This window comes from Ruegeria sp. YKSD179, assembly GCF_059612885.1.
In genome coordinates, this window is record NZ_JBXWRL010000046.1 from 1 (window position 1) to 46,694 (window position 46,694).

The following is a 46,694-nucleotide window of genomic DNA, read 5'->3' on the forward strand; positions in this document are numbered from 1 at the left end:
ATATTGACCGCGAACCGCTTCAAAGTAGTCGCTGATTTCGCGGATGGCTTTGATGTCCAACCCAGTGTCACGATCAGTATGACGCAAGGCTTCTACCACTGTGCCTAAAGTCGCCTGAGACGTATTGCCCGAGAAGCTGTCCATCGCACAGTCCACTGCGTCTACGCCGGCTTCGGATGCCGCTAATATGGTCGCGCTTGCGATTCCGGCGGTATCGTGAGTATGAAAATGGATTGGTAGGCCAACTTCTTCTTTTAACGCGCGTATCAATACTCGTGCCGCAGCAGGTTTCAGAAGGCCAGCCATGTCTTTTAAGCCTAAAACATGCGCACCGGCGTCGCGAAGCGCTTGCGCCATTCCAACATAATACTTCAGGTCGTATTTGGCCCTGCCCGGGTCTAGTATGTCCCCAGTGTAACAAACTGTGCCTTCGCAAATTTTTCCATTTTCAACGACGGCATCCATCGCCACACGCATGTTTTCAACCCAGTTCAGCGAGTCAAACACACGAAATACATCGATGTTTTGCGACGCCTGACGCACAAACTCCTGCACTACATTGTCCGGGTAGTTCGTGTAGCCAACACCGTTAGCGCCGCGCAGTAGCATCTGGGTCATCAGGTTTGGCATTGCCTCACGCAGGTCACGAAGCCGCTGCCAAGGGCATTCCTGTAGGAACCTGTAGGCCACATCGAAAGTCGCGCCACCCCAACATTCGACCGAGAACAGCTGTGGCAAATTCGCTGCGTAGCTAGGTGCGACCTTGATCATGTCGATCGAGCGCATCCGGGTCGCGAGCAACGACTGGTGTCCGTCGCGCATAGTTGTATCAGTGATCAGAAGCTGCCGTTGGGCTTTCATCCAATCCGCGACGGCCTGAGGGCCTTTCTGTTCCAACAGGTTGCGGGTGCCCATCTGAGGCTCGGCCTTAGCAGCAGGAGGTTTCGCTTCTTTCAGATCGGCTCGTGGACGCGGACGATCCTTCGTTTCTGGGTGACCGTTTACCGTAATGTCCGCGATATAGTTCAGAACTTTGGTGCCCCGATCACGACGTTTTTTGAATTGGAACAGGTCCGGCGTTTCGTCAATAAATTTCGTTGTGTATTTGTTCGACAAAAAGGTTGGATGCTTCAGTAGGTTTTCGACAAAAGCAATATTTGTACTTACACCGCGCACACGAAACTCACGCAGGGCGCGATCCATCCGGGCAATGGCCTTTTCCGGCGTGGGGGCCCAGGCAGTCACCTTTGTCAGCAGCGAATCGTAGTATCGCGTGATCACGCCACCTGCATAAGCCGTGCCGCCGTCCAAACGAATGCCCATGCCTGTAGCTGACCTATAGGCGGTGATGCGACCGTAGTCTGGGATGAAGTTGTTCAGCGGGTCCTCGGTCGTGACGCGCGTTTGCAACGCATGGCCGTTCAGGCGTATCTCTTTTTGACTTTCCTTGCCGGTTGCTTCTGCCAGGGATTTGCCCTCGGCAATCAGTATTTGCGCCTGAACGATGTCAATTCCGGTGACCTCTTCGGTGACGGTGTGTTCAACCTGCACACGGGGGTTCACTTCGATGAAATAGAACTTGCCGGATTCCATATCCATGAGGAATTCGACAGTGCCAGCGCATTCATAGTTCACGTGGGCGCAAATGCGACGGCCCAGTTCGCAGATCTCTGCGCGCTGTGCTTCACTGAGGTACGGGGCAGGGGCGCGTTCAACGACTTTTTGATTGCGGCGCTGGACCGAGCAATCACGTTCGAAAAGGTGATAGATCTGTCCATGCTTGTCTCCGAGAATCTGAACCTCGACGTGACGTGCGCGGGTGATCATTTTTTCCAGATACCCTTCACCATTGCCAAAGGCCGCTTCTGCCTCGCGTCGACCTTCAAGCACCTTCTCCTCAAGCTCATCTTCCGATAGTATCGGGCGCATCCCGCGTCCGCCGCCACCCCAAGAAGCTTTGAGCATTAGCGGGTAACCAATTTCGGCTGCTTCTTTTCGGATTGCATCCATGTCATCGCCCAGCACTTCGGTGGCTGGAATTACAGGCACATCGGCAGAGATCGCGACTTTGCGGGCGCTTGCTTTGTCTCCAAGGGCACGCATCGTTTCAGCCCTTGGCCCGATGAAGGTAATGCCGTTCTGTACGCAGGCGTCTACAAAATCGGGGTTCTCGGATAGCAGACCGTAACCTGGATGGATCGCGTCTGCGCCGCAGGCCTTCGCCACACGAATGATCTCGTCAATCGACAAATACGCCGCGACAGGTCCAAGCCCTTCGCCAATGCGGTAAGCTTCATCCGCTTTGAAGCGGTGCAAGCCCAGCTTGTCTTCTTCGGCAAAGACAGCGACGGTTCGTTTGCCCATCTCATTCGCGGCGCGCATAACGCGAATTGCAATCTCGCCGCGATTGGCGATCAGGATTTTCTTGAAGTCGGTCATTTCAGGTTCCGGTCTGTATTGGTCTGGCCGTGTTCATAGGCGGACAATATGCGCTCGTATATCAGTCGTTCTGGGTAGAACCGGCATGTTAACGCTCGCAAACGCCTATGCTTGCGTTAGCACATTACACGCGCTGCACCGCAGCATCAATCGCCAAGGCAGACAGGTTAGCAGCTTATGGACTTCGGGATCATTCGACCCGACTCATTTGGTGGACTTTCACCCAGGCGTTTGTCGGGCCGAATGCAGTCATTTTTGACCGAAGTTGCTTAACTCAAGCCACTGAAACAGGCTTAACAACTTTGGCAGAGTGCGTGGCAACAGCGTCTTTGCCACTTAGTCTCAAAGCAGGCAGCGGTGTGTGACTGGCGACCTGAACCTGATTGCGGCCCTTGTCCTTGGCGCTGTACAAGGCGTCATCAGCGGCCCTCATCAGATCCTGAGGCATGGTGCCGTGCGCCGGATAGTGCGCGACGCCAACTGAGATAGTGATACGAGGCAACGATTTCTCACCATAGCGTACAGCAACGGCCTCGACTGCCTGTCGCAGCTGTTCAGCGCGCATTACCGCTTCGTCAGGCGTATTGTCCGGCAGGATCAACATGAATTCTTCGCCCCCGATGCGGCAGGCAACTTCGTCGCGGTCACAGCCCTGTTCCAGCGCTGCACCCACCGCACGCAACACCATGTCACCCGCATCATGACCATGCGTGTCATTGAACTTTTTGAAATGATCCACGTCTACGGCAATCAAACTTAGGGCTGATCCAGTCTGCTGGCTTCGACTGATTGATTTGCGCAAAGTTTCAGTCATATGACGACGGTTAAACAATCCGGTCAGGGGGTCGCGAACTGACTGGTCATGCAATTGGTCACGCATCCGTACATTGGCGATGGCCATACTGATTTGTTCCGCGCACAGCTGGGCCAGTTTTTTGCTGGCATGAAACTCCTCGCCAGCGCCTTCGTGCGCGCGCAGATGCAAAAGCCCCACGGTTTCCCCGTGCGCGAGGATGGGAAAACAGAAATAGGGCCGCCCGTCGTGCGGTTCGGCATGTTCACATACAAAGTCAATTTCCGAGGACCCGAACTCATAGGTGCGACCGCGGCGCAAACCCCAACAACCTTCGGGGTGAATGTGCGCCTTGTGGGTGCCGTCGTTCCAACTGGCGCATCCATCCAAAACATCGCGAGAGTTCGAGTAGACCTAAACGCTGCCTTCAGCGTCAGGAAGGATGTGGGTCATGAAGCGCGAAACCATGTCGAATAATTCTTCGAGCGAACGGCTGGATTGCAGCCATTCGTTCAATTCGCCAAGCAGCCTGACCTCGCGGGCCAGCCGCAATTGCTCATCCATCAGTTCGCGTTCCTTCGCGGATTGTTTGCGCAAGGACTGCACTTGAAGTCGGTTGGTCCGGTACGAAACGAGCGTCACGCAAACTAGCGCCATCAAGGCAATTCCACTCAAAATAGTTAGTGAAATTCTCAGTCGAGAAATGAAAGTTGTACGAAGGTCCGATATGTCGGTGAAAAACTGAATTGCACCCAAAAAACGTCCATTTTTTGTGACCGGCATAAAGATTTCAGCCACTTGGTGATGGACGGCGTTTTGAATGTTGTCTGAGTGCAGGTCCAGGCCATCGATTTCTGAAAGGGGAATGGCTTCCTGAAAATAGTAACTCATTCCTCTGGCCACGTCATTGCGAAAGAATGCGCTTTCTTCATAGTTGCCGATTTCATCCGGTCGTGTGGACCAAACAACGCGTCCCGACGTGTTTAAAAGTTTGAACCGATAGACATCCGAAGCCTCCGGCATCGAAGACAAGAACTCTGCATCTCGTGGGCCGACATAACCTGTCCGCAAAGCTCTTTCTGGATCGTCGAGATGCAAGGAAACTCTGCGTTTCCACAATTCAGCTTGTTTTAGAATGTCCGTTTGCAACATACGGTCGACCACCGGCGCAGGGAGTTTGTATACTCCCCAGCCAGCAGAAATGGTCAAAGCTATCAGCAATGCCGAAATACCGATCCATTTCAGCCGATGACTCATGTTCCCCGGCTCAGATTTTTTCATGATCACGTGCTCCCACAACAGTTGAGCAAGCATCCGGGCCAAACTTTTACAGAAAGTTAACGAATCAAATTGGCTACGAAGTCTTTGTTTAGAATTGAACATAGAAAAAGAGTGCATAAACTTGCGAACAAGCCGTGAACAAACTCTTCCCCTGGTCTCTCTTAAAGCGTAGTTTGGACTTATGAGCAGTTTTGACGAAACAGACGCCTTTGAGGGCGCGTCGCTTTCGGCGAGGGCGATGCCCGCGATGTCAGCGGATTATCTTAACGACCTCAATCCGGCGCAGCGCGAAGCGGTTGAGCGGCTGGAAGGTCCTGTGCTGATGCTGGCCGGTGCAGGAACTGGTAAGACCAAGGCGCTTACGGCACGCATTGCCCATCTGCTAAGAACGCACAGGGTGCGAGAGAATGAAATCTTGGCAGTGACTTTCACTAACAAGGCGGCACGAGAGATGAAGGATAGGGTTGGGCGAATGCTTGGCCGGCCAGCCGAGGGAATGCCTTGGCTTGGTACGTTCCATTCCATCTGCGTGAAACTCCTCCGCCGCCACGCAGAACTAGTGGACCTAAAGTCAAATTTCTCGATTTTGGATACGGATGATCAACTGCGCCTGCTAAAGCAGTTGGTTCAGGCAGCTAATATTGATGACAAGCGCTGGCCTGCCAGGATGCTGTCAGGCATCATCGACGATTGGAAAAACCGGGCGCTGACCCCTGACAAAGTGCCCGCTGTGGATGCTGGCGCATTTAATGGCAAAGGTATTGAACTTTACGCGCAATACCAGACCCGCTTGAGAGAGCTGAACGCGGTGGATTTTGGCGACCTGCTGCTTCATATGGTAACGATCTTTCAAGCTCATTCGGATGTACTGGAGCAATATCAGCGCTGGTTTCGCTTCATTCTCGTCGATGAGTACCAGGACACCAATGTCGCCCAGTACCTATGGCTGCGCCTGCTGGCCGGAGGGCACAAGAATATTTGTTGCGTGGGTGACGATGACCAGTCAATTTACGGATGGCGCGGCGCAGAGGTGGGAAACATCCTTCGGTTCGAGAAGGACTTTCCGGGCGCTTACGTGGTGCGTTTGGAACAGAATTACCGGTCGACTCCACATATTTTGGCGGCCGCGTCCAATATAATTCGCGGCAATGAAAACAGGCTCGGTAAAGAACTGTGGACGGACGCAGAAGAGGGCGAGAAAGTTCGGCTTATCGGCCATTGGGATGGCGAAGAAGAGGCGCGTTGGATCGGCGAAGAGATCGATGCGATGCAAGGCGGTACCCGCGGCGTTCGCCCTATGGGGCTTGATGAAATCGCCATACTCGTCCGCGCCAGCCACCAAATGCGTGCGTTCGAAGACCGATTTCTTACAATTGGTCTACCCTACAAGGTGATCGGCGGCCCCCGGTTCTACGAAAGAATGGAGATTCGCGATGCCATGGCGTATTTCCGGCTGGTCGTCAGTCCCGAAGATGATCTGGCCTTTGAACGCATCGTGAATACACCAAAACGCGGTTTGGGCGACAAAGCGCAGCAAACTATACAGCGGTCAGCACGCGAAAACGGCGTGTCACTGGTCGAAGGCGCACGGATAGCGGTTGAGAATGGCCTGATTAAGGGTAAAGGCGCTGTAGCTTTGCGGCAATTGGTCGACGGTCTGGCGCGATGGAATGCCCTGACTCGGGGCCCAAGGATTGAGATCGACGACGAGTCGGTAATCGATGACGGTTTTTCCCCCGTGCGATATGGTGAGCCGGAGCATTCTCATATCGAACTTGCACAAATCATTCTGGATGAATCTGGCTATACCGGCCACTGGCAGAACGACAAGACACCAGAAGCGCCCGGGCGGTTGGAAAACCTGAAAGAACTTGTCAACCAACTGGACAACTTCGAAAATCTGCAAGGGTTTCTGGAACATGTCAGCCTCGTTATGGACAATGAACAGGAATCTGACGGGGCCAAGGTGTCTATAATGACGTTGCACGCGGCCAAAGGGTTGGAATTTCCTGCCGTATTCTTGCCAGGGTGGGAGGATGGTTTGTTCCCATCGCAACGGTCGATGGATGAAACGGGCGTCAAAGGTCTCGAAGAAGAGCGTCGCCTGGCCTATGTCGGAATCACCCGTGCAGAAGAAGTCTGCACGATTTCCTTTGCCGCCAACCGAAGGGTGTTTGGTCAATGGCAAAATTCTATGCCGTCTCGTTTCATTGACGAATTGCCTGCGGATCACGTGGAGGTGCTTACGCCTCCGGGCCTTTATGGTGGTGGGCAGGCGACCGCCAGTATCGAAACCCGCGCGGCAGAGGCAAATGTGTATAACTCACCCGGTTGGAAGCGTATGCAGGCGCGGCAAGGACAGTATGGGACTTCTCAACCCCGTGAGAGTCGCAACACAGTGATAGACGCCACGGCAGTGGCCAGTTTCACTCTGAGCGAACGGGTATTTCATCAAAAATTCGGCTATGGCGCGGTGATCGGCATAGAAGGCGATAAGGTCGAAGTCGATTTCGACAAGGCTGGTATTAAGAAAGTGGTGTCCCGTTTCCTGTCATCCAAGGACGATGTTCCGTTCTGACACGCTAAAGACCTTCGACCAGAACCATGTTTGTTGTCGCTGTCTGGTGTCGGATTCTCGCTAGTTCGAGATAGTCCGGATCGTTTTTCCACGCATTTGCGGCGTCAAGCGTCGGGAATTCCATTAATACAATTCCATTTTCAACCCATGTGCCCTCAATCACTTCGACGGGCCTGGAGGACACCGTAAGCAAACGACCTCCATGCCGGTCAAAGATAGGCATAAAGCCCTCAAGATATTTTTGGTACCCATCTGGATCGTGGATTGAAATCTGCGCAATAAAATAGGCGGCCATTGGAAACTCCTGACGCTCCGGTTCCACCTCAGTTTTACGTTCATTCGCAAAAAAAGAAAAACGGCGGTTCCCAGGGAGGAGAAGGGGAACCGCCGTTCTTTTCTACATCAAGGCAGGGAGGAGAAGCGCCCGATGCATCCAAACCCGGGTTTAACCCCGGAATGAGTAAGACGCGGCGACGTAAGGGAGGAGAAGAACGTCGCCGCGCGCTTTCAACATCGAGACAGGGAGGAGGAAGTCCCGATGCATTCATTTCCGGCGTACGAAACCGGTATAAATTGCGGCAACGTCAGGGAGGAGGAAGACGTTGCCGCTGAAATACAGGTCCAAAGGGAGGAGAAGGACCTGATCTCGGTATTCTTGTGCGCCTATCGCGCTGTGTTTTCTTCGGCGGCCTGCATTGCCACCCGGCGGATCATCGAACGATTCAGGCCTAAGTCGGCCAGTTCGCGGTTCGACAGCGCCGACAATTCATTGACCGTTTGCCGATACACGCGATACCGCCGAAAACGGATTTTTACTGTTTCGTATAATGGGGCAAACCCGATATCCGGGTTCCCTTTGAATTCAGTCTGTGTATTCGCAACTGCCATGGTTTTGATCCGATATTTTAGTCGCTACCGAGGTGTCCCGGCGCTCGCTTGAGATTGAAGATAGGCGATTGCTGCGAATGCACAATAGATGCCGTAGTCAATGCTGCTATGCAGCAAATGCATGGATTGGTTCAGAAATTTCGAAGTTGCGTAAATTTGCCTTTAAAACATAGGTTTTTTCACCGCATGGCCGTCAAGTCCATCTTGGGGTTGCCATGCGTCAATTTTTGGTTGCCTGACATTTAGGCGCATTCGGTTGCAAGTTGAGCACAAAAAAGGTCGAAGCAAGCTTTGTATCGCCAATACCTTCCATCAAATAAACGAGCAACTTCCGTTTCAGCCACATCATTGGGAAATCATGGGTCAAGTTGACGGTCGCCTTCCAAAGACCCGAGCCTTTATCGATTCGGAGAGAATTTATAGTGCTTTCGGAGGCGTAGTTGGTCAAATTTTGGGAAAAAGAGAAAATTTTTGGGAAATCATGGGAGTAATCAAGGTTGGCATATATTGCGTATTAAGTGCATTTAAAGTCTAATTGTGGTGTGAGTAGGTTATGTTGTTGTTGAATTTTGGTATACACCACACGCCATTCACTCGACAGCTTGCAATTTTTGTGTTGATTTCCATGATTTCCCATGTCATCCCTTATGCATCCGATGAGGACGAGGCAGTAAGGGGCGCTAAACGACCCCAAACCAAGAATTCAACGTAGGTTTCATACAGGCATCTCGCTTTCATCACACAAGAGATCCGGCGCGCGGGCGAGCAGACATCCCCCCAGGTGGCGCGCGCAGCTGGACATCCCGCAAAGCGGGTCAATGCGGCGGGTTGATCGGTGGCAGCAGATCAACCCGCCGTTTTACATCAGGGGGGACGTGAAATTCGAGGTGGGGCGCAAGCGAAAGGGACAGTCGTCTTGGCGCGCAGGTTTAGAGGTGAAAGCCACCACAAGGTGGATACGAAGGGGCGGGTATCGATTCCGGCCTCGTTTCGCCGTGTGCTTGAATCGTCCGACCCTAACTGGCAACCGGGAGACAACCCAGAGCTGGTGATTGTATACGGCGATCATCGCCGAAAATATCTCGAATGTTACACGATGGAGGCAATTGACGAAGTCGATGCCAAGATAGACGCTTTGCCGCGTGGATCAGTGCAACGCAAGATGTTGCAGCGCATGTTCCATGGTCAGTCTTTTCCAACCAACGTGGACGAAACCGGACGGTTGGTCTTGCCTGTGAAGCTGCGCAACAAAATTGACCTGGAAGGCGAGGCTTTCTTTATTGCCGCTGGCGACACATTCCAGATCTGGAAGCCTGAGACCTATGAGGCCGAAGAGCTGGCCACCACTGAGGAATGGCTGGACGACTTGCCTGACGACTTCGACCCGATGGAATTCCTCGACGGCACCGGGGACGGATGACGGCATGTCCGGCGCTCCGACCCTTTCCGAGAAACCACACATTCCCGTTTTACTGCGTCCATTACTGGATAGTGTCGCTCCGGTTTCGGGTGTTTGGCTGGACGGAACATTTGGAGCGGGTGGTTACACTCGGGGATTGCTCGAGGCTGGCGCCGAGAAGGTTATTGCAGTCGATCGCGATCCACTTGCGTTCGAAATGGCAAAAGGCTGGGCAAAGGATTATGCAGGCCGATTGGTGATGCAACCGGGTGTCTTTTCCCAAATGGATCAATTTGCCAAGGATCTGGACGGCGTAGTTCTGGATCTGGGCGTTTCGTCCATGCAGTTGGATCGGGCAGATCGTGGATTTTCGTTTATGAAGGACGGTCCTCTGGATATGCGGATGAGCCAAGAGGGAGAAAGCGCCACTGATTTGGTCAACACTGCGACCGAGACGCAACTCGCCGACATTTTGTTCCATTACGGTGAAGAACGTGCCAGCCGGCGTATCGCCAAAGCCATTGTAAGGAAGCGGGCCGAGGCGCCCATTACCACGACATTGCAATTGGCCGAAATTATTGAATCCTGCCTGCCGCGACCAAAACCGGGACAATCGCACCCTGCAACCCGCAGTTTTCAGGGGCTGCGCATAGCAGTGAATGCGGAATACGAAGAGTTGTTTCAAGGTCTTATGGCTGCTGAGCGAGCTTTGAAACCGGGTGGACAGTTGGCCGTTGTCACCTTCCATTCTATTGAAGATCGGATGGTTAAACGCTTCCTTCAAGCACGTGCCGGCAAAACCGGGCGAGCCAATCGTTATGCACCAGAGGTGAAAGAAGATCTGCCGCAATTCGTGATTAAAACACGAAAAGCGATCGGCCCTGACGCGCGGGAGCTGTCGGAAAACCCTCGTGCACGCTCTGCTAAATTGCGTGTCGCTGTTCGGACAAATGCGCCAGCTGGGAAAATTGATTCACGGGATATTGGCATGCCGCAATTGGGGGTGAGGTCGAAATGAAAAGTATTCTGTATGCGTTGACCGCTCTCGCTGTTTTCGGGTTGGCGTTGTGGGCTTATCAGGAAAACTATCGAACCCAGCAAGTTCTCAAAGAGACGCAGACGTTGCAAAAACAGATCGGCGCGGCCCAAGCCCGGTTGACTGTATTAAATGCTGAATGGGCCTATCTAAACCGTCCCGACCGGTTACGCGAACTCGCGGACTTGAATTTCGAGCGTTTGGGTTTGTTACCGCTGCGCGCTCAACAATTTGGACGCGCAGATCATATTGCTTATGGCGAAGACCCCGATCTGCCGATAGTCGATCCAATCGAGTTGCAGGCGATAACCGATGTACAGGCCCTTGGCGAGGTACAGATACCATGACTCGCAAGCCGCTTCGTCCACTAGCCAGAATTCTGGATGCCCGCGCGAGGGGTGAAAACCCGAAAGTGATCGAGCGGGAAAACATTAAGCAGCGTCATGAAGATATGAAAGACCGTGCTCGGGCACGAGCCGAGGGGCGTCTTTTGGTACTGGGGCTGTTCTTTTTTTGCGCATTTTCGGTCGTAGGGTTTCGTATGGGCATGCTGGCCACGTCGGAAGCGCAGGAACCATTGGCCAGCGCGCCCGGCGCTGCTATCGCGATGCAGCGCGCCAATATCGTAGACAGAGAAGGCCGCATTCTCGCAACAAACCTCGACACATATTCGGTATATGCGCAACCACCGCTGATGATTGATCCGATCGCAGCGGCAGATCATCTGGTAACAATCTTTCCTGATTTGGACAAAGAGCGTTTGGTCAAGGATTTCACAGGTGACCGCAAATTCCTTTGGATCAAGAAACGTATTTCCCCCGAGCAAAAACAGGCTGTGCACGACATTGGCGATCCCGGCATTCTGTTCGGTCCGCGCGAAATGCGACTTTATCCTAATGGCAAGCTTGCAGCGCACATTCTTGGCGGATCGGGCTTTGGTCGCGAGGGCGTAAGCGCGGCAGAACTAATTGGTGTTGCAGGCGTCGAAAAGAAATTTGACGACTATCTGCGCGATCCGGCCAACGGTAACAAGCCGCTTCAACTCTCGTTGGACCTGACGATTCAGGCTGCGGTCGAACAAGTTCTTTATGGCGGGATGAAAATCATGAACGCCAAAGGTGCTTCGGCGGTTCTGATGAATGCGCACACTGGTGAGGTGATTTCAGCGGCGTCCTTGCCGTCTTTTGATCCAAATGATCGACCGCGCCCTCCGACATCGGGTTTCGACCCGTCGGACAGTCCTTTGTTCAATCGCTATGTGCAAGGCGTTTACGAACTGGGCTCTGTTTTCAAGATATTTGCTGCGGCACAGGCGGTTCAGCTTGGTCTGGTGAATTCAAATACCATCATCGATACATCCGGCCCGATGAAAATCGGCCGTTTCCCGATCGGCGAATTTGACGGCAAGAACTACGGCAAGATCAGCGTCGCGGATGTGATAGTTCACAGCTCGAACCGCGGAACTGGTCGCTTAGCCTTGCAAATTGGTGCAAAACGGCAGCAGGAATTTCTGGAGTCGCTGGGAATGTTCGCACCGACCCCTTTCGAGATTGTTGAAGCAGCAGGAGGTGTGCCGCTCAAGCCCAAAAAATGGGGCGAACTGAGCACTGTAACAATTTCTTATGGCCACGGTCTTTCAACCAGCCCAATGCACCTGGCAGCCGGATACGCAACCATTGCAAATGGCGGGCATTATGTCAGCCCAACTATTCTGAGGAAAAATGGCCCGCAATACGGTCCACGGATTTTGTCTGAAAATGCCGCGCAGCAAGCGCAAAGAATGCTTCGAAAGGTTGTTACTAATGGTACTGCCAGCTTTGGCGAGGTCGCGGGCTATGAAGTGGCGGGTAAGACTGGTACAGCCGATAAGCCTAAGCCGCGAGGCGGGTATTACGATGACAAAGTCATTGCGACCTTTGCCACGATCTTTCCGGCCTACGATCCGAAATATGTAATGATCGTAACGCTCGACGAGCCAACGATCTTAGCTTACGGCGAAAAGCGTCGCACCGCAGGTTGGACTGCGGTGCCAGTGGCCGCTGAGTTGATTGGCCGGGTTGCTCCACTGTTGGGGCTGCGACCTCGGCTTGAGCCTGAAGCGGGTGCTGCTATAACGCTGACCTCGAATTAGGTTGTCCAACAAGGGTGGGTCATGGGCAAAGGGACAAAAAAACTCAACCAGCTGGCCCTTACTGCGCGCGGCGGCGCGAATCCTGAAATTACTGGCCTGACGGTTGACAGCAGAGAGGTCGCTGACGGCTATTTATTTGCAGCTCTTCCTGGCACACGCGTGCACGGGGGCGAATTTATCCAATTCGCTTTGCGTATGGGAGCCGCCGCTATTCTGACGGATGCGCAGGGCGCAGAAATGGCTGCCCGGGAACTGGTTGAGTCAGACGCTGCATTGATTGTTGTCGAAGATCCGCGTCAGGCTCTGGCCGGTTCTGCGGCGCTTTGGTTCGGCGCGCAGCCACAGACCATTGTTGCGGTCACCGGGACAAATGGAAAAACTTCGGTTGCCACCTTTGTTCGTCAGATCTGGGCCGAAATTGGTCACTCTGCTGTCAACCTCGGCACCACTGGGGTCGAAGGCGCATGGGCAGCCCCTCTGGCGCACACTACGCCTGAACCAATCACATTGCATCGCTGTCTGGCAGAAGCTGCCCAAAATGGTGTGACGCACGCGGCAATGGAAGCGTCATCGCACGGCCTTGAGCAACGGCGATTGGACGGAGTTCGCCTGAAGGCGGCTGGTTTTACGAATTTTTCTCAGGACCATTTGGATTATCACGAGACATTTGAGGCCTATTTTGACGCCAAGGCAGGCTTGTTTGACCGGGTATTACCTGAGGAAGGAATTGCGGTAGTCAATCTAAGCGACCCTAAAGGTGCGGAAGTTTTGAAAATCGCAAAGGCGCGAGGGCAGTCTTTAATAACCGTAGGTCAAGGTGACGCCGATCTTGTTCTTGTTAATCAGCGATTTGACGAAACTGGACAGGATCTGCGGTTTTCGTGGAAAGGTAAGCCTTATCAGGCTCGTCTGAACTTGATCGGAGGGTTTCAGGCAGAAAACATCCTGCTTGCGTGTGGACTTGCTATTGCCGCAGGTGACGAACCTGAACGTGTTTTTGAAACGCTGCCACACTTGAAAACCGTGCGCGGGCGAATGCAATTGGCGGCGACACGCGAAAACGGCGCGGCGGTATTTGTTGATTATGCACATACGCCTGATGCCGTGACAACGGCGTTAAAAGCTTTGCGGCCGCACGTGATGGGTCGGCTTATAGCAATCGTTGGCGCAGGTGGAGACCGCGACGCCAGTAAACGACCCCTTATGGGTCAAGCAGCGGCTAACTATGCCGACGTAGTTTTTGTAACCGACGACAACCCGCGCAGCGAAGATCCGTCGGTAATACGCGCAGCAGTAATGAAAGGTGCGCCCCAGGCGACTGAAGTCGGTGACCGCGCTGAAGCAATCTTGCGTGGGATAGACGCGCTGCAGCCTGGCGACGCTTTACTGATTGCTGGCAAAGGCCATGAAACCGGGCAGATCGTAGGAGATCAAGTGTTGCCATTTGACGACGCAGAGCAAGCAAGTATTGCCGTTGCTGCCTTGGACGGGAGGGTGGCATGATGCTGTGGACCGCGGCGGAAGCTGCCAAAGCAACCAATGGACGGGCTACGACCAACTGGAAGGCGGACGGAGTTTCAATTGATACGCGCACTTTGCAGCCAGGGGACTTGTTTGTGGCGCTTAGGGCCGCGCGGGATGGGCACGATTTCGTAGCGCAGGCACTTGAAAAGGGCGCGGGCGCCGCATTGGTGTCGCGGGTTCCGGACGGTGTTGACGAAACTGCGCCTCTTTTGATCGTCGATGATGTTCAAAGAGCGTTGGAAGATTTGGGAAGGGCAGCGCGAGATCGATGCGCTGCGCGTGTAGTTGGCGTAACGGGCAGCGTTGGCAAGACGTCCACTAAGGAAATGCTGGCTAACATATTGGAAACGCAAGGTGAAACCCATGCAAGTGTGGCCAGTTACAACAACCATTGGGGCGTGCCCCTGACGCTTGCGCGGATGCCAAAGGACACCAAGTTCGCGGTGATCGAAATAGGCATGAACCATCCGGGCGAAATTGCGCCGTTGGCGAAACAGGCGAGGCCTCATGTGGCGCTTGTCACAACCGTCGCTGCAGTCCATCTGGAAGCTTTTGACTCTGTGGCTGCAATTGCGCACGAAAAAGCATCTATTTTCGACGGTCTGACCGATGGCGGTATTGCCATTGTGAATTCGGATATCGATCACGCTGACATTTTGCGTGACCGAGCAATTTCCCAAGCAGCCAAAGTGATAGATTTTGGCCAAAAGGCGTCTGACTATCGACTTGGTCATGTAACTTCTTTGCCTGATACGCTGCGGGCTGAGGCTGTCATTGACGACAAGCAATTCACGTTTGATGTCGCATCTGCTGGTAAGCATTTCGCCATGAACGGCTTGGGAGCGCTTGCGGCATGCGCCGCTTTAGGCGTCAATCTGAAACAGGCTGTTGGGGGGCTTCGACGCTGGTCGCCTGTCAAAGGCCGCGGAGTGCGAGAGTTGATTGCTCTGCCTCATGGTGGCCAAATTGAATTGCTGGATGATAGCTATAACGCTAACCCGACATCCATGGAGGCCGCCCTTGACGTTCTCGCAGCTTCGCAAGGTGCTCGCCGCATTGCCTTTTTGGGTGACATGAAAGAGCTGGGGGCGCAAGAACTGGCCATGCACGCGAACATGGCAAATGTCGAGGCGATGAAGGATGTTGATCAGGTCCATTGCATTGGGCCGCTCATGCGCGAATTGCATCGCGAATTACCTGAGAACAAGCGCGGGCATTGGTCCGAAACCAGCGCGGAAATGGTAGCTCGCCTGCCTGAACTGATCCGGAATGGGGACACGGTTCTGGCCAAAGGATCACTTAGCATGGCGTTGGCGAGCATTGTTGACGGCCTGCGGGAAATGGGGCATGAGCGCGCGCTGGATCCATGATGCGCGCTTGAATTTCGTGTGAGAAAGGTTTTATAATGCTGTACTGGTTGACCGCGCTTTCGGATGGAGGGGATTTTTTCAACCTCTTCCGCTATATCACTTTCCGAGCGGGCGGAGCCTTTCTGACAGCTCTGGTTTTTGGGTTTATTTTTGGAAAGCCGCTGATCAACGTGCTGCGAAAGAAGCAGGGCAAAGGTCAGCCGATCCGGGACGATGGCCCAGAAGCACACTTTTCCAAGGCGGGAACACCAACCATGGGTGGGTTGCTGATCGTCGGGGCACTTGTCACTTCTACGTTGATTTGGGCGCGTTGGGACAACCCATACGTATGGATGGTGTTGTTTGTGACCCTTGCTTATGCGGCCATCGGTTTTGCGGATGACTATGCCAAAGTATCCAAACAGAATACCAAGGGTGTGCCCGGCAAAATGCGATTGGGGCTGGGTGTGTTGATTGCTGTTCTTGCGGCACTCTGGGCAACATTGCATCACCCAGGCGACCTTCAGAACCAACTCGCGTTGCCAGTGTTCAAGGACACACTCATCAACCTTGGTTTTTTCTACATACCCTTTGCGATAATAGTCATTGTCGGGGCAGCAAATGCAGTGAATCTCACCGACGGTTTGGACGGCCTTGCCATTATGCCAGCGATGATAGCTGCTTCGACTTTGGGCGTGATTGCTTATGCCGTTGGGCGTGTCGATTTTACCGAATATCTCGATGTGCACTACGTTCCGGGAACAGGCGAAATATTCATATTTACTTCGGCTTTGTTCGGCGCCGGTCTTGGGTTTTTGTGGTATAATGCGCCGCCTGCTGCGGTTTTCATGGGCGACACAGGATCGCTTGCGCTGGGCGGAGCTTTGGGCGCGATTGCTGTGGCGACGAAACACGAACTGGTCCTCGCTGTCGTTGGTGGACTGTTCGTTGTTGAGGCGCTGAGCGTGATTATTCAGGTTCTGTACTTTAAGCGCACCGGAAAGCGGGTTTTCCTAATGGCACCCATCCATCATCATTATGAGAAAAAAGGCTGGGCTGAGCCAACAATCGTTATCCGGTTTTGGATCATATCGCTGATCCTGGCAATGATCGGTCTGGCAACGTTAAAAGTACGGTAAGGTCTCCGCGGGTCAAGCGGATTTGCGGCCAGCCTCAATTGTTTGGCGGCTGCTTCCGTCTAAAGTATTAGCTTGATGCCGCCCTTGCTTTTCGTGATTTCTTAGGTGCAGGGTGCGGATGAATTACACGACGGCAAGGTGTATTATATGATCCCGGTCAAAGGTTTTTCTGGGCAGAAAGTGGCGGTGCTGGGGCTGGGTCGTTCTGGGTTGGCCACGGCACGCGCATTAAAAGCAGGTAGAGCAACTCCTGTTTGTTGGGACGACAATCCTGCGGCACGAGAGACTGCTGAAACCGAAGGGTTTGACTGTGTCGACCTGCGACACCAATCAGAGTTTGACGATGTCGCCACTCTAGTCGTTTCTCCCGGTATCCCCCACCTTTACCCCGAGCCAAACCCAGTCATCGCGGCTGCGCTGGAAGCCGGCGTGCCCGTGGACAATGACATCGGCTTGTTCTTCCGAAGTTTTGCCGATCAAGACTGGAGCAAATTTGAGACTCCGCCGCGTGTAATTGCTGTCACTGGGTCAAACGGGAAATCCACCACAGCGGCCCTGATACATCACGTTTTGACCGAAGCTGGTCGCCAGTCACAGTTGGCGGGAAACATTGGCCGGGGTGTGCTGGATATCGACCCGGGGGGTGACGGCTCGGTTGTGGTTTTGGAACTCAGCAGCTATCAAACCGAACTGGCTCGTGCGCTAACTCCAGATATTGCTGTTTTTACAAATCTCTCGCCGGATCATCTGGATCGACATGCAGGAATGGGTGGGTATTTCGCAGCCAAGAGGCGTCTGTTTGCCGAGGGCGGACCAGATCGCGCCATTGTCGGCGTAGATGAAATCGAAGGCTCCTTTCTTGCAGGGCAGTTGGCCGAAGGGCGAAGCGACGATCGCGTCATCCGGGTTTCCGTTGAACGTAAGTTAACCGGCCCAGGCTGGCAGGTTTTCGCGCGCAAAGGCTTTCTGTCCGAATATCGGAAAGGACGTCAGACAGCGTCCATTGATCTGCGCGGGATTAAGGGTCTACCGGGCGCTCACAACCATCAAAATGCATGCTCTGCTTACGCCGCCTGTCGTGCGTTAGGTCTTGCACCTAAGGCGATCGAGACGGCCTTGCATAGCTATCCGGGTCTGCCGCATCGTAGTCAGATCATCGCTGAGACCAATGGCGTCACTTACGTCAACGACTCGAAAGCAACCAATATCGACAGCGCAGCAAAGGCTTTGAGGGCCTTCAAAAAGATCCGGTGGATATGTGGAGGTCTTGAAAAAGAGGGTGGGCTGGCTGCACTGAACGAAGCCTCGGATCAGGTGATCAAAGCTTATGTTATCGGTCGCGAGGCTGCCAATTTCGCCATGCAGCTGGATGTCGACACCACGGTGTGCACAACGATGGAGCGGGCCGTCGAGCAAGCGATTGAGGATGCGCAGCCGGACGAAACTGTATTGTTGGCCCCCGCAGCAGCAAGTTTTGACCAATATGATAACTTTGAACAAAGGGGGGACGACTTCGTTTCCGAGGTCAAAAGAAGACTATCATCGGGCAACGGTTGCAAATAACCGCCGGTTCGACGAGGCTTTAAACCTATCCGTTTGACGCGCCATAATTTTTGGGTTTGCTTCTACGACAATTCAAAACGAGGTCATGGAAATGCCACACCGTAAATTCGCTCTGATCCTTCCTGCCATCTTTGTGGTGGGAGCTTGCACGAACACAGGCGCCAATTACCAACCAGTAATCGATGGGCCTGTCAGCCCGAACTACAGCGCCGATCTTGCGCAGTGTCAGCAGTTGGCGGCGTCTCAGGCCAGCGTCGACGGGTCCACCGCCGGTAATGCCGCGATCGGAGCGGCGGGTGCTGCTGCCACAACGGCGATTATTCAAGACAGCAGTGACAATCTGGGTCGCGCGGCCGCTGCTGGTGCCTTGATTGGGGCTGGAGCCGATGTCATCGCAAAGAACCAGAATAAAGAAGTCATTGTGCGAAACTGTATGCGCGGACGTGGCTATAACGTGGTTGGCTAGATCCGGTCTGCGATGGCCTTTCCTGCGGCGTGACCAGAAGACCACGCCCATTGGAAATTGTAGCCTCCCAGCCAACCGGTGACATCTACCGCTTCTCCAATCGCAAAGAGGCCAGGGACATCCTTGGCCTCCATCGTTTTTGAAGACAGGTTTTCGGTGTCGATACCGCCGAGTGTCACTTCGGCAGTACGATAACCTTCGGTGCCGGAGGGTCGGAGTTGCCAGTCGGACAAATTTGCGACCAGGTCAGACAAAGACGCATCAGATTGATCGGCTAAATTACCCGCTATCAGAAGCATCTGGCTTAGATAGTCCACCAATCGCGCGGGCATGTGCCGCGCCAACTCGGTGGTCAAAGCTTTGCGCCCGCCTTCTTTGCGTTGTTCACGCAGTAAATTGAAAAGGGGCAAATCCGGGATCAGATTGACATGAATTGCCTCACCCTCGCGCCAATAGGATGACAGTTGCAAAACGGACGGTCCGCTAAGGCCCCGATGGGTAAATAGCATCGATTCATCGAAGATGGCTTGGTCGTTGGACAGTTGAACTGGCAGAGAAACACCGGAAAGTTCCTTGAACCGTCCGTCAGAAAAGGTGAACGGGACCAACGCTGCGCGGGTTTCAGTAATTTTGAGGCCAAATTGTTGGGCCAGGTCGTATGCCAGTCCCGTTGCCCCCATCTTTGGGATCGATTTTCCACCTGTGGCAAGCACCAGATTGGCGCAATGCAGGGTGACCCTTCGTCCTTCCCTCTCCACCTGCAACGCGAAACCTGCCTCGGTCTTTCGCGCGTTTTTTAGCGTCGTTTGTAACCATAGTTCGGCCCCGGTCCGTTCCATCTTGTCCAGCAACATATTTATTATCTGCTTGGACGACCCATTGCAGAACAGTTGTCCCAGCGTCTTTTCGTGCCATTCAATCCCGTAGCGGTTTACTAGGTCGATAAAATCCCACTGCGTGTAACGCGCCAGCGCCGATTTAGAAAAATGTGGGTTTTGCGAAAGGAAATTGTCCGGTCCAGCGTTTAAGTTCGTAAAATTGCAACGGCCGCCGCCGGAAATCCTGATTTTCTCTCCAGCCGCTTTAGCGTGATCGATCACCAAAACGCGCGCGCCGCAATGGGCCGCGCACATCATGCCAGCGGCGCCGGCACCAAGGATGACGGTGTTGAAAGTCATATCCTGCGCATGGCTGGGATTGGAAGCGATGGCAAGAGGCAACGCAATCGAAGCAGAACTGAACGTCCGGTCAATTGGGCGTCCCGAAATTAAGTTTGCGGACTCAAAGTGCCCTCGGAATTAGGCCGAAAGCCCCAAAAGTTGGCCGAATAGTTTTTGATCCAGCTTTTCATGAAATCGCGAATTCTGGATGTCTAGAGCGGTAAGAGCCCCTTTCAGAGCCGAGTGGAATAAATTTGAATCACAAAACATAGAATTGTCGAATCGCCCTTATTTCACTGGCCCCAATGCAAAAATCCCTGTAGACTCTCACTTAGATCCCGAAAACGGGGCGATTACGAGGCAGATAGTGGCGGTATCTCATGACTGAGATGGTGTATGGCGCGGTCCAGGACCAGCGCGGTGAACCGATCCTTCCAAAATGGTGGCGGACAATCGATCGCTGGACAATGTCTTGTGTTCTGATCCTGTTTGTAATTGGCCTTTTGTTGGGGCTGGCCTCTTCACCGCCGCTGGCAAGCCGCAACGGGTTTGATCCGTTTCACTACGTTGAGCGGCAGGCTTTCTTTGGCGGACTCGCGCTAATCGCCATGTTGCTGACTTCTATGATGTCGCCCACTCTCATCCGGCGACTTTCGGTACTTGGATTTCTGGTTGCGTTCGTAGCGTTGGCTTTCTTGCCGGTTTTTGGAACCGACTTTGGAAAGGGGGCAGTACGCTGGTACTCTCTGGGGTTTGCAGCACTGCAGCCGTCTGAGTTTTTGAAGCCCGGTTTTGTAGTGGTCGCGGCATGGCTGCTGGCTGCTTCGCAAGAGATCAATGGCCCACCGGGGCGTTTGTGGTCATTTGCTTTGTGTATGGCAATTGTTGGCATGCTGGTGATGCAACCAGATTTTGGGCAGGCCTGCCTGATCCTTTTCGGATGGGGTGTGATGTATTTCGTGGCGGGCGCGCCCATGTTCTTGTTGGTTGGAATGGCTGGGGTTGTCGTCCTTGCTGGAATGTTTGCATATTCAAACTCGGAACATTTTGCCCGCCGCATCGACGGTTTTTTGAATCAAGAAGTCGACCCTACGACCCAGCTTGGATACGCGACCAATGCTATTAGAGAGGGCGGTTTGTTTGGTGTAGGTGTTGGTGAGGGGCAGGTAAAATGGTCACTGCCGGACGCGCATACTGATTTCATAATAGCCGTGGCGGCCGAGGAATATGGGCTGATTCTGGTCCTGATCATCATTGCGCTTTATTCCATCATCGTGGTTCGGTCATTGCTGCGCCTGATGCGTGAACGCGATATGTTTATCCGATTGGCAGGCACTGGTCTGGCCTGCATGTTTGGGGTGCAAGCCATGATTAACATGGGCGTTGCCGTACGCCTGTTGCCCGCTAAGGGCATGACTTTGCCGTTTGTCAGTTACGGTGGATCATCGCTTATTGCAGGCGGAATTGCGGTTGGCATGTTGCTGGCTTTTACGCGTAACCGCCCACAGGGCGAACTTGGCGAAATACTGCGCGGACGAAGCTGATGGGTAAACCATACCTTCTCATTGCGGCAGGCGGTACAGGGGGGCATATGTTCCCGGCGCAGGCTTTGGCCGAGGCAATGTTAAGCAAGGGATGGCGGGTTCGCCTGTCCACCGATCCACGCGGTGCGCGATACTCGGGTGGCTTTCCCGACTCTACCGAGATCCTCCAAGTCAGCTCGGCCACGTTCGCGCGCGGAGGGTTTGCTGCCAAAGCGTTGGCCGGTCCAAAAATCATCGGTGGAATTACAAGCATGGCGCTCCAAATGGCGCGCGACAAACCAGATGTTGTTGTCGGATTCGGTGGATACCCCTCTATCCCCGCGCTTGGTGCGGCGACTATGTTAGGCCTACCGCGCATGATACACGAACAAAACGGCGTTCTTGGGCGGGTCAATCGGCTGTTTGCCAAAAGAGTGGGCCATGTGGCCTGCGGCGTATGGCCAACCGATTTACCTGAGGGAGCGCATGGTATCCACACCGGCAATCCGGTTCGCGCATCTGTTCTGGACCGAGCCGCTGCCGGCTACATCCCACCTGGCGATTACCCGATGTCAATCCTTGTGATGGGCGGCTCTCAGGGAGCGCGCATTCTCAGCGATGTAGTGCCAGGTGCCATTGCTGCCTTGTCGGATGAACTTCGCGAAAACATTCGCGTTGCTCATCAGGCTCGCGACGAAGACGGTGAGAGGGTTAAGGCGTTTTACGACGAAAACGGAATCCTCGCGGATGTCCAACCATTCTTTGATGACGTACCCCGCCGCATGTCTGAGGCTCAGCTGGTTATCTCGCGCTCAGGGGCGTCTAGCGTAGCAGATATTTCGGTCATCGGGCGCCCTTCAATTCTAGTCCCCTTTGCTGCCGCTGCCGGAGACCATCAGACCGCCAATGCGCGGGGGCTTGTTCAGGCAGGCGCGGCAATCATGATCCCCGAAAATGCGCTTGACGTTACCTCGCTGACAGAGCAAATCACCGCAGTCCTCACCAACCCGGAAGCCGCACAAAAAATGGCCCATGCCGCCCTTTCAACTGGTGCGCCTGACGCGACCGAGCGTTTGGTTTCTCTTGTTGAATCTCTGGCGCAGAAGGAGACCGCATGAACCCTGCAACCAAACTCCCGCAAGATGTAGGGCCGATCCATTTCGTCGGGATCGGTGGTATCGGCATGTCCGGGATAGCCGAAGTTCTTTTGAATCTCGGGTACCGCGTTCAGGGTTCCGACTTGAAAGCCTCAAAGATCACGGACCGTCTGGCTGAACTGGGGGCAGAGGTATTTGTCGGGCAAAGGGCCGAGAACCTGGAAGGCGCAGCGGTCGTCGTCGTGTCTACGGCGATCAAGCCAGGAAACCCGGAATTGGATGAGGCGCGTTCGCAAGGTCTGCCTGTTGTCCGCCGAGCCGATATGCTGGCGGAATTGATGCGGCTGAAATCCAACATTGCCATTGCAGGAACGCACGGTAAGACCACTACAACGACGATGATGGCAGAACTGATGGTTGCCGGTGACTTTGACCCGACCGTGATCAATGGCGGTATTATCCACGCCTACGGATCAAACGCGAGAATGGGGCAGGGAGAATGGATGGTGGTTGAAGCAGACGAATCCGATGGTTCATTCAACCGTCTTCCTGCCACTATTGCCATCGTCACAAATATCGACCCAGAACATATGGAGCATTGGGGTGAATTCGACACGCTGCGTGATGCGTTCTACGAGTTTGTTTCAAACCTGCCGTTCTATGGACTTGCCGTCTGCTGCACTGACCATGCCGAGGTGCAAACCCTTGTCGGACGTATCACCGATCGTCGCGTGCGGACTTATGGCTTTAATGCACAAGCCGACGTTCGGGCGCTGAACCTTACGTACAAAGGCGGTGTCGCGCATTTCGACATTCACCTCCAATACGAAGACAAGGTCATCGAAGGATGCACGTTGCCTATGCCGGGTGACCATAATGTCTCGAATGCTCTGGCCGCAGTAGCTGTTGCTCGGCATTTGGGAATGAAGGCTGTAGAAATCCGCGAAGCGTTGGCAAATTTTGGAGGTGTAAACCGACGCTTTACCAAGGTGGGGGAGGTCGATGGTGTCACAATCATCGACGACTATGGCCACCATCCCGTGGAAATCGCGGCCGTTCTCAAGGCCGCACGTCAGGCTACAGACGGCAGGGTTATTGCCGTACATCAACCACACCGTTTTTCGCGCTTGTCCAATCTGTTCGACGATTTCTGCACTTGTTTTAACGACGCTGACGTTGTCGCCATTGCCGATGTATTCGGCGCTGGAGAAGAGCCTATCGCTGGCGCGGATCGTGATTCTTTAGTTCAGGGTTTGATTCGTCACGGGCACCGTCACGCCAGGGCTTTGCTGAACGAAGCCGATCTGGAGCGCCTTGTTCGCGAACAAGCCCGGTCGGGGGACATGGTTGTTTGTCTTGGTGCTGGTACGATCAGCGCTTGGGCTAATGGATTGCCAGAGCGCCTTCTTAGAAAACAAGCAGTGTGAAGGGTTTGGCTTCTTGGACGCACAGCTTCGAGATGAAAGCGGACAATTAAGCGCGTCCGCGATGCTCAAGGAGGGGCACATGCAATTGTCTGTTGTCTTGTCCGCCTGTTGGGTGATTTGCGCGACGATCGTGGCGATGTTGCCGATGAAGTATCAGTTCCTACCGGGTGTCACCCTTTTGATATGCGCCCCGGCGCTGATCCTATGGTTGGGGTTTGATTTCGGCTGGTTTGTCTCTGCTTTGGCACTTGCGGCATTTGTGTCCATGTTCCGATATCCCTTGCGCTATTTTTGGCGAAAATGGTCGGGCCGGGGAGAAGTTGAATGAACTGGTCGATCGCTCTTGCAGGTCTTTGGGGGCTTGTTGCCAATGTAATGGCTATGATCCCCAGCAAAGACAACCATTGGACCCGCGCTTATTTCCTGATCGCTGTGGGCATACCCATTCTGGGATACGTCACCTACGAAAATGGGCCATGGATTGGACTGATCGTGCTGGCAGCAGGTATTTCGGTGCTGCGTTGGCCGGTGATTTACCTTGGGCGCTGGCTGCGCAAGTGGATCTAAGGCTTTCGGCACTTGCACAGCAGACGCAAATCCGCGATCTAGCGTTCATGTCGAAAATTCCCTCGCCGCGCGGCAGGCTTACTAAAAATCGCTCGCTTAATGATCTGACCTGGCTACGGGTTGGTGGTCCGGCGGATTATCTCTTTCAACCAGCGGATATCGAGGATCTCCGGGAATTTCTTCGTGATTTGCCAGCGGATGTGCCAGTTTTTCCGATGGGTGTTGGTTCTAACCTGATCGTAAGGGACGGAGGGTTGCGTTCGGTAGTGATCCGTCTGGGGCGTGGTTTCAATGGAATTTCGGTTGCAGGCAATACTGTCACGGCCGGTGCGGCCGCGCTTGACGCACATGTCGCGCGTAAGGCGGCGGATGCCGGCGTGGACCTGACTTTTTTGCGGACGATTCCGGGATCAATTGGCGGGGCTGTCCGGATGAATGCGGGTTGCTACGGTAGTTACACGGCGGATGTGTTGCGCAAAGCCACTATCGTGACCCGGCAAGGCGAAATCGTGGATCTGAGACCAGAAGATATGAATTTCCGCTATCGCCAAACTGACCTGGCCGATGGGGCCGTCGTGGTTTCAGCCACTTTCAAAGGACCCTTGGGCGATCCAAGGGAATTGCATGACCGCATGGCGTTGCAATTGGAAAAGCGTGATGAAACGCAGCCTACCAAAGATCGCAGTGCCGGATCGACATTTCGCAACCCTGCCGGCTTTTCTTCGACGGGAAGGGCTGATGACGTACACGACCTAAAAGCTTGGAAGGTGATCGATGACGCTGGCATGCGCGGCGCGAAGGTGGGTGGCGCGCAGATGAGTGACAAGCACTCGAATTTCCTTATCAACACTGGTGACGCAACCGCCGCAGACCTTGAAGGTTTGGGCGAGGAGGTACGAAAAAAGGTTTACGAAACAAGCGGTATCACGCTAGAGTGGGAAATTATGCGGGTCGGCGATCCGCTTGAAAAATAGTGCCCTGACCGTCAGACTACAACAGGCAAATTAAGGCGACGGATCAACGGTATAACAACAATACGGACCACCAAAAAGGTCCATGTTTTTGAGGCGCACAAAGGTGGGTATGTCGAGCAGGACAAGCCCCAAAGTGGCGGTTTTGATGGGCGGACCCTCGAAGGAGCGCGAGGTGTCTCTCAGCAGCGGGCGCGAATGCGCAGCCGCCCTAAGGGGAGAAGGCTTTGAAGTGGTCGAACTGGACGCTGGTCCCGACCTTTGCGCTCGCCTTGCCGACATTAAACCGGATGTTGCATTCAATGCCCTTCATGGCCGCTGGGGGGAGGACGGCTGCGTGCAGGGATTGTTGGAGTGGATTCAATTACCTTACACGCATTCAGGTGTTCTGGCTTCGGCGCTGGCCATGGACAAACAACGCAGCAAAGAGGTTTATCAGGCCGAAGGGCTACCTGTAGTCCCGAGCGTTATTGTGCCGAAGATCGAAGTTGTCGAGGCCCACGTGATGGAGCCGCCATATGTTGCAAAGCCCAACAATGAAGGCTCCAGCGTTGGCATCTACATTGTGCATGAATCTGCCAATGGCCCACCGCAGCTTTCCCAGGATATGCCCGATCAAGTTATGGTCGAGAAATACATTCCAGGTCGTGAGCTGACTGTAACCGTCATGGATGACCGACCTTTGACTGTGACAGAGATCATGACAAACGGCGGCTGGTATGATTATGACGCAAAGTACAAGCCGGGTGGGTCTTGGCACGTACTGCCCGCCGAAATCCCAGAGGGAATTTTCGATCGTTGCGTGGACTTTGCCGTGCGCGCGCACAAAGCCCTTGGCTGTCGCGGGGTCAGCAGAACAGATTACCGGTGGGATCACAGCATGGGCTTGGACGGCTTGTTCCTGCTGGAGACCAACACGCAACCAGGAATGACCCCAACTTCTTTGGTGCCCGAACAGGCAGAGCATATGGGTATGACTTTCGGCCAGCTTTGCGCTTGGATGGTGGAGGATGCATCATGCGACCGCTGATTGCCACTCGAGCACTTGAGGAGCATAGGGCAAAGCCTCTGATCGTTACAGATGCCGATTTTGGATCTGGGAACGGTGGGAGCTCGCAACCAAAATCAAAATTTCGGTTACGCGGGTTGGGGCAATTACGTCGTGGCGCAGGTCGCGGTGATCCCACCCCGTCCCGCTTGAGTTACCGGTTCCAGCGATTGATGTTGACGCCCGGCTTTCGAAAGGCGCTTCGGGTGGGCACACCAATTTTTGTCCTTTCCATGGGGCTAGCGGTATATTTTTCGTCTGAGGATCGGCGTAACGCTATTTCCGATTATGTCGTTGAAATTAAGACTTCAATTCAAGAACGTCCGGAATTTATGGTCAATCTGATGGCCATTGATGGTGCGGGAACGGGTCTGTCCGAAGATATTCGCGAAGTCGTGCCGCTGGATTTCCCGCTCAGCTCTTGGGACATGGACGTCGAAAAGATAAGAGACACGATCATTGGGTTGGATCCAGTAAAATCCGCGACTGTGCGCATTCGACCGGGCGGAATTTTGCAAGTCGACGTTGTTGAACGAGAGCCGGTCATTGTCTGGCGGACCCGCAGAGGTGTCGAGTTGCTTGATGAAACCGGTGCCCATGTCGAAAGAATTGCGGCACGCGCCGATTTTGCTGATTTGCCGTTGGTCGCGGGCAAAGGCGCGGACAAGCACGTGCCCGAAGCGTTGGAAATTCTGAGTACTTCTCGCAGTTTAGGCGACAGAGTGCGCGGCCTGGTGCGTGTGGGCGAACGGCGCTGGGATCTGGTTTTGGATCGCGGTCAGCGCATCATGCTGCCGACCGAACGTCCGGCTCGTGCCCTGGAGCGGGTGTTGGCCGTGAACGAGGTGCAGGACCTGCTTGAGCGGGACGTGACCGTGGTTGATATGCGACTAGGACAACGTCCGACAATCAGAATGAATAAAGCCGCCAGCGAAGAATGGTGGAACACAAAAGTGACAGTAAACGGCGGGCAATAAGCGAATGATGACCGATCTTTATCAGTCCCAGCGCGCGATGCGACAGATGCGCAGACAGGCAATTCAAAGAGGCGTTGTCGCCATCTTGGATGTTGGAAGTTCCAAGATCGCCTGTCTTGTGCTGCGCTTTGATGGGGCAGGACGGCTAAGCGAGGATAACTCGATCGGTTCCATGGCGGGGCAGACTGGGTTCCGAGTAATCGGCGCGGCCACGACACGTTCGCGCGGCGTTCAATTTGGTGAAATCACCGCAATGCAGGAAACCGAGCGTGCCATCCGAACGGCATTGCAAGCCGCGCAAAAGATGGCCGATATCCGGGTCGATCACGTTATCGCGTGTTTTTCGGGCGCCAATCCTCGGTCCTACGGCCTTGACGCGCAGGTTGACTTGGAAGGCCAACTTGTCACTGAGGCCGAAGTCGGGCGGGTTCTGAATGCATGCGATGTGCCTGATTACGGTACGGGCCGTGAGGTTTTGCACGCGCAACCTGTTAATTTTGCTCTCGACAATCGATCAGGATTGATTGATCCGCGTGGACAGCAAGGGCAGAGTCTTGCGGTGGACATGCACATGCTCACCGTCGACTCTGCGGCAATTCAAAACATTTTGCGTTGCATCAAACGCTGCGACCTTGAGCTCGCAGGTGTGGCGAATTCTGCCTACGTATCCGGCATTTCGGCTTTGGTTGAAGACGAACAAGAGCTGGGTGCGGCTTGCATAGATATGGGTGGAGGCACGACCAGCGTATCAATTTTCATAAAGAAACATATGATTTACGCCGATAGTGTCAAAATGGGCGGCGATCATGTGACCTCGGATATTTCTATGGGCCTTGGTATTCCGGCAGCGGTGGCAGAGCGAATAAAGACGTTCAATGGAGGTGTCCACGCAACCGGAGCAGACGACCGCGATATGATTGATATCGGCGGTGACACCGGTGACTGGGAACATGATCGTCGAACTGTCAGTCGGGCGGAACTAATTGGTATTATGCGTCCAAGAGTTGAAGAAATACTCGAGGAGGTGCGCACCTGTCTTGACGCTGCGGGCTTCGATCATTTGCCAAGTCAGCAGATCGTGTTGACCGGGGGCGGCAGTCAGATCATGGGACTAGATGGTTTGGCCACGCGCATTCTGGGGCAGCGCGTGCGTTTGGGGCGTCCATTACGTGTTCATGGCCTGCCACAATCTGCTACTGGGCCTGCATTCTCTTCGGCGGTAGGCCTAAGCCTTTTCGCTGCCCATCCGCAAGATGAATGGTGGGACTTCGAAATTCCAGTCGACACATATGCAGCGCGACCTTTCAAAAGAGCGGTTCGGTGGTTCCGTGACAATTGGTAAGACCATTGTTCTTGGATTGGTAAGTGCGCTGGAGCCGACCGTTGCATTCGCGCAGACGCGGATTTCACCTGAGGATTTTTTGTCTGCGGTCGAAGGCAAAACGGCGGATTTCCATGAAATTCATACCGGAGCGCTGGTAGGTATAGAACAATTTCTGAGTTCGAAGTTGTCAGTTTGGTGGCAGCCAGGATTGGGATGCGTCTACGGGCAAATCTCGGTTTCGAAAGGCCAAATTTGCTTTCAGTACGATGATATTGGCGGAGGCGTTTACGTATGTTGGTGGCCATTCGAACACGAAGACCGACTGATGGTTCGCGAATCAAGTTTTGCATTTGCCGAGATTCAGGAAATACGACGGATCTCGAACGACAACTTGGATTGCCCAAATGCCCCGATTAGCTGAAGAATTGTATTGCGTGCCAACTAATTATCCCTAAAACTGTCCACAGGGTCCGGTAGAGGCCCGGCGGCAGGAGACGAGCAGTTTCCCGCGCGAAGAAGCCAAGTACTTTCATAGAGCGAGTCGCCAAAACCGCGACGCGACGTGTTATTGCGTTGTGTCGCGTTGTTGTTTGGTCGCAACATGTGGCGGATATCGCGAAATACCGCTGATTTCCGCCTTGATTCCTCCATATTTTGTGGTTCGCGGCGATTTTGGACGTGACGTTTGAGGATTTGAACGATAAAATAAAAGATGGATAGGTCAGAAAAACACCGCAGTACGCGGCAACTTATAAAACAGGCGGACAGAGCATGACATTGAATCTTTCGATGCCCGGGCACGATGAATTAAAGCCACGGATCACGGTTTTTGGCGTTGGCGGCGCTGGCGGTAATGCCGTGGATAACATGATTGCAAAGCAGCTGGACGGTGTCGAATTCGTTGTCGCAAATACCGACGCACAGGCCCTTCAGCAAAGCAGCTCGTCCGCACGAGTTCAATTGGGTGTCAAAGTGACCGAAGGTTTGGGGGCTGGCGCGCGCCCGACCGTTGGTGCTGCTGCCGCCGAGGAGAGCATCGAACAGATAGTCGACCATCTAGCTGGCGCACACATGTGCTTTATCACTGCTGGTATGGGTGGTGGTACTGGGACCGGAGCAGCGCCAATTATCGCTCAAGCAGCGCGGGAATTGGGTGTACTCACCGTTGGCGTCGTGACCAAGCCTTTCCAATTCGAAGGTGCAAAGCGGATGCGTCAAGCCGAAGACGGTGTGGACGCTCTTCAAAAAGTTGTTGATACGCTGATCATTATCCCGAACCAAAACCTGTTCCGTCTGGCCAACGAAAAGACCACGTTCACCGAAGCGTTCTCGATGGCTGATGATGTTCTGTATCAAGGTGTAAAAGGCGTGACGGACCTGATGGTCCGCCCCGGTCTGATCAACCTCGATTTTGCTGACGTTCGCGCCGTCATGGACGAGATGGGCAAAGCGATGATGGGTACAGGCGAAGCAACTGGAGAAGATCGTGCCATTCAGGCGGCGGAAAAAGCCATAGCCAACCCTCTTTTGGATGAAATCAGCCTCAAGGGAGCGAAGGGCGTTCTGATCAACATAACAGGTTCTCATGATCTGACCCTCTTCGAGCTGGACGAAGCCGCCAACCGAATTCGGGAAGAAGTTGATCCTGATGCGAATATTATCGTTGGTTCTACCCTTGATACCGAGATGGAAGGCGGGATGCGCGTGTCTGTGGTGGCCACAGGAATTGATGCCAGCGACGTTCAGTCGGACGTCCCGGTTGCGCGCCGCTCAATGTCGGCTCCGCTTACCCGAACAGTATCTGCCGAAGAAGCGGCTGATGAGCAATCACTGGAAGTCGCCGCTCGGACATCGGCTGCAGACGATGGCAACATTGCCCCAACTCTTTTTGAATCAATCGAAGATGTAGAGTTCAAGGAAGGTTGGCACAACGAACCGCCGGCAGCTGCTGAACAGGACGATGACGGTTTACCTCCTCCCGCCTATCAACCCCATGTGGCAGAATTCGAACCGAGACCCGATTCTGGTGAGCGGGCTGCAGAGGACTACGTCGCGCCACGCGCTCCGGAACCCGGAACGCCGTCACCTGCAGCCATGCAGCGTCTACAGGCAGCGGTTCAAAAAGTGCCAACAGGCGCGCCGCGATTCAACTCCACACGAGCTCAGGAAGCAGTAGCGCCAGAGCAGCCTCAACCAGAAGAACGCTCGCGTTTTGGCTTTAACAGATTGATCGACCGTATGACTGGACATGCGTCGGATACACCTGCGCAACCTGCCCGTCAGCAGCCTGCAATCAGAGCGTCGGATGCCACCGCACCAGCCCAAGAAGCAGCTGACCCGGATCAGGATAGAATTGAAATTCCCGCCTTCTTGCGCCGACAAGCCAACTGATCGCGGTAACAAAATCTTTGAAGAGAGCTGCCAACCGGTGGCTCTTTTTCTGTTAAAAACAATGCACTGAATGTCTGTAAGCAGGGTTTTGCCGATCTGTCACACTGATGTTTCATTCAGTTGCAAAGAGTGAGTTGAGCCTTGAGGCGCCGTTCCTTAACTGATGTGCGACGCAGCCCATAGCTGGCTGCACGCTGCTATCTGAGGTTCTAATTGCAACATACGCTCAAATCTTCGGTCACGTTTTCAGGCGTTGGGCTGCACAGCGGTAAGCCTGCGAAAATGGTTCTGAAGCCAGCTGCGGCAGGTCATGGGATTTGGTTCAAACGGACCGATATCGAATTGGGCAATGCTCTGATCCCTGCAATATATGACGTCGTTGAACGCACACAGCTGTGTACGCGGCTGGTTAACGACGCGGGCGTGTCAGTTTCGACAGTCGAACACATTATGGCTGCTCTCGCCGGGTGCGGTATTCACAATGCTCTGGTTGAGATCGATGGTCCCGAAGTCCCGATCATGGATGGGTCGGCCATTGAGTTTGTACACGGCATCATGTCTAAGGGCGTTCGCCGTCAGGCCAGCCCGGTGTTGGCATATCAAGTGCTCGAACCAGTGGCAGTTTCTCGTGAAGGTGCGAGTGCTACGATTGCTCCGGCTGAAGGTCTGGTAATCGAATTCAACATTGATTTTGAAGATGACGCAATCGGTTCCCAGACCAAGGTTCTGGATATGCGGAATGGATCTTTTGCGAGAGAGCTTTGCGACAGCCGAACTTTCTGCCGCCGCACCGACGTCGAAGCGATGCGTGAAAATGGTCTGGCGCTGGGCGGAACTTTGGAAAACGCGGTCGTCGTTCAAGGCGCCGAAGTTCTAACGCCTGGTGGCTTTCGCCATGCTGACGAGGCGGTGCGTCACAAGATGCTGGACGCGTTAGGAGACTTGTATCTGGCGGGCGGTCCGATTCTTGGACGATTTACTGGTGATAAGTCTGGTCATTCAATGACCAACACCTTGCTGCGTAAACTCTTTGAGACACCAGGTGCTGTGCGTCCGGTCCTTTGCACACCAGAACAGGCCGCGCGCTTGCCAGGTCAAGGTCTGGTCCGCAGCGAAATTCCGCAAGTGGCTTGAAAATATCAACTTTGAAGACATTTCCCACTGAGTGCGTATAAGGCGTTTTGCACCTGAATTTTATGTGCTAGACCAAGGCCCGATTAGGGTTTAATCCCGGCCAGGAAGACGACAAGGAAGTGCGGTATGGTTGGCATCAAAGCGGCAGTCAGGTTCGCAGGAGCGATTCTTCTGGCAGCAACTTTGACGGCTTGCGGCGATTCCGGCGGCATCTTTGGAAAAAAAGGTGCGGACCGCTCCCAGAACCTTGAAGGATTTACTCCGGAACAAATTTACACCCGTGGTGAGTATGAACTCTCGCAAAATCGCTCGGACGATGCAGCGTGGTATTTCTCCGAGGTCGAGCGGCTCTACCCTTATTCGGATTGGGCCAAGCGAGCCTTGATCATGCAGGCTTTTTCGTTCCACTCGGATAAGAACTATGAGGAAAGCCGGGCGGCCGCGCAGCGATATATCGATTTTTATCCTACCGACGAAGACGCGGCTTATGCTCAGTACCTGCTGGCGCTAAGCTATTACGACCAAATTGACGAGGTGGGCCGCGATCAGGGACTTACCTTTCAGGCGTTACAATCACTGCGTACGGTGATCGAAGTCTATCCAGACAGTGAATATGCCACTTCGGCCGTATTGAAGTTTGATCTGGCTTTTGACCACCTTGCAGGAAAGGAAATGGAAATTGGCCGGTATTACCTGCGGCAGGATCATTATACGGCGGCGATTAATCGATTTCGCGTTGTAGTTGAGGATTTCCAGACCACTTCTCACACCGCCGAGGCGTTGCACAGGTTAGTGGAAGCCTATCTTTCACTGGGCCTTTATGACGAGGCGCAGTCTGCTGGTGCGATATTGGGGTACAACTATCAATCTACAGAATGGTACGAAGCCAGCTATGCATTGCTGACATCACGCGGCCTGAACCTTAAGAGCAGCGGTAACAACTGGCTCAGCACGATATATCGGCAGACCATAAAAGGTGAGTGGTTGTAACTGCCATGGTTACTGGCGTGGGACGCTAAGACCCGATGTTGCGCGCCCTTGATATCCGCGACATGTTGATCATTGACCGGTTGGAGCTGTCGTTTCAGCCGGGATTGAACGCTTTGACTGGCGAAACTGGTGCGGGCAAATCAATCCTTCTGGATTCGTTGGGCTTTGTCCTCGGCTGGAGAGGGCGTGCCGAATTAGTTCGGCAAGGTGCATCACAAGGCGAGGTCATTGCAGAATTCGAACTCTCTGCCGACCACCCTGCGCATCACATCTTAGCCGAAGCCGGTTTGCCCGCAGGCGACGAATTAATCCTGCGTCGCGTAAATACAGCCGATGGGCGCAAGACCGCATGGGTCAATGATCGCCGATGCTCTGGCGAAATTCTTAGAGCACTTTCTGAAACTTTGGTGGAATTGCACGGTCAACATGATGACCGTGGACTTTTGAATCCGCGCGGACATCGGGCAATGCTGGACGACTACGCGGGGGCTGGGGCTCAACTTGCCGCTGTTCGCTCGGCGTGGTCCGAGATGTCGCGTGCTAGGAGGGCATTGGCTGAGACTGAAACTGCCCTTGCCGCAATGCGTGCCGAAGAAGAATTCCTTCGCCACGCCGTGTCCGAACTGGACAAGCTGGACCCGCAGTCGGGAGAAGATGCAGAGCTTGATGGCCGTCGCCGTATGATGCAAGGCGCAGAACGCATCCGCGATGACGTTGCCCGCGCATTCGGTCTTTTGGGTGGAGAAGGCGCCGAGGGTACGATGGCAGAAGCAATCCGCTGGTTGGAAGGTGTATCGGACAATGCGGGTGGGCAATTGGAAGAACCCATTGCCGCATTAGGTCGTGCGATGATCGAACTCGGGGAAGCTCAAGACGGTGTCCATTCCTGCCTTCAAGCACTGGACTTCAACCCGACGGAACTGGAGGCAATCGAAGAACGCTTGTTCGCAATACGGGCGCTGGCCCGCAAGCATGACGTAGCCCCGGACGATTTAGGCGCTTTCGCAGAAACTTTGCGTGATCGTCTAAGTCGGCTTGACGCAGGCGATGACGACCTTGCAAATCATCGCGAAATGGTCGAAGCCGCGCAAATATCCTACGATACAGCTGCAGCCAAACTCGGCAATATTCGTCGCAAGGCGGCAGGACAGTTGGACGCCGCGGTAATGGCCGAGCTGGCTCCGTTGAAAATGGAGCGTGCTATTTTCCAGACTGAAATCACGCCATCTGAGCCCGGTCCCGAGGGGAACGACGCGGTCGCTTTTAGCGTCGCCACCAATCCGGGTGCCCCATCTGGGCCGCTTAACAAGATTGCTTCGGGTGGCGAACTCAGCCGCTTTTTGCTGGCACTCAAAGTCTGTTTGACTGGTGCTAACACCAATCGGACAATGATATTTGATGAAATTGACCGAGGTGTGGGCGGCGCGACAGCAGATGCGGTGGGGCGACGTTTGGCGTCGCTGGCTTTGGGTGGACAGGTTTTGGTTGTTACTCATTCGCCGCAAGTTGCAGCCCGCGCCGCGCATCATTGGCGGGTGCAAAAACAGGTAAGTAATGGACAGACTCTGTCTACTGTCTCGCATCTGACAGAATTGGATCGTGTTGACGAAATCGCGCGCATGGTTGCAGGTGACACTATCACAGAAGAAGCCCGCGCGGCAGCCCGGGCATTGCTTCAGGTCTGAAGCAATTAGGGTCGTAATTCGACTTTTCTAAAGGCGCTGACTGACTTACTAAGTGCCCAAAAAAAGACCCAGAAAGCCAATGACCCAATCAACCCGCACCTTACTTCGCAACCAATTCAATCAGGCTGTGGCGGCTATCAAAGATGCGTGGCGGGTGATGTTGCGCCGTGGCCCCAGCCAAGTTCAGTTTTGGTTCATAGCGCTGGTTATAGGAATAGCCGCGGGTTTTATGGCGCTTGGCTTCCGAAAGGCGACGCAAGCGCTGCAAGCGTATATCTATGATACCGATGATATACTTATGTTGCACAGCCATGCTGAAAAGCTACCGTGGCTGCTGATTCTGATCACGCCGATCATTGGCGGGTTGATCGTGGGAATCATCCTGCACAAGTTCACCGATGACGGAAGGGTCCGATCGGTTGCCGATGTAATTGAGGGCGCGGCAACGACCGACGGGCGCGTGGAAAACAAGGCTGGGATAGCATCGTTTTTTGCGTCTCTAATTACTTTAAGTACGGGTGGTTCTACAGGGCGCGAGGGACCTGTTGTCCACATGGCGGGCGTGATTTCAACTTGGGTCAGCAATCGTATCCACGCGGACGGAATCACCGGGCGTGACCTTTTGGGATGCGCAGTCGCCGCGGCGGTGTCGGCAAGCTTCAACGCTCCTATTGCTGGGGCTTTGTTCGCGCTTGAAGTGGTGTTGCGCCATTTTGCAGTTCACGCATTTGCACCCATCGTTATCGCCTCGGTCGCGGGAACGGTTATCAGCCGGCTAGAGCGCGGGGACGTGACTGAATTTATCCTGGAAACACCTGGATCGCTTCAATTCTACGTCGAACTACCTGCTTTTCTGCTTCTTGGCCTGATTTGCGGACTGGTTTCGTTGTTGCTCATGCGGTCAATATTCTTTGTCGACGATATTGGAAGTCACATTCAGGCCCGCCTATCCCTGCCAAGGTGGTTGAGACCTGCCGTTTCCGGAGCGATGCTGGGGGTTTTGGCGATTTGGTTTCCTCATATTATCGGCGTCGGCTACGAAACGACTGTCCGTGCGCTGACTGGCGATCTTGTTCTGACAACGGCGATCGTGTTTGCAGTGGTCAAAACCGTGGCCGTCGCCATTACAATGGGCGGACGTATGGGAGGGGGCGTGTTCTCTCCCTCTTTGATGATCGGCGCACTGACAGGTCTGGCCTTTGGGTTGATTGCGACAGGATTGCTGCCAGAGGTATCCGGAACTCACACGCTTTACGCATTTGCGGGAATGGGGGCGGTTGCGGCGGCCGTGCTTGGTGCCCCGATATCGACCACGCTGATCGTTTTTGAACTGACCGGGGACTGGCAGATCGGTCTGGCCGTTATGGTATCGGTTTCCATGTCGACTGCTTTGGCATCGCGACTGGTGGACCGGTCTTTCTTCCTGACCCAACTAGAACGTCGAAACGTACACTTGGCCGCAGGACCGCAGGCCTATTTACTTGCCATGCTTCGGGCCGGGACCGTAATGCGCCCAATCGATGATGCTCGGTCCATCAGTGAGGAAGAGGCGCAAAATCTGATAAAACAGGGTCTTTGCGTTGAAGCCAGCGCCACACTCGAAGCCGCGATGCCGTATTTCGACAGGGGCGACATCCCTTGCATTCCGGTCGTTATAAAAAGCCAAGATGGGGTCGAAAACCCGGTAGGAGCTTTGTACCACGTCGATGCGCTAAAGGCTTATAATCGGGCGTTGGCGGCTACAGCGGCAGAAGAGCACTCGTAATTTCAATTTTCGTATACGCTTGCGGCGTCTCCCATGTAATTGTCCCAAGCAAACCAGTAAGAGATGTGCCCAGCTACTCGCGGCAACTGTTCTCCGTTTGGCCCGGCAAGTGCTTCCTCGGTCACTTTCCAAGTATTACCCGCTTGGTCCTGTAAACCGCTATCTACTGTTCGGAAAGTATGTCTGGCGCGTTCATAGGCTCGGACGCTGCGATTTTTTGGGTTGCCTATCAACAACAAGGGTTTGTCTGCGATTGCGTCATTGATCACGGGCGTCTTTGCAAATTCTTGCAAAGGCCATGCCCGCGCTGCACCGAACTGGCGTATGGTAAAAACATAGTCCTTTTGGCGGTGTCGCGTCTGGTCGACCAGAGCCGGAAACATCAACTCGCTTGATGCAAAATAGTCTCGATAGACAACTCCCGATCCATAGTTTCGTCTATGCCCGGTTTTGAGGGACAATACCTTGGTTGTTGGATGCGAGGTTTTCCAACTGTCCCACGTGGTAATAACCACAGGTCGCTGCTTTAGAGTAATCCCACTATCGGCCAATGGACCCACAACGGGTCTGCCAGTGTACTGATTCCAAAGGGTATTGGACGCCCGATCAAACATCAGTTTGTTTGATCGATATAAGAAACCCGACGAACCAAAGACAAAGGGCTTTCGCCGACCTGCTACATGGGTTTCAAACAGGATTCCCGAACCACACAAAGTACAATAAGCCAACGCAACAGGCACGCCGCCTATCACTTCGTTGAACATTTCGTGCCAGCCCATGATCCGCAGTGGATAAGCCCGCGCATCCCCGTTGATGGATATTCCAAAAACCAGATCGTCCCCTTTCAGATAATCTGCTTTCGAAGCCGATAGCAGGTCCGGGTTGTCAAGCGAGGGGATACCGTCCTTGGTAACTCCGCCCCAAGCAATCTCTTCCAGTCGAATTTTCATCTTGTCTCGTTGCAAGTATTCAGGCTTGAGGAACACATCAAAATTTTGGTCTATACCCAGCAGAACTTCGCGCTTGAACGGAATGAATGATGGGTGCGGAACGATCTGGCGATTACGTTCTTGCCACAACATCCACTCAAACCAGTCTGTTCCATGGCTTTGCCCTGTCAAAGCCTCCATGACTTCGGCAATTTGATCATCCCGACGTCTGGCATAACGCATGGCGGTAAGTAAGGCAGGTACGACATCCTTATTGCCACGTTGTCGAAGATAGACCATTCCGCTCTCGAATTCCGACGAACTGCCAAATAGGGTGGAACGGGTGGCTTCGAGCACTGGATCCTGCTGCGCCCAAAGCGTCCCGGGAAATACAATCCCGGCAACCAATAGCCCTGAAAAGCTCCGGCGCGAAACAGACATGACATCCTCCTTTTCGAAGTCACGTCAAGAATGCCTGTTTTGCCGCTCACTTTCACGCCACAGAAGCGTGAATGCCTTTGTGATCAGAACTCGCTTTTCGACTGTGTACTAGATTTTAGTCTGTGTATCTTCGCTGGTTTCCTGCGGTTCACTTTCCGAAGCATTCAGCGTCAACGGCGGTTCGTGGGGTTCTTCTGAAATTGGTGCCGGTGCCGTTGGAACGGGTTCTTGCAAGGTTTCTTCCGGCCCGGGCACAAGGCGGGCGGTCGGTGCGGCATCGGTTTCCATATCGGATTCCAAGTTTTTCACCGGTTCTGAAACTTGAGTGTCCAAACTGATCAAGGCGCGGCGGAAAACCAGCACATTGCGCCAATTCACGGATGAACTGGTCAAACCAGCGCGTTCTTCGCTGGGCAGCAATTCAGCGCGTTGATATTCCCAGCCTTCCTGTCCCAATTGGTTAAGCAATGTTTCGATGGAATTCGCAAACCGACCCTCGGGTGTCTTGACCCCTCTGGCCTTTGTGCCTTTCTGAGGGGCGGGGACAACTTTGTACTCATAGCGCTGCATCAATCGTTCCTGACTGCCGTGTTTCGCCAAATTAACATTTTAACAGGCTGGGGAAAGCGAACTTGGTATTTTAGAAAAATTCAGCTCGCACTGTTGCCGTGGTTCCGCGCCGCTTTACCGACCAGCGACAAGCACATTTCCGTTGCAATAGCCATATCCTGAACGGAAATCCATTCAAGTGGCCCATGAATGCACTGCATCCCGGTAAAAATATTTGGAGTCGGCGTGCCGAATTCGGTAAGACGTGACCCATCCGTGCCGCCGCGGATCGGGACGGAGATTGGTTCAATTCCCAGATCTTGACATGCCTCACGGGCCAGTTCGACGGGGGTCATATCGTTTTCCAGCCAGTAACGCATGTTGCGATATTGGTGTGAAATATCGCAGGTGATTTGGGCGCGGGGTTCTGTGGCTTGCACCGTGGCACAGACCTGCCTAACAAGTTCACCTTGCGCCTCAAGCGCGTCCATCTCGAAATCTCGCAAGATCAACTTGATTTCCATTTCTGACGAACCGCCACTCATTCCGACAATATGAATGAAACCTTCGCGTCCGTCGGTCACTTCGGGCGTCATTGTAACCTGAGGTAAAGTCTGCACAATCTTGGCTGCTAAGTGCGTAGCGTTGACCAGTTTACCTTTGGCCAGGCCGGGATGGATCGAAACACCTTTTATCCTGATAACAGCCCAATCTGCCGAAAAACTTTCATAGACGATTTCACCCACATCTTCTCCATCCAGTGTATAGGCGAAATCAGCCCCCAGATCCTTGGGCAGTCGTTCTGTCACGCCACGTCCGATTTCTTCGTCCGGAGTAAAGGCGAGGCGGATCGGGCCATGAGAGATATCTTTGTTTTCAAGCAAGTGCCGCGCCATGGTCATCAGAATCGACACTCCGGCTTTGTCGTCCGCACCAAGCAGAGTTGTGCCAGACGCGGTTATAAGATCATGCCCGATTTTCTCGGCCAAGTATGGGTGTTCATCGGGCGATAGCACTAGGTCTGGATCGTCAGGAAATGTAATGTCACCGCCGTTGTATCCTTTGATCACGCGTGGCTTAACACCTGTCGCGTTGAACTGCGGTGCGGTGTCGACATGTGCTAAAAAACCGATGGTCGGTCCCGGAGCGGTTCCCGGAATAGTTGCCACAACAACGCTGTCATCAGTTACTTCAACGTTCTGTGCACCAATTTCCGTAAGCTCTTGTTGCAACAGGTTCAGCATGTCGAGCTGAGTTTTTGTGCTTGGGGTTGAGGCAGATGTCTCGTCGCTTTGGCTGTCAACCGCCGCATAGCGCACAAGACGGGCTTGAAGTTCCTGATCAAATCTTTTTTGCATGACACCTTACCTCTCTGGCGCCAAAGAAAGGGTCCAAACAGTAAAGGAGTCAAGTCGATGACCTGACACTTAAATTGTTGCCTGAACAGAAGAAGCTACAGTCCCAGCTTTTGACTCACCAGTTCGTTTACGGCTTTAGGATTGGCCTTGCCTCCGGTGGCTTTCATGACCTGACCAACGAACCAGCCCGCCAATTTCGGGTTAATCTTGGCCTTTTCTACCTGAGCCGGATTGGCTGCGATAATCTCGACCAGAGCGGCCTCGATAGCGCCGGTGTCGGTTACCTGCTTCATACCGCGTTCTTCTACGATCTGTGCTGGGTCGCCACCTTCGGTATAGACGATTTCGAACAGGTCCTTGGCGATCTTACCGGAAATAGCATCCGAGGCGATCAGATCAATGATACCTCCCAGCTGGGCCGGAGATACGGGAGAGTCAGTGATATCGTGGTCTTCTTTCTTCAGCCGGCCAAAAAGCTCGTTGATGACCCAATTGGCGGCTAGTTTACCATTGCGGTTTTGGGCTACCTCTTCAAAATAAGCGGCTGACTCCACCTCGGCTGTTAAAACCGACGCGTCATAGTCTGTAAGGCCAAACTCTGTGACAAAGCGTGCTTTCTTGTCGTCCGGCAGTTCTGGCAACTTGGACGCGATATCATCCACCCATGTCTGTTCAATTTCCAACGGAAGCAGATCTGGGTCGGGGAAGTAACGATAATCATGCGCTTCTTCCTTTGACCTCATGGAACGGGTCTCGCCCTTGTCTGGGTCATAAAGGCGAGTTTCCTGCTCGATTTCTCCACCGCCTTCCACGATAGCAATCTGACGACGGGCTTCTACTTCTATCGCTTGCTGGATAAAGCGCATAGAGTTCATGTTCTTGATCTCGCAACGCGTTCCAAGATGCGAGAAATCCTGTGTTTCCTGGTACTTCTCGTAAGCGCCCGGTAGGCAGATGGAAACGTTCACGTCCGCGCGCAGGTTGCCGTTTTGCATATTTCCGTCGCAGGTACCCAAATAACGCATGATCTGCCGCAATTTAGCGATATATGCAGCGGCTTCTTCCGGGCCACGTATGTCTGGACGACTGACAATCTCCATCAGGCAAACACCGGTGCGGTTCAGGTCGACAAAGGACATGTTCGGGTCCATGTCATGAATTGATTTACCTGCGTCCTGTTCCATGTGGATGCGTTCGATCCGAACCACGCGGGCAGTGCCATCGCCCATTTCGACCAGCACTTCGCCTTCGCCTACGATGGGGTGATAAAGCTGAGAAATCTGGTAGCCTTGCGGTAGGTCGGGGTAGAAATAGTTCTTGCGATCAAAGGCTGACTTTAGGTTGATTTCCGCCTTTAACCCCAGTCCGGTGCGCACGGCCTGTTCGACGCAGTACTCGTTAATAACTGGAAGCATGCCAGGCATTGCCGCGTCCACAAAGGCCACATTGGCGTTCGGTTCTGCCCCGAATTTGGTGGATGCCCCTGAAAACAGCTTTGCATTTGACGAGACCTGCGCATGTACTTCCATCCCGATCACCAGTTCCCAATCGTGCTTGGCCCCGGCAATGGTCTTTGGTTTGGGCATATCATAAGTCAGGTCGAGCATGGCGCGCCTCGTATCCGAAGAAATCTAGACCAGCGTATTATGCCTGCCGTGGCTTAGGGGCAAGGGGGAATGGGTCTTATGCGGTGAATCCGGGCAATGCGCCTGGGACTTCTTCAATTGTTCTTAAATTGAAGACCACTTGGCGTGAAGGTTACGCTTGTTCCGCTAAGCAATTCGTCGCGAAACAAGTTGCCAATCGCCCGCAGTGCGTCGCGGTGCCCGCCGGCCGCGAAACGCTCAGCTGAATTGATGCGCAGGCTGTCATCGAAACCATTCGCAGCGTGCGCCCAGATCAGCGGGTGCAATTCTGTCAGATGATCTCTGATCAGCCAATCTGCTGCGTCACAAATCTGTTGGCGTACTTCATCCGCTTCTGCGTGACGTCCCATTTGGTTTTTCAGAGTGATCGCGCAATAAGCCGCTAACAGGTTTATCATGTCCTGATTTGGCCTACGCGTTACGATATCCCGCAGGCCGTCCAGAAAATATTCGACGTCGACTCGAGCGCAGGCTTCGTCATCATGTGCTATGGCGTCAAACTGCACCCAAGTATATCCGCCTGCGCCCCAGATCGCCTGAGTGCCTGCAGCCACCCGCAACGCCAAGTTTTCAAGTGTTTCGTAGCTGCCAAACCACCGAGGCAGTAGGTGTGTACCCAAAGCGCGCATGTGCCGGTGATTGTAAGGATCCAGTTCGATCAGTTTTTCAAATTTGTAGCCGGTCCTGACTTCATCGGTTCGATGACCGGCCAGCAAAGCGCAGTCTGCGGCTGCAATGGCTGGGCTGTTGCTGGCCTGCTCACGGCATTTTTTTAAGATTGCCGCCGCTCGGTCGAAATGTGCGGTACAGCGCGACAGATGCAACTTTGGCAATTTCGCTTCAGGAACGTTTCCGCGCCATGCCCATGCCAGATCAATATGTGCCCGAGCAACAACCAGACCGATCATGGGATCATCGGGATGATCATTCATTTCGCCTTCAAGTTCCGAAATTCCGCACAGCAGATCGTAGTCAGCTATTTCTGCGCCTCCGGATAGCGCGTGTTCGACAGCAAGTACCACGTCGGATCTGGCGCCAAAAGCTAGTAGTTCAGTAAGAGGATAGGTTTCGCCAGCTTTGTCCGTCGCCCGCATCTCGGACGACAATTGTGACCAAAAACCCTGACGCGCCAGATGGCGACCGCGTTCAATTGCCCGGTGACCGATTTGTTCCTCTTCATTCATATTCGCAATTGGAATATTGAGTTTGCCCGAAGCGTCATCTTCAACTCGACTGACGGACGTCGCCGCAAATGGCTGCGGTTCAGGCTGACGGTTTGAAGTTGTTAAACGGGCGAACAGAGACCCAATTGACCGGACCATGGCAAAACTCGTACTGGAACAAACGTGTAACAATAACAGTGTGTCCAGACGGTTATTTTAAATCAAGAAATGGGCAAATGATCAGGCAATTTTGAGATCAATCCCATGTTTTTTAGGGTGATCGTTTCAAAATACTCTAAAATGATGGCGCTCTACTGCAAACCCAGCGCCCTTTAACACCATTTCAAGGTCTCGATGAGGTGGCAGCGACTCATCCGGCAAGCGCACTCGCTTATCTGAGTTCAGAATTGCCGATACACGAACGGAGAAATCCCAACGGGTGTCGAACCGGAACCGATCTATCTGGGTAAGCGACAACTGTCCTTTCCGATTGCCTGTGTGCCAATAAAGTTTTTGACCGTCCAGTTGCATTCCGGCACTTGTGTTTTTCATCACGTCCCACACAGCTGGCAGCGTCGCCAAGGCCAGAATTCCCATCAGCCACCAGACAGCGTCGAACAGGATCACCATTCCGATCAGCACGGTGTAAACAACGATGAGTATCACAACCGTTCGCTGGGAACGGTTGTGACGAACGAACGTAAAGGGCGGTGCCTTCGTGGTCATGCGTCCAAGATACGTGAGACCATTTCAGTTGTATCCCGTGACAGGTTAGGAGTTTCGGAAATTCGCGTCAGTTGCGCGCGCATCAGGGCTTGGCGCTTGTCGTCGTATCGCTTCCAAGTTTGAAAGGCGGTGCACATCCGCGCTGTTGTTTGCGGATTTACCGGGTCGAGGCGGATCAACCAATCCGCCAAAAGTTGATAACCCGAGCCGTCAGCGTGGTGGAACCCGGCGTGGTTTGTCGCCAAGGATCCCAGCAAAGCTCTGAACCGGTTGGGGTTCTTCCAGTTGAACTCGGGGTGTTGGGTCAGACCCAGAGCTACCGCAGGCGTTGCATCCGGAGAGGCCAGCGAAATCTGTAACCCAAACCACTTGTCCAGAACCAGCCGGTCATGCTGCCATTGATCGTAGAAAGAAGATAATTGTGTCTCACCCTTGCCCGCGCGCAGCAGGCACGCAAGCGAAGCAAGCTGCTGGGTCATATTGTTTGCGCGGTCATATTCAGCCGCTGCCTGCGTTCCACTGTCCAGCCGGGTCGTCAGCGCCAAAGCAGCGTTACCCAAAGCACGCTTGCCCGACTGTTCCGCATCTGGTTGATAGGGTGCGTCAACCAACGACTCGCTATGCAACCGCGGTAACAGGTCCTGCACATGCTGAGCAGTGGCCTGTTTTAAAGTTTCGATCGCAGTCCATATTGCCAAGGGGTCTGGCGTGTGACCAGAGTCATAAAGGGTTGAGGCCAATTCTGATTGCGAGGGCAATTGCAACATCAGCGCACGATAAGCTGGGTCCAGATCCCCGTCGCGCAGCACAGCCAAGAGCCCATCCAGGAATTGCCCATCAGGTGCGCTATCCTGCGTGATCATGCGAAATAAATTGTCTTCGGCCAGAGAACGACCTGCCTGCCAACGGTTAAATGGATCGGTGTCGTGCGCCAGTAGGAAAGCGCGGTCTGCATTAGAGTGACCATGGTCAAGTATAACTGGGGCCGAAAAATCCCGCAAAATCGAAGGATTAGGTTTTGCGGCAAGCCCGGTGAATTGAAAACTCTGCGTCGCTTCGGTTAGTTCCAGAACCTGAGTTCCGCGAACTTCGTCTCCGTTTGGCCCGAGCAGTCCGAAAGCGACCGGAATGACTTGCGGAAGTTTTTCGGTTTGTCCCGGTGTCGGGTGCGTTTCCTGGCTTAAAGTCAGAGTATAGGTACCACTATCCCAACTTTCCGAGACAGATATGCGCGGCGTTCCCGATTGGCTGTACCACCTCTTAAACTGAGTCAGGTCCCGACCCGTAGTGTCCTCGAAAACCTTAAGCCAATCCTCGATGGTGCAGGCTTGTCCGTCGTGGCGGTCGAAATACAGGTTCAGTGCCTTGGAATAGGCTTCGTCCCCAACGAGACGTTTAAGCATGCCAATGACTTCAGCGCCTTTTTCATAGACAGTTGAAGTGTAGAAGTTGTTGATTTCCTGAAAGCTCTCGGGCCGGACTGGGTGAGACAATGGGCCGTTATCCTCAGGAAACTGCCGCGCGCGCAGGTCAATTGCATCATGGATGCGTTTGACTGGGGCGGAACGCATGTCCGAAGTGAACTGCGCATCTCGGAACACTGTCAGGCCCTCCTTCAGGCAAAGCTGAAACCAATCGCGGCAGGTAATACGATTTCCAGTCCAATTGTGGAAATATTCATGGGCGATTATCGCTTCGATCCGTTCAAAGTTGGCATCGGTCGAGGTTTCTGGGCTGGCAAGAACGGCGGAAGAGTTGAAGATGTTCAGTCCTTTGTTCTCCATCGCGCCCATGTTGAAATCGTCGACGGCCACAATGTTGAAAACGTCAAGATCGTATTCACGACCATAAACCTCTTCATCCCATTTCATCGATTTTTTTAAGGCTTCCATACCAAAGGCACATTTGCCTTCGTCTCCGGGGCGAACCCATAAATTCAGTTCGACGCCGCGACCCGATTTGGTCGTAAACTGGTCTGGATAGGCGATCAGATCACCTGCTACCAGCGCGAATAAATAGGCGGGTTTGGGCCAAGGATCAGTCCACTCAGCCCAGCCTTGGCCCGAAGCGGTTGGGTTGCCGTTCGACAGCAGTACAGGCAGATCGCCATTAATACGAACCTTAAAAGTGGACATCACATCTGGTCTGTCCGGGTAAAAGGTGATTTTGCGAAACCCTTCGGCTTCGCATTGGGTGCAATACATGCCGTTCGACATATACAGCCCTTCGAGCGCTGTGTTGTTACCCGGATCAATTTCCACCTCGGTTTCCCAAACAAAAGGCGCGTTGGGCACATTGGCAGTCAGACCCTCGTCGGTTACCTCTGGCGCGATTTCAGCACCATCAATTGCGGCGCGTATAAGCCTTAGTTGTTCTCCATGCAGAAAGAACTTGCGGTCACGGGCATCTGGGTTAGGGCGAAACGCAATGCGAGAAGTAACACGTGTGGCATGAGCAGCCAGATCGAAAGTTAAATGCACGCTGTCAATCAAATAGCCAAATGGGGTGTAATCTTTCAGATAGATCGTGGTGGGGGCGGCGTCGCTCATCTTGGCCTCGCTGGTTTGATTTTGGCGTGACGTTATGGTTATCGCGTCAATGTCGCAAGACAGTCCACAGTTCGGCGCCGGGATCATTGGGAAGTTTTTGAAACATCTGTAGACTGCTAAATTCCGCGAACTTGAAGAGGCGAGTTGCCTATCGGAAACATTCGCCCTACTTGATGGAAGTTGGACGGAAGAGAATACAAGGCGGGAGACGACGAAAATGAGTGGGAGAGTGAACCGGAGCGGGCTGCAGGTTGATCAATTTCTGGTGGATTTCATCGAAAAACGCGCGTTGCCCGGTACGGAAATTGAGCCTCAGGGCTTCTGGAACGGTCTTGCGCGACTCGTGAGTGAACTGGGACCAAAGAACCGCGATCTACTGGCAAAACGGCAAGATCTGCAAAGCCGAATAGATAGCTGGCACGCGGCTCGAAAGGGGCAGGAACACGATGCTTCTGCATATGAATTATTTTTACGCGAAATCGGTTATCTGGTCGAAGAAGGGCCCGATTTTCAGATCGAAACCACCAACGTCGATCCCGAAATAGCGTTCACTCCCGGGCCTCAGTTGGTTGTGCCCATTACTAATGCTCGTTTTGCGCTGAATGCTGCCAACGCTCGTTGGGGAAGTCTGTATGATGCCTTATACGGCACAGACGCCATGGGTGATCTGCCAGATGCCGCAGGTTAC

Annotated in this window: 37 protein-coding genes and 2 pseudogenes; 27 read left to right on the plus strand and 12 right to left on the minus strand. The window is 53.7% G+C overall.

What is annotated here, in order from left to right:
* Window positions 1-2,439 (minus strand): pyruvate carboxylase (locus AC2FNE_RS18595; RefSeq protein WP_496806013.1); only part of this gene is annotated, 2,439 nt, incomplete at its 3' end.
* 274 nt (window positions 2,440-2,713) lie between these two features.
* Window positions 2,714-4,513, minus strand: a pseudogene (locus AC2FNE_RS18600) (sensor domain-containing diguanylate cyclase).
* Between the two features lie 181 nt (window positions 4,514-4,694).
* Here AC2FNE_RS18600 and AC2FNE_RS18605 point away from each other — a divergent pair.
* A complete protein-coding gene (locus AC2FNE_RS18605; protein WP_496806014.1) occupies window positions 4,695-7,091 on the plus strand; it encodes an ATP-dependent helicase in 2,397 nt (798 codons plus the stop codon).
* 4 nt (window positions 7,092-7,095) lie between these two features.
* Here AC2FNE_RS18605 and AC2FNE_RS18610 read toward each other — a convergent pair whose 3' ends face one another.
* Complete coding sequence (locus tag AC2FNE_RS18610) at window positions 7,096-7,386, minus strand: DUF1330 domain-containing protein (RefSeq protein ID WP_170608099.1); 291 nt, start codon at window positions 7,384-7,386, stop codon at window positions 7,096-7,098.
* 368 nt (window positions 7,387-7,754) lie between these two features.
* Window positions 7,755-7,979 (minus strand): DUF1127 domain-containing protein, encoded by a 225-nt coding sequence (locus AC2FNE_RS18615; RefSeq protein ID WP_170478821.1) that lies wholly within the window; start codon window positions 7,977-7,979, stop codon window positions 7,755-7,757.
* A gap of 256 nt (window positions 7,980-8,235) precedes the next feature.
* On the opposite strand from AC2FNE_RS18615, the gene AC2FNE_RS18620 reads away from it, so the two are divergent.
* The 10 genes from AC2FNE_RS18620 to AC2FNE_RS18665 all read left to right on the plus strand — a co-directional run bounded on the left by AC2FNE_RS18620 (window position 8,236) and on the right by AC2FNE_RS18665 (window position 18,586).
* Entirely contained in the window at window positions 8,236-8,514 is a 279-nt protein-coding gene (locus AC2FNE_RS18620) for a hypothetical protein (RefSeq protein ID WP_496806015.1), read from the plus strand.
* 381 nt (window positions 8,515-8,895) lie between these two features.
* Complete coding sequence (gene mraZ / locus AC2FNE_RS18625; RefSeq protein WP_170608150.1) at window positions 8,896-9,399, plus strand: division/cell wall cluster transcriptional repressor MraZ; 504 nt, start codon at window positions 8,896-8,898, stop codon at window positions 9,397-9,399.
* Window positions 9,400-9,403: 4 nt separating this feature from the next.
* Entirely contained in the window at window positions 9,404-10,396 is a 993-nt protein-coding gene (gene rsmH / locus AC2FNE_RS18630; RefSeq protein ID WP_170608148.1) for a 16S rRNA (cytosine(1402)-N(4))-methyltransferase RsmH, read from the plus strand.
* Complete coding sequence (ftsL, locus tag AC2FNE_RS18635; protein ID WP_496806016.1) at window positions 10,393-10,761, plus strand: cell division protein FtsL; 369 nt, start codon at window positions 10,393-10,395, stop codon at window positions 10,759-10,761. Before rsmH ends, ftsL begins: the two co-directional genes overlap by 4 nt.
* Complete coding sequence (locus tag AC2FNE_RS18640) at window positions 10,758-12,545, plus strand: peptidoglycan D,D-transpeptidase FtsI family protein (RefSeq protein WP_170608093.1); 1,788 nt, start codon at window positions 10,758-10,760, stop codon at window positions 12,543-12,545. The genes ftsL and AC2FNE_RS18640 overlap by 4 nt, the downstream gene beginning before the upstream one ends.
* 21 nt (window positions 12,546-12,566) lie before the next feature.
* Window positions 12,567-14,048 (plus strand): UDP-N-acetylmuramoyl-L-alanyl-D-glutamate--2,6-diaminopimelate ligase, encoded by a 1,482-nt coding sequence (locus tag AC2FNE_RS18645; RefSeq protein ID WP_496806017.1) that lies wholly within the window; start codon window positions 12,567-12,569, stop codon window positions 14,046-14,048.
* Complete coding sequence (locus AC2FNE_RS18650; RefSeq protein ID WP_496806018.1) at window positions 14,045-15,439, plus strand: UDP-N-acetylmuramoyl-tripeptide--D-alanyl-D-alanine ligase; 1,395 nt, start codon at window positions 14,045-14,047, stop codon at window positions 15,437-15,439. Before AC2FNE_RS18645 ends, AC2FNE_RS18650 begins: the two co-directional genes overlap by 4 nt.
* Before the next feature lie 35 nt (window positions 15,440-15,474).
* A complete protein-coding gene (gene mraY, locus AC2FNE_RS18655; RefSeq protein WP_170608087.1) occupies window positions 15,475-16,557 on the plus strand; it encodes a phospho-N-acetylmuramoyl-pentapeptide-transferase in 1,083 nt (360 codons plus the stop codon).
* A gap of 147 nt (window positions 16,558-16,704) precedes the next feature.
* Window positions 16,705-18,120 (plus strand): UDP-N-acetylmuramoyl-L-alanine--D-glutamate ligase, encoded by a 1,416-nt coding sequence (gene murD / locus AC2FNE_RS18660; protein ID WP_496806019.1) that lies wholly within the window; start codon window positions 16,705-16,707, stop codon window positions 18,118-18,120.
* A 91-nt stretch (window positions 18,121-18,211) separates the two neighbouring features.
* Window positions 18,212-18,586 carry a glycine zipper family protein gene (locus AC2FNE_RS18665; RefSeq protein WP_254442630.1) on the plus strand — a complete coding sequence of 125 codons (375 nt, stop codon included), beginning with the start codon at window positions 18,212-18,214 and terminating at the stop codon, window positions 18,584-18,586.
* Here AC2FNE_RS18665 and AC2FNE_RS18670 read toward each other — a convergent pair.
* Window positions 18,583-19,764: a BaiN/RdsA family NAD(P)/FAD-dependent oxidoreductase gene (locus tag AC2FNE_RS18670; protein ID WP_496806020.1), complete on the minus strand. Its 1,182-nt coding sequence runs from the start codon at window positions 19,762-19,764 to the stop codon at window positions 18,583-18,585. The genes AC2FNE_RS18665 and AC2FNE_RS18670 overlap by 4 nt on opposite strands.
* A gap of 362 nt (window positions 19,765-20,126) precedes the next feature.
* Between AC2FNE_RS18670 and ftsW the strand changes: the two genes are divergently transcribed.
* The 15 genes from ftsW to AC2FNE_RS18745 all read left to right on the plus strand — a co-directional run bounded on the left by ftsW (window position 20,127) and on the right by AC2FNE_RS18745 (window position 36,645).
* Window positions 20,127-21,290, plus strand: a complete 1,164-nt coding sequence (ftsW, locus tag AC2FNE_RS18675; RefSeq protein ID WP_170478843.1) for a putative lipid II flippase FtsW — start codon at window positions 20,127-20,129, stop codon at window positions 21,288-21,290.
* The gene (locus tag AC2FNE_RS18680) at window positions 21,290-22,387 is read left to right on the plus strand and encodes a UDP-N-acetylglucosamine--N-acetylmuramyl-(pentapeptide) pyrophosphoryl-undecaprenol N-acetylglucosamine transferase (RefSeq protein ID WP_170478845.1); all 1,098 of its coding nucleotides are present in this window, start codon (window positions 21,290-21,292) and stop codon (window positions 22,385-22,387) included. The genes ftsW and AC2FNE_RS18680 overlap by 1 nt, the downstream gene beginning before the upstream one ends.
* A complete protein-coding gene (gene murC, locus AC2FNE_RS18685) occupies window positions 22,384-23,793 on the plus strand; it encodes a UDP-N-acetylmuramate--L-alanine ligase (protein ID WP_170478847.1) in 1,410 nt (469 codons plus the stop codon). The genes AC2FNE_RS18680 and murC overlap by 4 nt, the downstream gene beginning before the upstream one ends.
* Before the next feature lie 79 nt (window positions 23,794-23,872).
* Window positions 23,873-24,121, plus strand: a complete 249-nt coding sequence (locus AC2FNE_RS18690; RefSeq protein WP_496806021.1) for a DUF2484 family protein — start codon at window positions 23,873-23,875, stop codon at window positions 24,119-24,121.
* Window positions 24,118-24,360, plus strand: coding sequence for a DUF2484 family protein (locus tag AC2FNE_RS18695; protein ID WP_170478851.1), 243 nt, complete (start codon window positions 24,118-24,120; stop codon window positions 24,358-24,360). The genes AC2FNE_RS18690 and AC2FNE_RS18695 overlap by 4 nt, the downstream gene beginning before the upstream one ends.
* Before the next feature lie 47 nt (window positions 24,361-24,407).
* Complete coding sequence (gene murB, locus AC2FNE_RS18700; protein ID WP_170608078.1) at window positions 24,408-25,334, plus strand: UDP-N-acetylmuramate dehydrogenase; 927 nt, start codon at window positions 24,408-24,410, stop codon at window positions 25,332-25,334.
* A gap of 109 nt (window positions 25,335-25,443) precedes the next feature.
* The gene (locus AC2FNE_RS18705) at window positions 25,444-26,361 is read left to right on the plus strand and encodes a D-alanine--D-alanine ligase (protein ID WP_170608076.1); all 918 of its coding nucleotides are present in this window, start codon (window positions 25,444-25,446) and stop codon (window positions 26,359-26,361) included.
* Complete coding sequence (locus AC2FNE_RS18710; protein WP_170608075.1) at window positions 26,349-27,356, plus strand: cell division protein FtsQ/DivIB; 1,008 nt, start codon at window positions 26,349-26,351, stop codon at window positions 27,354-27,356. Before AC2FNE_RS18705 ends, AC2FNE_RS18710 begins: the two co-directional genes overlap by 13 nt.
* A 7-nt stretch (window positions 27,357-27,363) precedes the next feature.
* Window positions 27,364-28,698, plus strand: a complete 1,335-nt coding sequence (gene ftsA, locus AC2FNE_RS18715) for a cell division protein FtsA (protein ID WP_170608073.1) — start codon at window positions 27,364-27,366, stop codon at window positions 28,696-28,698.
* The gene (locus tag AC2FNE_RS18720) at window positions 28,685-29,101 is read left to right on the plus strand and encodes a hypothetical protein (RefSeq protein WP_496806022.1); all 417 of its coding nucleotides are present in this window, start codon (window positions 28,685-28,687) and stop codon (window positions 29,099-29,101) included. Before ftsA ends, AC2FNE_RS18720 begins: the two co-directional genes overlap by 14 nt.
* Window positions 29,102-29,451: 350 nt before the next feature.
* Window positions 29,452-31,071, plus strand: a complete 1,620-nt coding sequence (ftsZ, locus tag AC2FNE_RS18725) for a cell division protein FtsZ (protein ID WP_496806023.1) — start codon at window positions 29,452-29,454, stop codon at window positions 31,069-31,071.
* 213 nt (window positions 31,072-31,284) lie between these two features.
* Window positions 31,285-32,205, plus strand: a complete 921-nt coding sequence (gene lpxC, locus AC2FNE_RS18730) for a UDP-3-O-acyl-N-acetylglucosamine deacetylase (RefSeq protein WP_170608067.1) — start codon at window positions 31,285-31,287, stop codon at window positions 32,203-32,205.
* Window positions 32,206-32,331: 126 nt separating this feature from the next.
* Window positions 32,332-33,195, plus strand: a complete 864-nt coding sequence (locus AC2FNE_RS18735) for an outer membrane protein assembly factor BamD (RefSeq protein WP_170478864.1) — start codon at window positions 32,332-32,334, stop codon at window positions 33,193-33,195.
* A 35-nt stretch (window positions 33,196-33,230) separates the two neighbouring features.
* A complete protein-coding gene (gene recN / locus AC2FNE_RS18740) occupies window positions 33,231-34,880 on the plus strand; it encodes a DNA repair protein RecN (RefSeq protein WP_170608065.1) in 1,650 nt (549 codons plus the stop codon).
* A gap of 79 nt (window positions 34,881-34,959) precedes the next feature.
* Window positions 34,960-36,645 (plus strand): chloride channel protein, encoded by a 1,686-nt coding sequence (locus tag AC2FNE_RS18745; protein ID WP_496806024.1) that lies wholly within the window; start codon window positions 34,960-34,962, stop codon window positions 36,643-36,645.
* Between the two features lie 2 nt (window positions 36,646-36,647).
* Here the strand turns inward: AC2FNE_RS18745 and AC2FNE_RS18750 are convergent, their stop codons facing one another.
* The 7 genes from AC2FNE_RS18750 to pepN all read right to left on the minus strand — a co-directional run bounded on the left by AC2FNE_RS18750 (window position 36,648) and on the right by pepN (window position 46,006).
* Window positions 36,648-38,015 carry a DUF3179 domain-containing protein gene (locus AC2FNE_RS18750; RefSeq protein ID WP_170608061.1) on the minus strand — a complete coding sequence of 456 codons (1,368 nt, stop codon included), beginning with the start codon at window positions 38,013-38,015 and terminating at the stop codon, window positions 36,648-36,650.
* A 108-nt stretch (window positions 38,016-38,123) separates the two neighbouring features.
* Window positions 38,124-38,585: a DUF4177 domain-containing protein gene (locus AC2FNE_RS18755; RefSeq protein WP_170608059.1), complete on the minus strand. Its 462-nt coding sequence runs from the start codon at window positions 38,583-38,585 to the stop codon at window positions 38,124-38,126.
* A gap of 80 nt (window positions 38,586-38,665) precedes the next feature.
* Window positions 38,666-39,922 (minus strand): peptidase T, encoded by a 1,257-nt coding sequence (gene pepT / locus AC2FNE_RS18760; protein WP_170608057.1) that lies wholly within the window; start codon window positions 39,920-39,922, stop codon window positions 38,666-38,668.
* A gap of 95 nt (window positions 39,923-40,017) precedes the next feature.
* The gene (gene gatB, locus AC2FNE_RS18765) at window positions 40,018-41,529 is read right to left on the minus strand and encodes an Asp-tRNA(Asn)/Glu-tRNA(Gln) amidotransferase subunit GatB (protein WP_170478874.1); all 1,512 of its coding nucleotides are present in this window, start codon (window positions 41,527-41,529) and stop codon (window positions 40,018-40,020) included.
* Window positions 41,530-41,642: 113 nt separating this feature from the next.
* Window positions 41,643-42,890, minus strand: coding sequence for a hypothetical protein (locus AC2FNE_RS18770; RefSeq protein WP_496806025.1), 1,248 nt, complete (start codon window positions 42,888-42,890; stop codon window positions 41,643-41,645).
* Between the two features lie 126 nt (window positions 42,891-43,016).
* Entirely contained in the window at window positions 43,017-43,457 is a 441-nt protein-coding gene (locus AC2FNE_RS18775) for a hypothetical protein (RefSeq protein WP_170478878.1), read from the minus strand.
* Entirely contained in the window at window positions 43,454-46,006 is a 2,553-nt protein-coding gene (gene pepN, locus AC2FNE_RS18780; RefSeq protein ID WP_496806026.1) for an aminopeptidase N, read from the minus strand. Before pepN ends, AC2FNE_RS18775 begins: the two co-directional genes overlap by 4 nt.
* Window positions 46,007-46,223: 217 nt before the next feature.
* Between pepN and AC2FNE_RS18785 the strand changes: the two are divergent.
* Window positions 46,224-46,694: pseudogene (locus AC2FNE_RS18785) on the plus strand (malate synthase G); the annotation flags it as partial.

What these genes read in the sequence shown, in the direction of transcription:
- AC2FNE_RS18755 (WP_170608059.1), bottom strand. Translation starts at nt 38,585, where the DNA reads ATGCAGCGCTATGAGTACAAAGTTGTCCCCGCCCCTCAGAAAGGCACA.
- AC2FNE_RS18735 (WP_170478864.1), top strand. Translation starts at nt 32,332, where the DNA reads ATGGTTGGCATCAAAGCGGCAGTCAGGTTCGCAGGAGCGATTCTTCTG.
- AC2FNE_RS18775 (WP_170478878.1), bottom strand. Translation starts at nt 43,457, where the DNA reads ATGACCACGAAGGCACCGCCCTTTACGTTCGTTCGTCACAACCGTTCC.
- murB (WP_170608078.1), top strand. Translation starts at nt 24,408, where the DNA reads ATGTCGAAAATTCCCTCGCCGCGCGGCAGGCTTACTAAAAATCGCTCG.
- mraY (WP_170608087.1), top strand. Translation starts at nt 15,475, where the DNA reads ATGCTGTACTGGTTGACCGCGCTTTCGGATGGAGGGGATTTTTTCAAC.
- pepT (WP_170608057.1), bottom strand. Translation starts at nt 39,922, where the DNA reads ATGCAAAAAAGATTTGATCAGGAACTTCAAGCCCGTCTTGTGCGCTAT.
- murC (WP_170478847.1), top strand. Translation starts at nt 22,384, where the DNA reads ATGAACCCTGCAACCAAACTCCCGCAAGATGTAGGGCCGATCCATTTC.
- AC2FNE_RS18745 (WP_496806024.1), top strand. Translation starts at nt 34,960, where the DNA reads ATGACCCAATCAACCCGCACCTTACTTCGCAACCAATTCAATCAGGCT.
- recN (WP_170608065.1), top strand. Translation starts at nt 33,231, where the DNA reads ATGTTGCGCGCCCTTGATATCCGCGACATGTTGATCATTGACCGGTTG.
- AC2FNE_RS18645 (WP_496806017.1), top strand. Translation starts at nt 12,567, where the DNA reads ATGGGCAAAGGGACAAAAAAACTCAACCAGCTGGCCCTTACTGCGCGC.
- ftsW (WP_170478843.1), top strand. Translation starts at nt 20,127, where the DNA reads ATGACTGAGATGGTGTATGGCGCGGTCCAGGACCAGCGCGGTGAACCG.
- AC2FNE_RS18750 (WP_170608061.1), bottom strand. Translation starts at nt 38,015, where the DNA reads ATGTCTGTTTCGCGCCGGAGCTTTTCAGGGCTATTGGTTGCCGGGATT.
- ftsA (WP_170608073.1), top strand. Translation starts at nt 27,364, where the DNA reads ATGACCGATCTTTATCAGTCCCAGCGCGCGATGCGACAGATGCGCAGA.
- AC2FNE_RS18670 (WP_496806020.1), bottom strand. Translation starts at nt 19,764, where the DNA reads ATGACTTTCAACACCGTCATCCTTGGTGCCGGCGCCGCTGGCATGATG.
- gatB (WP_170478874.1), bottom strand. Translation starts at nt 41,529, where the DNA reads ATGCTCGACCTGACTTATGATATGCCCAAACCAAAGACCATTGCCGGG.
- ftsL (WP_496806016.1), top strand. Translation starts at nt 10,393, where the DNA reads ATGAAAAGTATTCTGTATGCGTTGACCGCTCTCGCTGTTTTCGGGTTG.
- AC2FNE_RS18710 (WP_170608075.1), top strand. Translation starts at nt 26,349, where the DNA reads ATGCGACCGCTGATTGCCACTCGAGCACTTGAGGAGCATAGGGCAAAG.
- murD (WP_496806019.1), top strand. Translation starts at nt 16,705, where the DNA reads ATGATCCCGGTCAAAGGTTTTTCTGGGCAGAAAGTGGCGGTGCTGGGG.
- rsmH (WP_170608148.1), top strand. Translation starts at nt 9,404, where the DNA reads ATGTCCGGCGCTCCGACCCTTTCCGAGAAACCACACATTCCCGTTTTA.
- AC2FNE_RS18665 (WP_254442630.1), top strand. Translation starts at nt 18,212, where the DNA reads ATGCCACACCGTAAATTCGCTCTGATCCTTCCTGCCATCTTTGTGGTG.
- AC2FNE_RS18605 (WP_496806014.1), top strand. Translation starts at nt 4,695, where the DNA reads ATGAGCAGTTTTGACGAAACAGACGCCTTTGAGGGCGCGTCGCTTTCG.
- AC2FNE_RS18610 (WP_170608099.1), bottom strand. Translation starts at nt 7,386, where the DNA reads ATGGCCGCCTATTTTATTGCGCAGATTTCAATCCACGATCCAGATGGG.
- pepN (WP_496806026.1), bottom strand. Translation starts at nt 46,006, where the DNA reads ATGAGCGACGCCGCCCCCACCACGATCTATCTGAAAGATTACACCCCA.
- AC2FNE_RS18770 (WP_496806025.1), bottom strand. Translation starts at nt 42,890, where the DNA reads ATGGTCCGGTCAATTGGGTCTCTGTTCGCCCGTTTAACAACTTCAAAC.
- AC2FNE_RS18705 (WP_170608076.1), top strand. Translation starts at nt 25,444, where the DNA reads ATGTCGAGCAGGACAAGCCCCAAAGTGGCGGTTTTGATGGGCGGACCC.
- AC2FNE_RS18650 (WP_496806018.1), top strand. Translation starts at nt 14,045, where the DNA reads ATGATGCTGTGGACCGCGGCGGAAGCTGCCAAAGCAACCAATGGACGG.
- AC2FNE_RS18695 (WP_170478851.1), top strand. Translation starts at nt 24,118, where the DNA reads ATGAACTGGTCGATCGCTCTTGCAGGTCTTTGGGGGCTTGTTGCCAAT.
- AC2FNE_RS18690 (WP_496806021.1), top strand. Translation starts at nt 23,873, where the DNA reads ATGCAATTGTCTGTTGTCTTGTCCGCCTGTTGGGTGATTTGCGCGACG.
- AC2FNE_RS18640 (WP_170608093.1), top strand. Translation starts at nt 10,758, where the DNA reads ATGACTCGCAAGCCGCTTCGTCCACTAGCCAGAATTCTGGATGCCCGC.
- AC2FNE_RS18680 (WP_170478845.1), top strand. Translation starts at nt 21,290, where the DNA reads ATGGGTAAACCATACCTTCTCATTGCGGCAGGCGGTACAGGGGGGCAT.
- AC2FNE_RS18615 (WP_170478821.1), bottom strand. Translation starts at nt 7,979, where the DNA reads ATGGCAGTTGCGAATACACAGACTGAATTCAAAGGGAACCCGGATATC.
- ftsZ (WP_496806023.1), top strand. Translation starts at nt 29,452, where the DNA reads ATGACATTGAATCTTTCGATGCCCGGGCACGATGAATTAAAGCCACGG.